General features: G+C 67.7%; 50 protein-coding genes and 1 pseudogene (1 of these 51 running past the window's edge). 29 read left to right on the top strand and 22 right to left on the bottom strand.

Translation table 11 applies throughout. The features are described 5' to 3' along the window. The 4 genes from C1932_RS07035 to C1932_RS07020 form a co-directional block, all read right to left on the bottom strand. On the bottom strand, positions 1-918 hold the 5' portion of the coding sequence (locus tag C1932_RS07035) for a cytochrome bc complex cytochrome b subunit (protein ID WP_108761672.1). 342 nt of this gene lie to the left of the window's left edge; only the first 918 of its 1,260 coding nucleotides appear in the window; its start codon is at positions 916-918; its stop codon lies beyond the left edge, outside the window. Then, positions 918-1,538, bottom strand: a complete 621-nt coding sequence (petA, locus tag C1932_RS07030) for a ubiquinol-cytochrome c reductase iron-sulfur subunit (RefSeq protein WP_108761671.1) — start codon at positions 1,536-1,538, stop codon at positions 918-920. The genes C1932_RS07035 and petA overlap by 1 nt, the downstream gene beginning before the upstream one ends. Before the next feature lie 179 nt (positions 1,539-1,717). Then, positions 1,718-2,635 carry a lytic transglycosylase domain-containing protein gene (locus tag C1932_RS07025; protein ID WP_108761670.1) on the bottom strand — a complete coding sequence of 306 codons (918 nt, stop codon included), beginning with the start codon at positions 2,633-2,635 and terminating at the stop codon, positions 1,718-1,720. A gap of 46 nt (positions 2,636-2,681) precedes the next feature. Beyond that, positions 2,682-3,650: a WYL domain-containing protein gene (locus C1932_RS07020; protein WP_108761669.1), complete on the bottom strand. Its 969-nt coding sequence runs from the start codon at positions 3,648-3,650 to the stop codon at positions 2,682-2,684. An 83-nt stretch (positions 3,651-3,733) separates the two neighbouring features. Here C1932_RS07020 and C1932_RS07015 point away from each other — a divergent pair, with 83 nt between their 5' ends. From C1932_RS07015 to C1932_RS06975, 9 genes are all read left to right on the top strand, one after another. Continuing rightward, complete coding sequence (locus C1932_RS07015; RefSeq protein ID WP_108755838.1) at positions 3,734-4,354, top strand: glutathione S-transferase family protein; 621 nt, start codon at positions 3,734-3,736, stop codon at positions 4,352-4,354. 169 nt (positions 4,355-4,523) lie between these two features. Then, positions 4,524-5,942, top strand: coding sequence for a tRNA (N6-isopentenyl adenosine(37)-C2)-methylthiotransferase MiaB (miaB, locus tag C1932_RS07010; protein WP_108749151.1), 1,419 nt, complete (start codon positions 4,524-4,526; stop codon positions 5,940-5,942). A gap of 269 nt (positions 5,943-6,211) precedes the next feature. Next, positions 6,212-7,198 (top strand): PhoH family protein, encoded by a 987-nt coding sequence (locus C1932_RS07005; RefSeq protein WP_108761668.1) that lies wholly within the window; start codon positions 6,212-6,214, stop codon positions 7,196-7,198. After that, positions 7,195-7,680: an rRNA maturation RNase YbeY gene (gene ybeY, locus C1932_RS07000; protein ID WP_108749149.1), complete on the top strand. Its 486-nt coding sequence runs from the start codon at positions 7,195-7,197 to the stop codon at positions 7,678-7,680. Before C1932_RS07005 ends, ybeY begins: the two co-directional genes overlap by 4 nt. Before the next feature lie 47 nt (positions 7,681-7,727). Further along, complete coding sequence (locus tag C1932_RS06995; RefSeq protein ID WP_108761667.1) at positions 7,728-8,339, top strand: hypothetical protein; 612 nt, start codon at positions 7,728-7,730, stop codon at positions 8,337-8,339. A gap of 71 nt (positions 8,340-8,410) precedes the next feature. After that, on the top strand, positions 8,411-8,956 hold the full coding sequence (locus tag C1932_RS06990; protein WP_108763376.1) for a hypothetical protein: 546 nt from the start codon (positions 8,411-8,413) through the stop codon (positions 8,954-8,956). A gap of 64 nt (positions 8,957-9,020) precedes the next feature. Continuing rightward, positions 9,021-9,902, top strand: a complete 882-nt coding sequence (locus tag C1932_RS06985; protein WP_108749147.1) for a transporter associated domain-containing protein — start codon at positions 9,021-9,023, stop codon at positions 9,900-9,902. Next, positions 9,899-11,137 (top strand): DUF4105 domain-containing protein, encoded by a 1,239-nt coding sequence (locus C1932_RS06980; protein ID WP_108761666.1) that lies wholly within the window; start codon positions 9,899-9,901, stop codon positions 11,135-11,137. Before C1932_RS06985 ends, C1932_RS06980 begins: the two co-directional genes overlap by 4 nt. Before the next feature lie 6 nt (positions 11,138-11,143). Further along, a complete protein-coding gene (locus C1932_RS06975) occupies positions 11,144-12,166 on the top strand; it encodes a magnesium and cobalt transport protein CorA (protein WP_108752665.1) in 1,023 nt (340 codons plus the stop codon). A gap of 179 nt (positions 12,167-12,345) precedes the next feature. Here the strand turns inward: C1932_RS06975 and C1932_RS06970 are convergent, their stop codons facing one another. The 10 genes and pseudogenes from C1932_RS06970 to C1932_RS06925 form a co-directional block, all read right to left on the bottom strand. Continuing rightward, positions 12,346-13,710 carry an NAD-dependent succinate-semialdehyde dehydrogenase gene (locus tag C1932_RS06970; RefSeq protein ID WP_108761665.1) on the bottom strand — a complete coding sequence of 455 codons (1,365 nt, stop codon included), beginning with the start codon at positions 13,708-13,710 and terminating at the stop codon, positions 12,346-12,348. Positions 13,711-13,776: 66 nt separating this feature from the next. Continuing rightward, positions 13,777-14,619: an ABC transporter permease subunit gene (locus C1932_RS06965; protein ID WP_108752663.1), complete on the bottom strand. Its 843-nt coding sequence runs from the start codon at positions 14,617-14,619 to the stop codon at positions 13,777-13,779. Further along, positions 14,616-15,548, bottom strand: a complete 933-nt coding sequence (locus C1932_RS06960; protein WP_108761664.1) for an ABC transporter permease subunit — start codon at positions 15,546-15,548, stop codon at positions 14,616-14,618. The genes C1932_RS06965 and C1932_RS06960 overlap by 4 nt, the downstream gene beginning before the upstream one ends. Then, positions 15,545-16,681, bottom strand: coding sequence for a polyamine ABC transporter ATP-binding protein (gene potA, locus C1932_RS06955; RefSeq protein ID WP_108761663.1), 1,137 nt, complete (start codon positions 16,679-16,681; stop codon positions 15,545-15,547). Before potA ends, C1932_RS06960 begins: the two co-directional genes overlap by 4 nt. Before the next feature lie 198 nt (positions 16,682-16,879). Then, positions 16,880-18,421 (bottom strand): efflux transporter outer membrane subunit, encoded by a 1,542-nt coding sequence (locus C1932_RS06950; RefSeq protein WP_108761662.1) that lies wholly within the window; start codon positions 18,419-18,421, stop codon positions 16,880-16,882. Continuing rightward, positions 18,421-19,977: a DHA2 family efflux MFS transporter permease subunit gene (locus C1932_RS06945; protein WP_108761661.1), complete on the bottom strand. Its 1,557-nt coding sequence runs from the start codon at positions 19,975-19,977 to the stop codon at positions 18,421-18,423. Before C1932_RS06945 ends, C1932_RS06950 begins: the two co-directional genes overlap by 1 nt. Next, positions 19,974-21,074: pseudogene (locus C1932_RS06940) on the bottom strand (HlyD family secretion protein); the annotation flags it as partial. The gene C1932_RS06945 and the pseudogene C1932_RS06940, both read right to left, overlap by 4 nt. 489 nt (positions 21,075-21,563) lie before the next feature. Beyond that, positions 21,564-22,676: a polyamine ABC transporter substrate-binding protein gene (locus C1932_RS06935; protein ID WP_108761659.1), complete on the bottom strand. Its 1,113-nt coding sequence runs from the start codon at positions 22,674-22,676 to the stop codon at positions 21,564-21,566. 90 nt (positions 22,677-22,766) lie between these two features. Then, on the bottom strand, positions 22,767-24,164 hold the full coding sequence (locus C1932_RS06930; protein ID WP_108749135.1) for a glutamine synthetase family protein: 1,398 nt from the start codon (positions 24,162-24,164) through the stop codon (positions 22,767-22,769). After that, positions 24,161-24,922 (bottom strand): gamma-glutamyl-gamma-aminobutyrate hydrolase family protein, encoded by a 762-nt coding sequence (locus C1932_RS06925; protein ID WP_108761658.1) that lies wholly within the window; start codon positions 24,920-24,922, stop codon positions 24,161-24,163. The genes C1932_RS06930 and C1932_RS06925 overlap by 4 nt, the downstream gene beginning before the upstream one ends. Positions 24,923-25,121: 199 nt before the next feature. Here C1932_RS06925 and C1932_RS06920 point away from each other — a divergent pair, with 199 nt between their 5' ends. Then, positions 25,122-26,360: an FAD-binding oxidoreductase gene (locus C1932_RS06920; RefSeq protein WP_234412372.1), complete on the top strand. Its 1,239-nt coding sequence runs from the start codon at positions 25,122-25,124 to the stop codon at positions 26,358-26,360. A gap of 177 nt (positions 26,361-26,537) precedes the next feature. Next, on the top strand, positions 26,538-28,118 hold the full coding sequence (locus C1932_RS06915; RefSeq protein WP_234412318.1) for an MASE1 domain-containing protein: 1,581 nt from the start codon (positions 26,538-26,540) through the stop codon (positions 28,116-28,118). Between the two features lie 50 nt (positions 28,119-28,168). Here the strand turns inward: C1932_RS06915 and C1932_RS06910 are convergent, their stop codons facing one another. Then, entirely contained in the window at positions 28,169-28,600 is a 432-nt protein-coding gene (locus C1932_RS06910) for a hypothetical protein (RefSeq protein WP_108749131.1), read from the bottom strand. Between the two features lie 285 nt (positions 28,601-28,885). On the opposite strand from C1932_RS06910, the gene C1932_RS06905 reads away from it, so the two are divergent. Both C1932_RS06905 and C1932_RS06900 read left to right on the top strand, forming a co-directional pair. After that, positions 28,886-30,229 carry a diguanylate cyclase gene (locus C1932_RS06905; protein ID WP_108763375.1) on the top strand — a complete coding sequence of 448 codons (1,344 nt, stop codon included), beginning with the start codon at positions 28,886-28,888 and terminating at the stop codon, positions 30,227-30,229. Between the two features lie 85 nt (positions 30,230-30,314). Further along, positions 30,315-30,776, top strand: a complete 462-nt coding sequence (locus C1932_RS06900; RefSeq protein WP_108749130.1) for a bacteriohemerythrin — start codon at positions 30,315-30,317, stop codon at positions 30,774-30,776. 6 nt (positions 30,777-30,782) lie between these two features. On the opposite strand, the gene C1932_RS06895 is transcribed toward C1932_RS06900, so the two are convergent. Then, a complete protein-coding gene (locus C1932_RS06895) occupies positions 30,783-32,063 on the bottom strand; it encodes an MFS transporter (protein ID WP_108761655.1) in 1,281 nt (426 codons plus the stop codon). Between the two features lie 145 nt (positions 32,064-32,208). Between C1932_RS06895 and C1932_RS06890 the strand changes: the two genes are divergently transcribed. Then, entirely contained in the window at positions 32,209-32,850 is a 642-nt protein-coding gene (locus C1932_RS06890) for a hypothetical protein (protein ID WP_234412316.1), read from the top strand. 122 nt (positions 32,851-32,972) lie between these two features. Here C1932_RS06890 and C1932_RS06885 read toward each other — a convergent pair whose 3' ends face one another. Further along, positions 32,973-34,469, bottom strand: coding sequence for an aldehyde dehydrogenase (locus C1932_RS06885; RefSeq protein ID WP_108761653.1), 1,497 nt, complete (start codon positions 34,467-34,469; stop codon positions 32,973-32,975). A 119-nt stretch (positions 34,470-34,588) separates the two neighbouring features. Between C1932_RS06885 and C1932_RS06880 the strand changes: the two genes are divergently transcribed. The 8 genes from C1932_RS06880 to C1932_RS06845 all read left to right on the top strand — a co-directional run bounded on the left by C1932_RS06880 (position 34,589) and on the right by C1932_RS06845 (position 43,832). Next, a complete protein-coding gene (locus C1932_RS06880) occupies positions 34,589-35,941 on the top strand; it encodes an aspartate aminotransferase family protein (protein ID WP_108761652.1) in 1,353 nt (450 codons plus the stop codon). Positions 35,942-36,004: 63 nt separating this feature from the next. After that, positions 36,005-36,883, top strand: a complete 879-nt coding sequence (locus tag C1932_RS06875) for a plasmid replication/partition related protein (protein WP_108761651.1) — start codon at positions 36,005-36,007, stop codon at positions 36,881-36,883. 71 nt (positions 36,884-36,954) lie between these two features. Further along, positions 36,955-38,241, top strand: a complete 1,287-nt coding sequence (locus tag C1932_RS06870) for a DUF445 family protein (protein WP_108761650.1) — start codon at positions 36,955-36,957, stop codon at positions 38,239-38,241. A 348-nt stretch (positions 38,242-38,589) separates the two neighbouring features. Further along, positions 38,590-38,982 (top strand): DUF4124 domain-containing protein, encoded by a 393-nt coding sequence (locus tag C1932_RS06865; protein WP_159094508.1) that lies wholly within the window; start codon positions 38,590-38,592, stop codon positions 38,980-38,982. A gap of 262 nt (positions 38,983-39,244) precedes the next feature. Then, positions 39,245-41,455 (top strand): TonB-dependent siderophore receptor, encoded by a 2,211-nt coding sequence (locus C1932_RS06860; RefSeq protein WP_108763374.1) that lies wholly within the window; start codon positions 39,245-39,247, stop codon positions 41,453-41,455. Between the two features lie 105 nt (positions 41,456-41,560). After that, the gene (locus tag C1932_RS06855; protein WP_108761648.1) at positions 41,561-41,881 is read left to right on the top strand and encodes a DUF3649 domain-containing protein; all 321 of its coding nucleotides are present in this window, start codon (positions 41,561-41,563) and stop codon (positions 41,879-41,881) included. Further along, positions 41,878-43,506, top strand: coding sequence for a PepSY-associated TM helix domain-containing protein (locus C1932_RS06850; protein WP_108761647.1), 1,629 nt, complete (start codon positions 41,878-41,880; stop codon positions 43,504-43,506). Before C1932_RS06855 ends, C1932_RS06850 begins: the two co-directional genes overlap by 4 nt. Then, on the top strand, positions 43,503-43,832 hold the full coding sequence (locus tag C1932_RS06845; RefSeq protein ID WP_108761646.1) for a DUF3325 domain-containing protein: 330 nt from the start codon (positions 43,503-43,505) through the stop codon (positions 43,830-43,832). The genes C1932_RS06850 and C1932_RS06845 overlap by 4 nt, the downstream gene beginning before the upstream one ends. Before the next feature lie 462 nt (positions 43,833-44,294). On the opposite strand, the gene rlmKL is transcribed toward C1932_RS06845, so the two are convergent. Together rlmKL and C1932_RS06835 are read right to left on the bottom strand one after the other, a co-directional pair. Further along, entirely contained in the window at positions 44,295-46,433 is a 2,139-nt protein-coding gene (gene rlmKL, locus C1932_RS06840) for a bifunctional 23S rRNA (guanine(2069)-N(7))-methyltransferase RlmK/23S rRNA (guanine(2445)-N(2))-methyltransferase RlmL (protein WP_108761645.1), read from the bottom strand. A 145-nt stretch (positions 46,434-46,578) separates the two neighbouring features. Next, positions 46,579-47,106 (bottom strand): hypothetical protein, encoded by a 528-nt coding sequence (locus C1932_RS06835; RefSeq protein ID WP_108763373.1) that lies wholly within the window; start codon positions 47,104-47,106, stop codon positions 46,579-46,581. Between the two features lie 72 nt (positions 47,107-47,178). Between C1932_RS06835 and C1932_RS06830 the strand changes: the two genes are divergently transcribed. Further along, the gene (locus C1932_RS06830; RefSeq protein WP_108761644.1) at positions 47,179-47,748 is read left to right on the top strand and encodes an N-acetylmuramoyl-L-alanine amidase; all 570 of its coding nucleotides are present in this window, start codon (positions 47,179-47,181) and stop codon (positions 47,746-47,748) included. A 305-nt stretch (positions 47,749-48,053) separates the two neighbouring features. On the opposite strand, the gene C1932_RS06825 is transcribed toward C1932_RS06830, so the two are convergent. The 3 genes from C1932_RS06825 to C1932_RS06815 all read right to left on the bottom strand — a co-directional run bounded on the left by C1932_RS06825 (position 48,054) and on the right by C1932_RS06815 (position 50,580). Next, the gene (locus C1932_RS06825) at positions 48,054-48,956 is read right to left on the bottom strand and encodes a sulfurtransferase (RefSeq protein WP_108761643.1); all 903 of its coding nucleotides are present in this window, start codon (positions 48,954-48,956) and stop codon (positions 48,054-48,056) included. Further along, complete coding sequence (locus C1932_RS06820; protein ID WP_108755808.1) at positions 48,953-49,756, bottom strand: CoA pyrophosphatase; 804 nt, start codon at positions 49,754-49,756, stop codon at positions 48,953-48,955. Before C1932_RS06820 ends, C1932_RS06825 begins: the two co-directional genes overlap by 4 nt. Positions 49,757-49,878: 122 nt before the next feature. Next, a complete protein-coding gene (locus C1932_RS06815; protein ID WP_108752639.1) occupies positions 49,879-50,580 on the bottom strand; it encodes an FKBP-type peptidyl-prolyl cis-trans isomerase N-terminal domain-containing protein in 702 nt (233 codons plus the stop codon). A 166-nt stretch (positions 50,581-50,746) separates the two neighbouring features. On the opposite strand from C1932_RS06815, the gene C1932_RS06810 reads away from it, so the two are divergent. From C1932_RS06810 to pstS (C1932_RS06785), 6 genes are all read left to right on the top strand, one after another. Beyond that, a complete protein-coding gene (locus C1932_RS06810) occupies positions 50,747-51,541 on the top strand; it encodes an enoyl-CoA hydratase-related protein (protein ID WP_199912011.1) in 795 nt (264 codons plus the stop codon). 4 nt (positions 51,542-51,545) lie between these two features. After that, positions 51,546-51,899 (top strand): hypothetical protein, encoded by a 354-nt coding sequence (locus C1932_RS06805; RefSeq protein ID WP_108761642.1) that lies wholly within the window; start codon positions 51,546-51,548, stop codon positions 51,897-51,899. Continuing rightward, complete coding sequence (gene nth / locus C1932_RS06800; protein WP_108749110.1) at positions 51,899-52,585, top strand: endonuclease III; 687 nt, start codon at positions 51,899-51,901, stop codon at positions 52,583-52,585. Before C1932_RS06805 ends, nth begins: the two co-directional genes overlap by 1 nt. A 419-nt stretch (positions 52,586-53,004) precedes the next feature. Continuing rightward, positions 53,005-54,216, top strand: coding sequence for an OprO/OprP family phosphate-selective porin (locus tag C1932_RS06795; protein WP_108761641.1), 1,212 nt, complete (start codon positions 53,005-53,007; stop codon positions 54,214-54,216). Positions 54,217-54,411: 195 nt separating this feature from the next. Next, a complete protein-coding gene (pstS, locus tag C1932_RS06790) occupies positions 54,412-55,431 on the top strand; it encodes a phosphate ABC transporter substrate-binding protein PstS (protein ID WP_108761640.1) in 1,020 nt (339 codons plus the stop codon). Between the two features lie 361 nt (positions 55,432-55,792). Further along, positions 55,793-56,881 carry a phosphate ABC transporter substrate-binding protein PstS gene (gene pstS / locus C1932_RS06785; RefSeq protein WP_108761639.1) on the top strand — a complete coding sequence of 363 codons (1,089 nt, stop codon included), beginning with the start codon at positions 55,793-55,795 and terminating at the stop codon, positions 56,879-56,881. Positions 56,882-56,946: the final 65 nt, after the last annotated feature.

The following is a 56,946-nucleotide window of genomic DNA, read 5'->3' as shown; positions in this document are numbered from 1 at the left end:
GTAGTACCAGACCGGCTTGATGTGTTCGGGGGTGACCAGCCGGTTGGCTTCGGTGAAGTTGTCGTGTTCCAGGAACAGACCGCCGAAGGCCGGGGCGAAGAAGATGATGAAGGCGGCGATGACCAGCAGGAAGCCGACGCCGACGCCATCCTTCAGCGTGTAGTACGGGTGGAACGGAATGCCATCGGCCGGCGCGTTCGGCGACCAGCGGTTGCCCTTGGGCCCCTTCTTGATCTCCACGCCGTCGGGGTTGTTCGAGCCCACTTCGTGCAGCGCGCCCAGGTGCAGCACCACCAGCAGCAGCAGCACCAGCGGCAGGGCGATCACGTGCAGGGCGAAGAAGCGGTTCAGCGTGGCATCGCTGGGCAGGTAATCGCCCATGATCCATTCGGTCAGGCCGTTGCCGATGACCGGGATGGCACCGAACAGCGAGATGATGACCTTGGCACCCCAGAACGACATCTGGCCCCAGGGCAGCACGTAGCCCATGAAGGCTTCGGCCATCAGCACCAGGTAGATCAGCATGCCCAGGATCCACACCAGTTCGCGCGGCTTCTGGTAACTGCCGTACAGCAGGCCGCGGAACATGTGCAGGTAGACCACGATGAAGAACAGCGAGGCCCCGGTGGAATGCATGTAGCGGATCAGCCAGCCCCATTCCACATCACGCATGATGTATTCGATGGAGGCGAACGCTTCGGCGGCGTTCGTCTTGTAGTGCATGGTCAGGAAGATGCCGGTGACGATCTGGTTGACCAGGATCAGCAGCGCCAGCGAACCGAAGTAGTACCAGATGTTGAAGTTCTTCGGCGCGTAGTATTCGCTGACATGCTTGCGGTAGACCGGCATCAGGCCGGGCGCGCGCGCATTGACCCAGTCGGCCACGCCGCTGGCGGTACGGTTGAGGATGTTGCTCATCAGGCAGCCCCCTGCGGATCGACACCGATGATGACGGTGTTGTCGTCCTGGTAGTGGTGCGGTGGCACCAGCAGGTTGATCGGCGCCGGCACGTCCTTGAACACGCGGCCGGACATGTCGAAGCGCGACTTGTGGCAGGGGCAGAAATAGCCCCCCTTCCACTGCGGATCGTAGGGTTCAGGGCGGATCTCGGCGACCATTTCCGGCGAACAGCCCAGGTGCGTGCACAGCCCGACCAGCACCGAGATTTCCGGTTTGATCGAACGCAGCTCGGGGTTCTGCTTCAGCACGTACCCGGGCTGCTGGTCCTTCTCGCCCGATTCGGGATCCTTCAGGCGGCCATCGAGCCCATGCAGCGCATCCAGGATGGCCTTGGAGCGCTTGACGATCCAGATGGGCTGGCCGCGCCACTCCACGATCAGGCGTTGGCCTTCCTGCAGCGCGCTGATGTCGGCCACCACCGGTGCGCCGGCAAGCTTGGCACGGGCACTGGGGTTCCAGGACTTGATGAAAGGAACAGCGGTGAAGCCGACGCCGACGGCACCCACCACGGCAGTGGTGGCAGTAAGAAAACGCCGACGTCCGGTGTTGACTGGATCGTATACCCCATCGTTGGCCATCCGGCACTCCGATATTGATTAGGTAGCTTTAAGGCTGCCAGCGGATCCGGTGGGGGCCAGAGCCGCATTGAATCGTGGTCGAGTGTAGCGGAACCGTCGCGCGCCACACAACGCGGTGCAACAAAATCTTGAACGTGTGCCGACGCCTCGCCGCTTCGCTCGCCAGGCATGGCCTGGCGCTACTGGTGGCTTAGTGCGGTGCGGTAGCGATCGGCCAGCTGGCCGACCCGGCGCACGTAGTACTGGGTTTCACTGTACGGGGGGACGCCGCCATGGCGGTCGACCGCACCCTCGCCGGCGTTGTAGCCGGCGGCGGCCAGGGTCAGGTCACCGTTGAAGCGCTTCAGCAGCCACGCCAGGTACTGCACGCCGCCACGGATGTTCTGGCTGGCATCGTAGGAATCGGCGACACCGAAGCGCGCCGCGGTGGGCGGCATCAGCTGCATCAGCCCCTGTGCCCCGGCGCGGCTGAGCGCGGTGGGGTTGTAGGCCGATTCGGCATGGATGATCGCGCGCACGATGGCTTCTTCCACGCCGAACTCACGCGCGGCCGAGGCGATCTCGGTCTGGAACGAGGTCGTGTTGAGCCGCACGCTGCCGAAATCGACGCGCGGATTGACCCCGCAGGCGTAGCAGCGTTCGATGAAGCTGTAGCGGATGGTCCGCACCGGCCCCAGGTTGGCCACCTGCGCTGGCCGCGCACTGGTGTAGTGGCGAACCCCGTCCTTCATGTACGAATAGACCTGGCCACTGACCGTGCGGCCCGCACGCGGTGTGGCCACAGGTGCTGTGGTGGGGGCGACTGCCGGGCTGGCCGCGCTGGCGGCCACGGCGACCGGATTGCGCTCGGCGCTGGCCACCGCCACCGGTGCGGCGGCAGGCGTAGGCGTAGGCGTGGGCGCTGGCGTGACCGGGCGTGTTGGACGATTGGGCTGGCGGGTGTAGCTGATGGTAGTGCAGCGCGCACCGGCCACCCGCTTGCTGACATAGCTGGTGACCCCGTCAGCGCCTTCGCACTTGTACAGGGTGCCGGCGCTGGCCGGCGCAGCGGTCAGCGCAGCGATGATGATCGCCGTTATCCCCAGTCTCCCCTTCATGGGCGCGAGTGTCCCAGCTTCGCCGGGCCTTGCCAAGCGCCACGGCTCAGTCCGTGACCGCCGGCACAGCCAGCAGCTGGCTCAACCCGCCCAACCGCTCGGCCAGTTCCTGCCGAAGCGTTTCCGGGGTGGTCCACAGCGCCAGCGGCAGGCGGTCCAGGCTGAGGATCTGCGCCAGCATCATGCCCCGACTCTCGGCCCCCATGCGCAGCAGGCAGTGCTGTGGCCCATCGGCCTCCAGCACCCCGCACCAGGGCGGAATGCGACTTTCCAGCTCTGCCTGGCTGCCGGCCAGGCGCAGGGTGGCCTGCAGGGCGAACGGCGCCTGGCTGACGGCCTGGCGCACCATCACGTCCGGCGGCGCCGGTGTGCGCCGATGCAGGCCGGGTTCGGCCAGCGCCTGCACCGCCCCCATCCGGTCCACCCGCAGGGTGCGCCAGTCCTGCCGCCTCAGGTCCCAGGCCAGCAGGTACCAGCGCCGGCCGTAGTTCACCAGGTGCTGGGCCTCGACCTGGCGCTGGGTGACCACGTCCTGTGCGCTGCGGTACTCGAAGGCCAGCCGCGAGGCCTGCCGGCAGTGCTGGGCCAGCCGCCCCAGCAGGCGCGCGTCGGTGGCTGGCAGCTCGTTCAACGTGGCGGTGGCGGCGTGTACTTCACCGGCCTGCTGGCGGCGCCGGGTCGGCACCAGGGGGTCGAGCTTGGACAGCAGGCCGCGCGCGGTGTCGTCGATGCCGGACACCGTGGCCGAGGCCGCACGCAGGGCAATGGCCAGGGTGGTCGCCTCTTCCTCATCCAGCAGCATGGGCAGCACCGGGGCGCCTGAGCCCAACCGGTAGCCGCCGCCGACCCCGGCCGAGGCCTGTACCGGGTAGCCCAGCTCGCGCAGGCGCTCGATGTCGCGGCGGATGCTGCGCCGGTCCACGCCCATGCGCTCGGCCAGCTCGGCGCCCGACCAGTGGCGTCGGGCCTGCAGCAGGGCGATCAGGCGCAGCAGTCGATGGGCGGTATGGCGCATGAAGGATCAAGGACAGAAGTCGTCCGCGATTGTGCCCCAGCATGGCCCCACGGTTCACCCCTCTTACTGCAAGGAGCACCACCATGTCCTCACGCCTGATCACCCTCTACCACGCCGCCCGTTCACGCTCGAGCGGCGCCGTGGCCCTGCTGGAAGCGCTGGGGGCGGACTACCGCCTGCACGTGCTGGACCTGAAGGCCGGCGCCAACCTGGCCCCGGCCTACCTGGCCATCAACCCGATGGGCAAGGTGCCGGCCATCGTCCATGACGGCGCGCTGGTGACCGAACAGGTGGCCATCTATCTGTACCTGGCCGACCTGTACCCTGAGGCCGGGCTGGCGCCGCCGATCGGCGACGCCCTGCGTGGCCCCTACCTGCGCTGGATGGCCTTCTACGGGGCCTGCTTCGAACCGGCGATGATCGACCGCGCGATGCACCGCGACCCGCCGCCGCACGCGTTCTCGCCCTACAACGACGCCGACACCGTGCTGCAGGTGATCGAGGCCCAGCTGGCGCAGGGGCCGTACCTGCTGGGTGACACCATGAGCGCCGCCGATGTGCTGTGGGGCAACGCGCTGCAGTGGACCACCGCGTTCGGCCTGGTCAAGCCGGCGCCGGCCACGGCCGCGTTCATCGCGCGCATGGCGGAACTGACCGCGTTTGATCGCTCGCGGCAGATCGACGCGGAGCTGGTGGCGGCCTGAGGCGTGCCGGTAGATCCACGCCAAGCGTGGATGAATTCCGCCGGGCATGGCCCGGCGCTACCGGCGGGCGGCGTGGAACGTGGGTCGCGGCGCATCCGGCATTCCGGCGGGCGGTGCGGGATACGGGTAGAATTGCCGCCTTTCCCGCCACCCGAATGGATTAAGCGCCATGACCGGGACGCCAGACGTCTTTCCGCCCGCCGCCCCGGGCGGTACCCCGCTCGTTGCCCTGCCCACTGGTCCGCGCAAGCCCGACCAGGTGAAAGGCAAGCTCTACATCAAGACCCACGGTTGCCAGATGAACGAGTACGACTCGGCCAAAATGGCCGACGTGCTTGCCGCCAGCGATGGCCTGGAACTGACCGACCGCCCGGAAGACGCCGACGTCATCCTGGTCAACACCTGCTCCATCCGCGAAAAGGCGCAGGAGAAGGTGTTCAGCCAGCTGGGAGTATGGAAGGGCCTGAAGAACAAGGGCCGCGAGGTCATCATCGGCGTGGGTGGCTGCGTGGCGTCGCAGGAAGGCGAAGCGATCATCAAGCGCGCACCGTTCGTCGATCTGGTGTTCGGCCCGCAGACCCTGCACCGCCTGCCCGAACTGATCCGCGCCCGCCGCGAACAGCAACGCCCGCAGGTGGACATCAGCTTCCCCGAGATCGAGAAGTTCGACCGCATGCCCGAACCGCGCGCCGAAGGTGCGTCTGCGTTCGTATCGATCATGGAAGGCTGTTCCAAGTACTGCTCGTTCTGCGTGGTGCCCTACACCCGCGGCACCGAGGTCAGCCGCCCGTTCGAGGACGTGGTGGTGGAAGTGGCCCAGCTGGCCGCGCAGGGCGTGCGCGAGATCAACCTGCTCGGCCAGAACGTCAACGCCTACCGTGGCCCGTATGGCGACGGTGAGTTCGCCGACCTGGGCCTGCTGATCCGCACCATCGCCGAGATCGATGGCGTTGGCCGCATCCGCTTCACCACCTCGCACCCGCTGGAGTTCAGCGATTCGCTGGTCGATGCGTTCCGCGACGTGCCGCAGCTGGCCAACTTCCTGCACCTGCCGGTGCAGGCCGGCAGCGACCGCGTGTTGTCGGCGATGAAGCGCGGCTACACGGCGCTGGAATTCAAGTCGAAGATCCGCAAGCTGCGCGCGGTGCGCCCGGACATCTCGATCAGCTCGGACTTCATCGTCGGCTTCCCCGGCGAGACCGATGCCGATTTCGAGAAGACCATGAAGCTGATCGAAGACATCGGCTTCGACCACAGCTTCTCCTTCATCTATTCGCGCCGCCCGGGCACGCCGGCGGCCGACCTGGAGGACACGATCAGCGATGCGGAGAAGCACGCGCGCCTGTCGCGCCTGCAGGAACGCATCAATGCGCACGCGGCCAGCATCTCCGAAAAGATGGTCGGCACGGTGCAGACCGTGCTGGTGGAAGGTCCGTCGCGCAAGAACCCGAATGAGTTGACCGGCAAGACCGAGAACATGCGCTCGGTGAACTTCCCGGCGCCGGCGCGCCTGATCGGCCAGTTCGTGGATGTGGTGATTACCGAAGCGCTGACCAATTCGCTGCGCGCGCGGGTGGTGGCGGAATAAGGGAGGTGTGCCGACCAACGGTTGGCACCCACCGGGGCTCCATCGATGGGGTCAGAGCCCCTTCGGGGATCTGACCCCGTCGTTGCCTGGCACATTTTTCACCAGCGCTTCACAAGCGTTGCGGGGTGGGCACCGCACCCACTTGTCCACAGCTTTCTGCGGCGCCGATCCACACCCGGTGTGGAGAACTGTCGCCCCGCCCGTCCGCGCGCTACCCTTGTCTTCCCTGACCCACCGCGGTGGACGGCGAACCCGCCCCACCCTCTGCAATGAAAAGCATCGAGCATCGAGATTTCACCCTGTCGCCGGAAGACACCGAGCGACTGGCCAACCTGTCCGGCCCCTTCGATGGGCACCTGCGCCAGATCGAGCTGAAGCTCGGCGTGGAGATCGCCAACCGCGGCTTCGTGTTCCGCATCAGCGGCCGCGACGAAGCCACCGCCGAAGCGCAGAAGCTGATTGAAGCGCTGTACGCCGAGACCGCCGAAACCACCTTCGACAGCCACGCGATCCATCTGCGCTTGGCCAAGGCCAACCTGGATCAGATCGCCGAGCGCGCGTACGAAGCGCAGGAGGTGGCGATCAAGGTCAAGCGTGGCACCGTGCGTGGCCGCGGCGCCAACCAGGCCCGCTACCTGCACCAGATCACCACCCACGACATCAACTTCGGCATCGGCCCGGCTGGTACCGGCAAGACCTTCCTGGCCGTGGCCAGTGCGGTGGAAGCGCTGAACGAATCGCGCGTGCAGCGGCTGATCCTGGTGCGCCCGGCGGTGGAAGCCGGCGAGAAGCTCGGCTTCCTGCCCGGTGACCTGTCACAGAAGGTCGATCCCTACCTGCGCCCGCTGTACGACGCCCTGTACGAAATGCTGGGCGTGGAAAAAGTGGTGAAGCTGCTGGAAAAGAACGTGATCGAGATCGCGCCGCTGGCCTACATGCGCGGCCGCACGCTGAACGATGCGTTCGTGATCCTGGACGAGGCGCAGAACACCACCATCGAACAGATGAAGATGTTCCTGACCCGCCTGGGCTTTGGTTCCACCGCGGTGGTGACCGGCGACCTGACCCAGACCGATCTGCCCAAGCACGTGAAGTCGGGCCTGCGCGATGCCATCGACGTGCTGCGCGATGTGGACGGCGTCAGCTTCACCTTCTTCGAAGCGCGCGACGTGGTGCGCCACCCACTGGTGGCCCGCATCGTCAGTGCCTACGACCGCCGCGACCTGCACCAGATCCAACCCGGAGCCACCCCATGACCAAAGGTCCCGTGCGACTGGATGTCGCCATCAGCTATGCGCTGCCCCGCACCGGCCTGCCGGCCGCCGTCAGTTTCCGCAAATGGGTGGCCGCGGCATTGAAGGGCCGCATCCGCGAAGCCGACCTGGCCATCCGCGTGGTCGATGCCAAGGAAGGGCAGTCGCTGAACCGCCATTACCGTGGCAAGGATTACGCCACCAATGTGCTCAGCTTCCCCGCCGAGCTGCCCGAAGGCCTGCCCAAGGGGGTGAAGTTCCCGCTGCTGGGTGATCTGGTGATCTGCGCGCCGGTGGTGGCGCGCGAGGCCGACGAACAGGGCAAGGCGCTGAACGCGCACTACGCGCACCTGACCGTGCACGGCGTGCTGCACCTGCTGGGCTGGGACCACGAAGACGACAAGGAAGCCGAGGCGATGGAACAGCTGGAGCGCGAGATCCTGGCCGAGCTGGGCATCGACGATCCCTACGCCGGCGAGCGCTGAGCCACCGATCGCGCTACCCTGCAGCGGCAACCACCCCGGAGACAAGGATGATGATGGGCGACATGGGGCCGTTCCTGGCCGGAAGTGCGATCTTTGCCCTGCTGCTGGTCGTGGCCGCCAACATGCTGCGCCGGGTCAGCGCCCGCCACCCGGATGGCCAGCACTGGCTGCTGCGTACGCTGGCCCTGGTCTGCCCGGCCAGCCTGCTGGCCGCTGTGGTGCTGGGCAATGTGGGGCCGCATCTGCTCGGCGGTCCGGGACCGGCCAGCAGTACGCCCACGCTGTGGGCCACCTCGATGGTGCTGGTCCTGATCGGCGCGTTCTCCGCGCCGGTGTGCTGGCGCGTGGTGCTGCAGCATCGCCTGGGGCGGGCCAGCAGCAGCCTGTCGTTCTTCCACGCCACGCGTACCCAGCTGTGCGCGCTGTTCGTGCTTGCCGCGGTCTACGTAACCGCGGTCAAGCGGATCGACGCCGCAGATGTGCCGGCCTGGCTGCTGCAGCCGGGTGTACTGCAGATCGCACTGAGCCAGATGATGCAATTGGTCCATCTGGCCATGGTCGCGGTCATGCTGACCCTGCCCCTGATGGCACTGCGCGCGCTGGCCCGGCGTACGCTGCGGCGTGCGCAGACGCTGCTGGGCCGCGTACCGCAGGGCTGAGCCCTACGGACAGGACGGAGTCCGGCCGCTACCATGGCCGGGCATCCTCCATCGCGGACCCTCTGCCTGTGCTGCTGCGTACTGCCCTGCCCCTGCTGCTTGCCTCCCTTGCCGCCACCGCCTCAGCGGCACCGCTGGACCTGCCCGCACTGATCGAATGCCGCCAGGGCGTGGCCGACCATGCCGCCCTGGCGCCGCTGCTGGCCGACCCGTTGAAGGCCGTGGCCAACGGCCTGCAGCCGCTGCCGCAGGCCAACCAGTTCATGACCGAGTTCCGCCTGGCCAACCCGATCACCGTGTTCGGGCAGCAGACCGACCACATCGCGGTGGCCGGGGCCAGCGTGATGGCCGTGCTGGACCAGGCCGACCCGCACCCGCTGGCCACCCGACTGGCGCTGGAAACCGGTTACGACCAGGGCGGCAAGTTCATGGCCGGCCGCGAAGTGGTCAGCCGCGATGTCACCGACCCGAAGACCGGCGAGGCGCAGATCGAATCGATCATCCTGAGCGTGTCCACGGTGGCCAGCCACCCCGGCCGGACCCTGGCCGGCTGCACCTACAGCCTGGACCTGCCGGCCGAAGACGAGGCCCCCGGCGACGCAGCCAGCGGTCACTGAAAGGCCCCCACATCCTGCTAGACTGGGGCCAACGCCCGGGTTTCCGGGTGCCCTTTTTCCAGAGATGTCTGAAGACGACAGTAGTAGCTCCCCGCAGGAGCCCAATGAAAAGAAGCGCGGCTGGCTGGAACGCCTGACGGCCGCCTTCTCCGGCGAACCCCACACCCGCGACGAGCTGGTGGCCGTGCTGCACACCGCACAGGACGAAGGGCTGATCGCCGCCGATACCCTGAAGATGATGGAAGGCGCCATTTCGGTGGCCGAGCTGACCGTGGGCGACGTGATGATCTCGCGTTCGCAGATGGTCTCGCTGCCGGTCGAGGCGCCCTTCCTGGAACTGATGAAGCAGGTGGTCGAATCCGGCCATTCGCGCTTCCCGGTGCACGGCGAGAACAAGGACGACATCCTTGGCATCCTGCTGGCCAAGGACCTGCTGCGCGGCGTGGTGGCCGACAACGGCCCGGCCAACGTGCGCGAACTGCTGCGGCCGGCGGTGCTGATTCCCGAGGCCAAGAAGCTCAACGTGCTGTTGAAGGAATTCCGCCTGTCGCGCAACCACATGGCGATGGTGGTGGACGAATACGGTGGCGTGGCAGGTCTGGTCACCATCGAAGACGTGCTGGAACAGATCGTCGGCGAGATCGACGACGAGCACGACGAAGCCGAAGACCCCTCGGCGCAGATCGCCATCCAGGCCGATGGCCAGTACGTGGTGGACGCGCTGACCCCGATCGGCGATTTCAACGAACGCTTTGGTGCCACCTTCTCCGATGAGGACTACGACACCATCGGCGGCCTGGTGACCGAGGCCGTGGGCCACCTGCCGGAAGTGGGCGACGAACTGGCGCTGGACCGCTTCATGTTCCGCGTGGCGCGGGCCGACGCGCGCCGGGTGCAGGCTTTCCATGTGACCGTGCTGCCGCCGGACGCGCAGGACGACGCTTGAAGCGCCGCGGCCTGTTGATGCTGGCATGGCTGGCGCTGTGCACGCTGGCCCTGGCACTGCCAGGGTCGGCCTTCGCGCAGGCCGCCGCGGTTCCCGAGGCGGCTGCGGACGCACCGCCGCCGCGTATCGGCGTGGTGACCATGCAGCCGGGCACGGTGTTCTTCGAACGCTTCGGCCATGACGCCATCGTGGTGCTGGACCCGGTCAGTGGTGCGGCCACGTCCTACAACTTCGGCTATTTCGATCCGTCCGAACAGGATTTCATCAGCCGCTTCGTGCGTGGCGAGATGATGTACTACCTGGTGGCGCTGCCGCTGCAGCAGGACCTGTCCTACTACGACGAAACCGGACGCGGGGCCAGCGTGCAGTGGCTGGACCTGCGCCCGGACCAGGCGCGGGCCCTGGCCGATGGACTGGCCGAGCGGGCCAGGCCGGAAAACGCGCGTTACCACTACGACTACTACACCGCCAACTGCGCCACCATGGTGCGCGACACCCTGGACAAGGCTCTGGGCGGCGGCCTGCATGCGCAGCTGTCGGGGCGCTCGCGCGGCAACACTTACCGCAGTGAATCGGTGCGCCTGGCCTCGCCGGCACCGTGGATGTGGCTGGGCTTCGACCTCGGCCTGGGTCCGTTTGCCGACCAGCCGCTGTCGCGCTGGCAGGAAGCGTTCGTGCCGATGCGCCTGGCCGATGCCCTGCGCCAGGTGCGCAACAGCGATGGCCGCCCGCTGGTGCAGAGCGAGCAGGAACTGCTGCCGCACCGCATTGCCGCCGAACCGAAGGAATCGCCGCGGCGCTGGTGGCCGTGGCTGCTGTGTGGCCTGCTGGCCGCCGCAGGCATCGTGGCCCTGCGCCAGCGCCCGCGCCTGCTGGCCGGCCTGGCCCTGCCGCTGTGGCTGTTGTGCACGATCGCCGGCGGCCTGCTGGTGTTCCTGTGGGGCTTCAGCATCCACTACGCCGCCTGGGCCAACCGCAACCTGCTGCTGCTGTCGCCGCTGGCGGTGCTGCTGCTGCCCGGCGCCATCGCCCTGCTGCGCAGGCGCGTGCCGGGTCGCGTGTTCAGCGTGGTGCTGTGGCTGCTGGCCGCGCAGTCGGTAGCCGCACTGGTACTGCACTGGCTGAGTCTGCAGGCGCAGTACAACGTGCAGTGGATCGTCCTGCTGCTGCCGGTGCATGTGGCCCTGGCCTGGGTGCTGGGGCGTAGTCCTCACTTGTCCCACACGGCGCAGTGACGCACGATGGCGGGCATGTCATTGCCCGCCCCTGCTTCCACGGCCGCTTCGGCCAACCCTGCCTGTGTCATCAACTGCGTTCACTACGATGACCAGGGCATCCGCCACGACATCAGCCTGGATGCGATCAGCGATGTGATCGCCAGTGGCAACGGCTTCGTCTGGGTGGGTCTGTACGATCCGGCCGACGCCGTGCTGCTGAAACTGCAGGAAGAATTCTGCCTGCATGACCTGGCCATCGAAGACGCACGCAACGCACACCAGCGGCCCAAGGTCGAGGCCTACGGCAATTCCCTGTTCGTGGTGGTGACCACCGCGCAGATGGTGGACGAGCGCATCCAGTACGGCGAAACCCACGCTTTCCTGGGCCCGCGCTTCCTGGTGACCGTGCGCCACGGTGCCTCGCTGTCCTACGCCCCGGTGCGCGCCCGCGTGGAGCGCGAGCCGCAGCTGCTGAAGATGGGCCCCTCGTACTGCCTGTATGCGGTGACCGACTTCGTGGTGGACAACTACCTGCCCATCACCAATCGCTTCCGCGACACGCTGGAGCTGCTGGAGAAGGACATCTTCGCCGAGAGCTACAAGCGCAGCACGGTGGTGCGGCTGTACGAGCTCAAGCGCGAACTGAACAAGATGCGCATGGCGGTGGCGCCGCTGCAGGATGTGCTGGCCCAGCTGCGCCGTTACCAGGGCGATCTGATTCCCGACGAAGTGAAGCTGTATGTGCGCGACGTGCACGACCACGCCGTGCGCATCAGCGATGTGATCGACACCCTGCGCGAAATGCTGGGCACCGCGTTGAGCGTGAACCTGTCACTGGTGACGCTGGCGCAGGGTGAAACGGTGAAGCGCCTGGGTGCATGGGCGGCACTGCTGGCCGCACCGACCCTGATCACCAGCTGGTATGGCATGAACTTCAGCCACATGCCCGAGTTGAACCAGCCGTGGGCGTACCCGTTGATGATCGTCGGCGTGGGCGCGGTGTGCGTGGGGTTGTACCGCTTGTTCAAGCGCGCGAAATGGTTGTGAGGCGTATCGACCAACGGTCGATACCCACCAAAACGGTAGGCCACGACCGTTGGTCGTGGCTCTTGTCGCTCCAGTAGAGTCGAGCTTGCTCGACTGCTGTTCGCAGAGCAGTCGAGCAAGCTCGACTCTACAAGGGCGCAACAGCAGTCGAGCAAGCTCGACTCTACAGAAGCGGGGTATCAGGCCACGTAGACGGTCTTGATGTTCATGAACTCATGGATGCCGTGGTCGGCCAGTTCGCGGCCGAAACCGGATTGCTTGCTGCCGCCGAACGGCAGTCGCGCATCGCTCTTGACGATGGCATTGACGAAGGCGGCGCCGCATTCCATGCGCTGGGCGAAGGATTCGCCGCGCACCGGATCGCGCGTCCACACGCTGCCGCCCAGGCCGAAACGGGTGTCGTTGGCCACGCGCAGGGCCTCGTCCTCGTCGGCCACGCGGATCACCGCCGCCACCGGCCCGAACAGTTCCTCGTCGTAGGCCGGCATGCCCGGGGCCACCTGGTCCAGCACGGTGGCCGGGTAACCGGCATGCGTACCGGCAATCGGTTCGCCGCCCAACAGAACGCGCGCGCCCTTGGCCACGCTGGCCTGCACCTGGGTGTGCAGCTCATCGCGCAGGTCGGCGCGCGCCATCGGCGCCAGCGTCGTGCCGCGCGCATCGGGATCGCCGTACTGCCGCTCCCCCGCCGCTTCGACGAAACGACGGGTGAACTCATCGGCCACGGCATCCACCACGATGAAGCGCTTGGCGGCAATGCAGGTCTGGCCACTGTTGTCGAAGCGCGACTTCACTGCCGCCGCCACCGCCTTGTCCAGGTCGGCATCGTCAAGCACCACGAAGGCATCGCTGCCGCCCAGCTCCATCACCGACTTCTTCAACTGGCTGCCGGCGTTGGAAGCGATCGAGCGCCCTGCCCGCTCGCTGCCGGTCAGGGTAACGGCCTTCACCCGTGCATCGCGCAGCACCTCGGCAGCCTGGTCGTTGTCGATGTGCAGCACGTCGAACACACCGTCCGGCAGGCCGCCGTCACGGCACACCGCCAGGATCAGGTCGGCACACTGCGGCACGTTGCTGGCGTGCCTGAGCAGGGCCACGTTGCCGGCCATGAACGCCGGCGCCAGGAAACGGAACACCTGCCAGATCGGGAAGTTCCACGGCATCACCGCGAACACGCAGCCGATCGGCTCGTAGCGCACGTAGCTGCGCTGTGCTTCGGTGTCGATCAGCTGCGGCTTCAGATAATCCGCGGCGTGGTCGGCGTAGAACTCGCAGGCCGCCGCGCACTTGTCCACTTCGGCCAGGGCCTCGGCCTTGAGCTTGCCCATCTCGTGGGTCATCGCCTGCTGCAGGTCGTCGCGGCGGCTGCGCAGCTGCGCGGCAATCTGGCGCAGGATGGCGCCGCGTTCCTGCAGCGAGCGCTCGGCCCAGCCGCGGAAGGCATCGGCGGCGGCCTGCAGGCGCTGCTCGATATCGGCAGCGCCCATCAGTTCATGGCGGTAGGTCACCTGGCCGGTGGCCGGATCGACGATCTCGACGGTCATGGGGGGTCTCCATCAGGGTGACCCCCATTGTGCGCCGGCGCCCGTGAGCCGGGCGTGGCTGCGGCCTCAGCCGTTGTCCTGGCGGGCCAGCTGCAGGTCGCGCTGGCGGCGCTTTTCCGCACGCGCGTTGATGTACCAGCCAATCACTGCAGCAATCGACACTGCCGATACCAGCAGGGTGGCCAGTGCATTGATCTTCGGGCTGATGCCCATGCGCACCGAGGCAAACACCTTCATCGGCAGCGTGGTCGAACCGGGCGTGGCGACGAAGCTGGCCACCACCACGTCATCCAGCGACAGGGTGAAGGCCAGCAGCCAACCGGCCACCAGCGCCGGGGCGATGATCGGCAGGGTGATACGGGTGAACACGGTCAGCCGGCTGGCACCCAGGTCCATCGCCGCTTCTTCCAGCGACAGATCCATTTCCTGCAGGCGCGAGGACACCACCACGGTGACGAAGCACAGGGTGAAGGTGACGTGCGCGATCCAGATGGTGGCCAGGCCACGGGCCGGGAAGCCGGGAATGGCGCCCATCGAGGCCAGCAGGGCCATCAGCGAGAACCCCAGGATGACATCGGGCATGACCAGCGGCGCAGTGACCAGCGCACCGAACACCGGCTTGCCACGGAAGCGCTTGAAGCGGGTCATCACCATCGCTGCCAGCGTGCCCAGCACGGTGGCGGTACAGGCGGTCCAGAACGCCACCACCAGGCTGGTCCACATCGCCTCCATCAGCGCGCGGTCGGCGAACAGATCGCCGTAGGCACGGGTGGAGAACCCGGCCCAGACCATTGCCAGCCGCGAGCTGTTGAACGAATAGAACATCAACAACAGGATCGGCAGGTACAGGAAGGCGAAGCCGAGCAGCAGCACGCCCAGCCCCAGACCCTTGGCGGTACGCGGGCTCATGCCTGCTTCCCTTCCAGCAGGCGCTGCTGGGAACGGTTGAACCACAGGATCGGCACCAGCAGCAGCGCGATCATCGCCACGGCCATGGCCGAGGCAACGGGCCAGTTGCGGTTGTTGAAGAACTCGTTCCACAGCTGGCGGCCGACCATGAGCGTCTCCGAACCGCCCAGCATTTCCGGAATCACGAATTCACCCACCGCCGGAATCATCACGAGCATGCAGCCGGCGATGATGCCCGCCTTCGACAACGGCAGGGTGATGCGCAGGAACGCCTGCCAAGGCTTGGCGCCCAGGTCGTAGGCCGCTTCCAGCAGGCGGTGGTCATGCTTGACCAGGTTAGCGTACAACGGCAGCACCATGAACGGCAGGTAGCAGTAGACGATGCCGATGTAGGCCGCGGTCGGGGTATCGATCAGTTGCAGCTTGGGCAGGCCCATGCGGGTCATCAGCGATTGCAGGCCGGTGAACTGCAGGAACTGGTCGAGCAGGCCGTTGCGGTCCAGGATCGCCTTCCAGGCGTACACGCGGATCAGGAACGAGGTCCACGACGGCAGCACCACCAGCATCATCGCCACGTTGCGCGCGGCCGGCGACAGGCGGGCGATGGCATAGGCCATCGGATAGCCGATCAGCAGGGTAAGGAAGGTGGAGATCGCCGCGATCTTGATCGAACTGAGGAAGGCCTGGGCATAGATCGAATCGCGGAACAGCGCCAGGTAGTTTTCCAGGTTCAGCTTCAGCGAGAACGCGCCGTCGACGTACTGCAGCAGCCAGGTATACGGCGGCGAGCCGACCCGGCTGTGCGAGAAACTGATCATCAGCACGATCAGGAACGGCACCGCGAAGAACAGCAGCAGCCACAGGTAGGGAATACCGATGACCGTGGCACGCGTGCCCGGCAGCCAGCGCTTCAGGCCTGCCGCGCTCATGAGGTCAGCACCACGCCGTCGTTGTCGCGCCAGTGCACCCATACCTGATCGCCCCAGGTCAGGCCATCGCTGGCCCAGCGCTGCGAGTTGGCGAAGTTGGCCAGCACCTTGGCGCCGCTGGGCAGGCGCACGTGGTAGACCGAGTGGCTGCCGAAATAGGCGATGTCCTCGATCACGCCCTGCGCCTTGTTGGTGTGCCCTTCCGGCTCGTCCTTGCCGATCATCACCTTTTCCGGGCGCAGCGCGAACGCGACCGGCTGCCCTTCGTAACAAGTGATGCCGTGGGCGATGTAGACCGGCGCCGGGAACAGCGGCGAGCGCACGGTCACGTACTCGGGAAGATCCTCGTCGATCACCCCGTCAAACAGGTTCACCGAGCCGATGAAGCCGGCCACGAAGCGGTTGGCCGGCTGTTCGTAGACCTCGTCGGGCTTGCCGACCTGCTGGATCCAGCCGGCATCCATCACTGCGATGCGGGTGGCCATGGTCATCGCCTCTTCCTGGTCGTGGGTGACCATCACGCAGGTCACGCCCGACGATTCGATGATGCTGACCAGTTCCAGCTGCATCTGCGAGCGCAGCTTCTTGTCCAGCGCGCCCATCGGTTCGTCCAGCAGCAACAGCTTGGGCCCCTTGGCCAGCGACCGCGCCAGCGCCACGCGCTGCTGCTGGCCGCCGGACAACTGGTGCGGTTTGCGCTTGCCCAGGTGGCCCATCTGCACCAGCTCCAGCATCTCGCCCACGCGCCTGACGATGGCAGCCTTGTCCAGGCCGTCCTGCCTCAGGCCGAAAGCGATGTTCTGTTCCACCGTCATGTGCGGGAACAACGCGTAGGACTGGAACATCATGTTGACCGGCCGCTGGTACGGCGGCAGCGCGTCCAGGCGCTGGCCATCCAAGGTGATGCTGCCCTTGGTGGGGGTTTCAAAGCCGCCCAGGCAGCGCAGCAGGGTCGATTTGCCACTGCCCGACCCGCCGAGCAGGGCAAAGATCTCGCCCTTGCGCACGTCCAGGTTGACGTCGTCGACGGCGATGAAGCCATCGAATTCCTTGCGCAGATCACGAATGGACAGATAGCCGGGCGCGCTGGCCGTATCAACGGCGGCGGCTTCCGGCTGGGCTTCAACGGGCATGGGGGCTCCGGGAGCGGGCGGTGGACAGCGGCGGCCATTCTACCGGCCGGGGGGCGATGGCGGTATGACGGGGTGTGGCGGGCGGCGGGTGGTCCGCTGCGCTCGCCGGGCATGGCCCGGCGCTACCGGGGTGCGCGGCGACGTCAACGCGACCGGGGGCGTCGTGTTGGTAGCGCCGGGCCATGCCCGGCGGACGGGTCAACGCGCGGCCACCGGCGGCGCTTCCTGCCAGCCCAGGCCCAGGCTCTTCTGCAGCGCCACGTAGCGCACCAGCAGCTGCAGGCGCGCCTGCGCGGCACCGTCCTGGGCCTGCAGGCGCTGGCGCTGCACGTCCAGCAGGTCGATCTGCGAGGTCGCCCCGGCCTGGCGCCGCTGGGTCATCAGGGCCAACGAGCGCTCGGCCGAGGCCTGCGCCCGTTCGCTGGCCTGCAGCTGCTCGCGCGCCGCGCCGAAACGGGCCAGCGCGGTGTTGGCGTCCTGCAGGGCCGCCAGCACGCTGCTTTCGTAGGCTGCCAGGCGCGCCTGGTTGCCGGCGCGGGCCTGCGCCACCCGTGCCTTGTTCACCCCGAAATCGAACAGCGACCAGCGCAGGAACGGGGCGACGATCGTGGCCGCCGAATCCCGCCCCAGGTCCGATGCCGAGGTCGCCCCGGCACCGATGGTGCCCAGCAGGGTCACCTGCGGGAAATAGGCGGACAGCGCCTGGCCGATCTGCGCGGACGAGGCGGCCAGCTCGCGCTCGGCCTTGCGCACGTCGGGCCGGCGCTGGATCAGCGCCCCTGCGTCGTCCACCGGCACGCTGGCGGGCAGTCGCGGCAGCGGCTGGTCGACGGCCAGACGTGCGTCCAGCGCGCCGGGCTCGCGCCCCACCATCAGCGCCAGTACATCGCGTGCTTCATCGGCCTGGGCGCGCAGCGGCGGCAGCGCGGCCTGCTGCTGTTGCAGCTGTGCCTGCGCGCGCTCGACCTGCAGGTCCGAATCGGCGCCGCGCTGGCGACGTTGACGGGTCAGCTGCAGGCTCTGCTCGGCCGCACGCAGGTTGTCTTCGGCCAGGGCAATGCGTTCGCGGCTGCTGCGGAAGCCCAGGTAGACCTGGGCCAGCTCGGCGGCCAGCTGCACCTGCGCGTCGGCCAGCGCGGCGGCATTGGCCTCGGCCTCGGCGGCGGCCTGCTCGGCCGCACGGCGGCGGCGCCCGAACAGGTCCAGTTCCCAGCTGGCATCGAAGCCCGCCACGTACAGTTCGGTGTCCAGATCGAGATCGGCAAACTGCTGGCGCAGCTGCGCGGCTTCCTGTGGGCGGCCGTTGGCCTCGGCCACGCCGGCGATGTTCTCGCCCAGCCCGCGCACGCTGTTTTCCAGCGAATCCGGCGTCTTGATGTTGGCGTAGCCGGCGGCAGCGCCGACCGATGGCAGCTGTTCGGCACGGCGCTGGCGCTGCAGCGCGCGCGAGGCCAGCAGCTTGGCCTGCGCGGCACGCAGGTCGGGGCTGTTGCGCAGCGCCTCGTCCACCAGCTGGTCCAGCAGCGGATCATTCAGCGCGCGCCACCATTGGCTGGGGGGCGTGGCCGGCTGCACGCCGGCCTGTGCGGCGCGGTGCAGCTGTGCCTGCGCGGTGGCAGCACCGGCCAGCTCGGGCTTCACGTAGTCGGGCCCCAGCATGCAGCCGGCCAGCAGCAGCGGCAGCACGGCCAGGCACAGGTGTCGCAGGTGGAAACGAACGGGCAAGGAAGTCGAAGTCATCAGTGCATGGCCAGGGGAACGCCCTTGGGCAGGGGTTTGAGCAGGAACACCAGGGGAAAGGTGAGCACCACGATCAGGCCAAAGATCCAGAACAGATCGTTGTAGGCCATCACCATCGCCTGCATCTGCACGGTCTGCGCCAGTACGGCCACGGCCTGGCCGGCATCGCCCAGCTGCTGGCCGTAGGCGTGCAGCGCATCCTGGGCCACGGTGGAATTGGCGGTGACGCTGCTGCCGATGGCATCCACGTGCAGGGTGGTACGGCGCTCCTGGAAGGTGGAAATGATCGCCAGGCCGATCGAGCCGCCGAGGTTGCGCGCGGCATTGAACAGGCCCGAGGCATCGCTGGTGTATTCGCGCGGCACCGAAGTGATGGCGGCCTGGTTCAGCGCCATCATCGCCAGCGCCAGCCCGCAGCCCTGCAGCAGCTGTCCGACCACGAAGTGCGGGCCGATGCTGTCCGGGCTCAGGCCCAGGTTGACGAAACAGGCCGCTGCAAAGCACAGCATGCCGCCGAACACCATGATGCGCACATCCACCGTTTCCAGCATCTTCGGCATCAACGGCATCAGCAGGATGGTCGGCAGGCCGGCCAGCAGCAGCACGTAGCCGGCCTGTTCGGTGTTGTAGCCGGCGATGATCGCCAGGAACTGCGGGATCATGTACATCACCCCGAACAGGATCATGCCGACCGCCATCACCATCACGAACACGGCGCCGAAGCTGCGCTGGAACAAAATGTTGAGGCGGATGACCGGCGTCTTGCTGGTGAACTGCGAGACCGCCAGCAGGGCAAAGCCGAGCAGCGAGACGATGCTGAGCACCACGATCAGGGTGGATTCGAACCAGCGCTCGCGCTGGCCATCTTCCAGCACCACGGTCAGCGCGGACAGGCCGGCAGTCATTCCCAGGATACCCAGCCAGTCGGCGCGCAGCAGGCCGCCCCAGTCCGATTTCTCGTGCGGCAGGCCGAGCAGCAGCAGCGCAACCAGTCCGGCACAGATCGGCACGTTGATGAAGAACGCGTAGTGCCAGCTGACGTTCTCGGTCAGCCAGCCGCCCAGCAGCGGGCCGATCACCGGGCCGAGGATGACGGTCATGCCGAACAGGGCAGTGCCCAGCGGCTGCTGCTTCGGCGGCAGGCGGGTGCCGACGATGGTCAGCGCGGTGGGAATCAGTGCGCCACCGGCGAAGCCCTGCCCTACGCGTCCGGCAATCATCATCGGCAATGAATCAGCCAGGCCGCACATCACCGAAAACGCGGTGAACAGCGTGGCGCAGATCAACAGGAAGGTGCGCAGACCGAGCGTGCGCACGAACCAGCCGGTCAGCGGAATCATCACGATTTCCGAGACCAGAAAGGCGGTGGAGATCCAGGTGCCTTCAGTGCCACTGGCGCCGACCTCGCCCTGGATGGTGGGCAGTGCGGCATTGACGATGGAGATATCCAGCGTGGCCATGAACGAGCCGATGGTGCCGGCGGCCACGGCCAGCCACGCTGCGGCATCGGCCTTGCCTTCCGCAGCGGGTGCGGCGGGTGCGGTTGCAGCGTTCATCGGGCGCCGCGTGCCTCGGCTTCGTCGCGGCTGCGCTCGGCATCGTCCTTCGCGCTGCGGGTGTCCACGGTCACCTCCACCGACATGCCCGGCACCAGCACCTTGCGTGCTTCGGCACCGGCATCCACGCGGATGCGCACCGGCACGCGCTGCACGACCTTGGTGAAGTTGCCCGTGGCGTTCTGCGGCGGCAGCAGCGCGAACTGCGAACCGGTGCCTGGCGAGATGCTTTCCACCGTGCCCTTCAGGGTGGTGCCCGGCAGCGCATCGACCTTGATCTCGGCCGGTTGCCCGGCACGCATCAGGCCCACTTGGGTTTCCTTGAAGTTGGCGCTGAGGTACAGCGCGGCCACCGGCACTACGGTCATGGTGCGGGTACCGGCGGCCACGAACTGGCCCACCTGCACGGTCTTGTTGCCAACGCGGCCGTCGATGCGCGCGCGCAGTTCGGTGTCTTCGAACGCCACGCGGGCCTGGGCGGCGTCGGCCTGGGCCTGCTTCAGCCCGGCCTCGGCCTGTTCGCGCTGGGCCTGGCTGGCTTCGATCTGGCTCTGCGCGCCGGCAATCTGCGCCTTGGCCGCATCGTGCTGCGCCTGTGCGCGTTCCAGGTCGTGGCGCAGGCTTTCCACGTGTTCATGGGTGTCGGCACCGCTGGCGGCCAGCGGTGTGAAGCGGGCCAGTTCGGCGCGGGCGAAGCGCAGCGAGGCGCTGGCGGCCACCAGTTGCGTGCGCGCCTGCAGCAGGCTGGACTGCTGGCCCTGCACGCCGGCGGTGGCGGCGGCGATATCGGCCTGGCGCACGGCGATCACCGCTTCGGCCTGGTCCAGGGTGGCGCGGTAGGTGCGCGGGTCGATGCGCAGCAGCGGTTGCCCGGCCTTCACCCATTGGTTGTCCTGCACCAGGACGTCGGTGACGTAGCCGTTGATGCGTGGGGCGACGGCGACGGCGTCGGCCTGCAGGTAGGCGTTGTTGGTGTCCTGCAGGTAGCGGCCTACGCGCAGGTGGTAGACCAGCCAGATGATCAGTGCGATGGCGACCACGATGCCGATGATCGCCAGGGTCCAGCGGACCTTGGGATTCTTCAGGGGCGAGGGTTTGTCCTCGCTGGCCGAGGGGGGCGGGTCGGTGGGAGCGTCTTCGCGCGGGGGCTGGTCGGTCATCGTCTCGTCGTGGCGGTGGTCAGTGCCATACGGGACGGTAGGGGAAGGAGTGCGGAGGTGAGGTGAAAGCGTTTGTCGCGATGCTCAGCTGCTGTTCGTTTGTCGCAGCGGGTGGGGCCGGGGGCTGAGGCAGGACACGCCGTGGACCCATCCATGGGGGCTCGTAGGCGCCTTGCTCGCGTGCGCTGTCCTGCGCACGCGGCAAGACCGGGGTTGGGCGTCCTGCCCAACCCGCCGGGCGCATGCGGTCCCGCCTCAGCCCCCGGCCCCACCCGCTGCCCTACCGTTCCGTGCTCGCGGACAGGAGGTCAACGGCAGGGCAGAAGCAAAAAAAAAACGGAGGCCGTTGGCCTCCGTTTTTCTTATCTGGTGGGGGCCGACCGTTGGTCGGCCCTCCTGGAAAGCATGCCGACCAACGGTCGGTACTTACTTGCCGGTCTTCACTTCGGTCCACAGGCGGGTGTAGAGCTTGTCGGTCTCCGGGGTGTTGATCGAGTAGGTGAACATCTTCGCGGCGACGTCGGCCGGGGGGTAGATGGTCGGGTCGGTGCGAATCGCTTCGTCCACCAGCGGGGTGGCGGCGGTCACCGGGTTGGCGTAGTGGATGAAGTTGGTGTTGGCTGCGGCAACCTTCGGTTCCAGCAGGTAGTTGATGAAGGCGTAGGCGGCTTCCGGGTGCTTGGCGTCCTTGGGGATGGCCAGCATGTCGAACCACTGCGGGGCGCCTTCCTTCGGGATCGAATAGGCCACGTGCACGCCGTTGCTGGCTTCTTCGGCGCGGTCGCGGGCCTGGATGATGTCACCCGACCAGCCCACCACCAGGCAGGTGCCACCGTTGGCCAGCGAGCCCACGTACTGCGAGGAGTGGAAGTTCTGCACGTACGGGCGGATCGACTTCAGCAGGTCGGCGGCCTTCTGCAGTTCGGCCGGGTCGCCGCTGTGCGGGTCCAGACCCAGGTAATGCAGGGCGATCGGGATCATGTCGGCCGGCGTGTCCAGGATGGTCACGCCGCAGTCCTTCATCTTCGCGATGTTTTCCGGCTTGAAAATGAGGTCCCAGCTGTTGGCGATGTCGGCGCTGCCGCCGAAACGCTCCTTCAGCATGTCCACGTTGTAGCCGATGCCGGTGGTGCCGATCATGTACGGCACGCCGTACTTGTTGTCCGGGTCCTGGGTGGCGATGCGCTGCATCACCGACGGGTCCAGGTTGGCCAGGTTCGGAATCTTGCTCTTGTCCAAAGGCAGGAACACGCCGGCCTGGATCTGGCGGCCGAAGAAATTCAGCGTGGGCACCACTACGTCGTAGCCGCTGTTGCCGGCCAGCAGCTTGGTTTCGACCATCTCGTCGCTGTCGAACACATCGTAAGTGACCTTGGTCCCGCTCTCCTTCTCGAAGTTGGGGATGGTGTCTTCGGCGATGTAGTCGCTGTAGTTGTAGACGTTCAGGACCTTGCTGTCCTGCGCGCCACCGTTGCCACCGCCGCCACAGGCGGCGAGCAAGGCGGAGGCCAGGCCGAGCGTGAGGATACGCAGCTTCATCGGGTGCTCCAGAATGCGGGTGGGGGGCCGGCCGGGCCGGCGACGGGTGCCAGCCTACCCCCCGGCGGCTCATTCATCAATTGCAGGTCTTCACACGTTCAACAGCAGGAACTCGCGCTCCCAGGAGCTGATCACCCGGAAAAAGGTCTCGTATTCCTTGCGCTTCACCGAGATGTAGGCACGGCAGAAGCGCTCGCCCAGCAGGGCCTGCAGCTCGCTGCACTGTTCCAGCCCGTCCAGCGCTTCGCCCAGCGAGCGCGGCAGGTTGTAGCCCAGCTCCTTGGCGCTGCCGCTCACCGGCGCGTCCGGCGCCAGCCGCTCGCGGATACCCAGCAGGCCGCAGGCCAGGGTCGCGGCCATCGCCAGGTAGGGGTTGGCATCGGAGCCGGCGAAGCGGCTTTCCACCCGCATGTTCTCCGGCGTATCCAGCGGCACGCGCAGGCCGCAGGTGCGGTTGTCATAGCCCCAGTGCACGTTGCTGGGCGAGACTTCGCCAAACACCAGGCGACGATAGGAATTGACGTTGGGGGCAAAGAAGGCCATCGCCTGCGGCACGTATTTCTGCAGACCGCCCAGGTAGTGGCCGAACACCGGGCTGAACTCACCTTCGGCGTGGGTTTCGCCGGCGAACACATTGCTGCCGTCGCTCACCCGCACCAGGCTCTGGTGGATGTGCATGGCACTGCCCGGTTCGTTCTCCATCGGCTTGGCCAGGAAGGTGGCGTACACGCCGTGGCGCATGGCCGCCTCGCGCATGGTGCGCTTGAACAGGAACACCTGGTCGGCCAGGTCCATCGCATCGGCATGGGTGAAGTTGACCTCCAGCTGCGCCGCGCCGGATTCGTGGATCAAGGTATCCACGTCCAGCTTCATCGCATCGGCGTAGTCGTACATCAGGTCGAGGATGGGATCGAATTCGTTCACCGCATCGATCGAGTACGACTGCCGCGCCGTTTCCGGGCGCCCGGAGCGGCCGGCCGGCGGCAGCAGCGGGAAGTCCGGGTCGGTGTTCTTCTGCACCAGGAAGAATTCCAGTTCCGGTGCCACCACCGGGCGCAGGCCCAGTTCGGCATAGGCGGCCAGCACGCGCCGCAGTACGTTGCGCGGGGCCAGCTCGTGCGGCTCACCGCTCTTGGTGTAGCAGTCGTGGATGACCTGCGCGGTCGCATCGGCCGCCCACGGCACCATGCGCACCGTGTCCGGGTCCGGGCGCAGCATCATGTCCGAGTCCGACGGCGAGGTCAGGTCGTAGTAGTCATCGGGAAATTCGCCGGTGACGGTGGTGGCGAAGATGCCCTCGGGCAGGCGCGTGCCGTAATCGTGCGAGAACTTGTCGGCCGGAATGATCTTGCCGCGCGCGTTGCCGGTGATGTCCGGCACCAGGCATTCCACTTCGGTGATGCGCCGTTCCTTCAGCCAGCGCAGCAGGCTGCTTTCCTGCGGCTCGGGGGGCGTGGCCGTCTTGCGCGGGCGCGGTCGGGAACTCATCGGGCATCCAGTCGTTTCTGTTGGTACTGACGGCAAGCTTGGCCGAAAGCACGGAAAATAGCGTGATAGAACGGCGTCTGCGTGACACGCCACTCCGGGTGCCACTGTACGCCCAGCACGAAGCGGTGGTGTCCACTGCGTGCGGCTTCAACCAGACCATCGCTGGCGGTGGCCTCGACCTGCAGCGCCGGTGCCAGCCGCGCAATGCCCTGCCCGTGCACCGAATTGACCTGCGCTGTGTCCCCGCCGTGCCACTGTGAAAGCCAGCCGCCGGCGACCAGTTGCACGCTGTGCGCCGGCCCGTACTGCACCTCGACCGCGGCCTGCGGATCTTCGCGATGGTCGGCCAGGCCCGGCACGGCATGTACCTGCGGGTGCAGGCTGCCGCCCAGGCTGACATTCAGTTCCTGGAAGCCACGGCAGACCGCCAGCACCGGCAGGTCCAGCGCAAGGGCGGCCTGCAGCAGCGCGAACGCGTTGGCATCGCGCGCCGGGTCATGCGGGTTTCCCGGCCAGGTGCGCCCGCCTTCGTAATGCTGCGGCTCGATGTTGCTGACCGCGCCGGTCAGCAGCAGCCCATCCAGATCCTGCAGCCAGTCTGCGGCAGGCAATGGCGGTTGCAGGCTGGGCAGCAGCCACGGCGTTACTTCGGCGGCGTCCACCAGCGCGCGGACGTACTTTTCGCCGGCCACCGCGAAACGATGGTGGCCCATGACGGTGCTGTCGGTGGGCAGGCCCACCGCGGGCAGGCGATGCATGCAGGACTCCTTGGCGTGCCTGCACGGTACCTGCGCCGTGGCCAGGGCGGCAAGCCGCCGCCATCACGTCCACGGGCACGCTGCTGGGCGAAACTACCCCTGTGAACAGCGCCTCCCCTGCCCCGTCCGAACCGCCCACCGTACGCCTGCGAGGGCCTCTGTGAGCGCGGCCTTCCCGCCCAGCTGGTATGCGGCCAGCCTGCCCGAGCCGTCGCCACTGCCGCCCCTGCAGGGCCAGGTGCGGGCCGACGTGGCGGTGCTGGGCGCCGGCTACACCGGCCTGACCGCCGCGCTGGAACTGGCCGCGCGCGGTTACCGGGTGGTGGTGCTGGAAGCGCAGCGGATCGGCTGGGGAGCGTCGGGCCGCAACGGCGGCCAGGCGCTGGTGGGCTACGGCTGCGAAGTGGACACGCTGGAGCGCGAGGTCGGCCGCGCCGACGCCCGCCTGCTGTTCGACTGGTCACGCGAGGCCGTGCAGGCGATGCGCCGGCGCATCGATCGCCATGCCATTGATTGCCACTGGGTGGAAGGCCACGCCAGCGTGGCCATCCGCGCCCGCCACGAGCGCGAGCTGCGGGGGCATTGCGAACACCTGCAGCGCCACTACGACTACCCCATGCAATGGTGGGACCGCCCCACCCTTGCCGCCCAGCTGGACAGCCCGCGCTACCGCGCGGCCATGTTCGACCCACGCAGTGCCCACCTGCACCCGCTGGCCTACGCGCGCGGCCTGGCCGACGCGGCGCGTGCGGCCAGGGTGGTCATCCACGAACGCTCACCGGTGGTGCGGCTGCAGCGCGGTCCGGCGCCGGCCCTGCACACGGCCGCCGGCAGCGTGCACGCCCGCCATCTGGTGGTCGCCGGCAACGCGCTGCTGCAGGGCCTGCTGCCGGAGCTGGAGCGCCGCATCATGCCGGTCGGCACCTACGTGGGCGCCAGCGCACCGCTGGGCGCCGAACGCGCGCGCGCATTGATCGCCAACAACATGGCGGTGGCAGACACCGCCTGGGCGCTGGACTACTTCCGCCTCAGCCACGACCACCGCCTGCTGTTCGGCGGCCGCGCCAGCTATTCGGCGCTGCCGCCGCCGGGCCTGCGCCGGGTGATGCAGCGGCGCATGCACCAGGTCTTCCCACAGCTGGCCGATGTAGGCCTGGAACAGGTCTGGGGCGGCTTCGTGGACATCACCCGCAACCGCGCCCCGCACTGGGGCCGGCTGGACCCCACCCTGTACTTCGCGCAGGGCTTTTCCGGCCACGGCGTGGCCGCGGCCGGGCTGGCCGGTGAAGTGATCGCCGCGGCGATCGCCGGCCAGAGCGAACGCCTGGACGTGTACCAGCGCCTGCACCACGCCCCTTTCCCGGGCGGGCGCCTGCTGCGGACCCCGCTGCTGGTGGCGGCCATGTCCTGGTACAAGCTGCGCGATGCCCTGTGGTAACCGCCTGATGTGAAAGTGTGAACCCGGTCAGCACCTGCGCCCCGCGACAGTATCGGCCGCCGCGGCACGCGGGTTGCAGGCAATTGCAAGCATCCGCGTCAGCCGATACTGTCGCGGACTGGGGCCAGGTGCGATGCCTGGGTGGCGCTTACGCGCAGCAGCAAGGGAGGCTTGCGATTGAACTGGTGGACGAATGGAATTCGCCTGGATGTGCGTATCCGGCCGGCGGGGCTTGCTCTGGCGGCGCTGTATGCGCTTGCCTGCTGGGCCACCCGGCAGATTTCGCTGGACCAGTTCTACCTGCCGGCCGGCATCCGCGTGGCCGCGCTGCTGCTGTGCCCGCCCCGGCTGTGGGGCTATCTGATCCTGGGCGAATACGCCTACTTCGCGCAGATGCGCTACCCCATGGTCGACCGCTATGGCCTGCCGTGGGTGGTGCTGGCATCGGCCTGCCTGATACCGGCGGTCGCCCTGGTGGTGGGCCTGCACCGTCGTCGCCTGGCCACGGCCGGTGAAGGCTGGGTACTGTCCATCGCCGCGTGGGCCGCGCTGGCCACCGCGGTACTGAAGCTGGGCCTGGCCCATCTGCTGTGGCCCACCCCGCCGTCCGATCCGGTGCTGGGCACCGCCGTGCGCTACGTGCTGGGCGACTACATCGCCATCATCACCGTGGTACCGCTGGCACTGCTGTGGTCGCAGCGCAGTGCGGGCCATGACTGGTCCAGCTGGCGGCAGTGGCCGACGCTGGCGTCGCTGGCGGCCCTGCTGCTGCTGGGCGGCGCGGCAATCTGGGCCGGCGCCAGTTCCGATCCGGCCAAGACCAGCCTGCAGCTGCTGATGGCCCTGCCTGCGGTGGCTCTGACCTGCATGCACGGCTGGCGTGGCGCGGCGGTGGCCGTGCCGCTGCTGAACATGCTGATCAGCGTGGGCACGCCCAGCAGTGGCCTGCCCGGCTCGTTCGACGAGCGCACCTTCATGACCGTGCAGATCGTGGCAGTAGCCGGTACCGCGCTGCTGGCGCTGGGCTCGCGCATCAGCCAGCACTACCACCAGTACGCGCACCACGACCAAGCCGGTCGGCAGGCCGCCGACTTTTCCCGCAACGCGCACATCGCCAACGAAATGGACCTGCGCCAGCGTGCGTTGGCGCTGCGCCGGATTGCCGATGACATTGAAGCATCGCTGGGCGAGACCGCCGAACTGCTGAAGCTGCATGGCCACCACGAGCCCGCACGACAGCTGCTGGGCACCGCGACGAGCCATTCACGACAGTTCCGCGAGCTGACCAGCATGGTCTACCCCGCCGAGCTGGAGCAGCTGGGGCTGTACCTGGCGCTGCAGGCCAGCGGCATCCACCAGGCCTGGGACGCTACAGATCGGCTGGGCCGTCACCAGCTGCAGGGCGACCCGTGCCAGTTGAACCTGGGCCTGCAGTTGGCCGCCTACCGGACCCTGGCCGAGGCCGTGTCGCTGCTGCTGAACGGCGAGCGTGGGCAGATCCAGGTGCGCGCACGCTGCGGCCGACGCGGCGTGCAGCGCGGAATCGTAGTAACGGTGGGTCTGCTGGACCGCCACCGCACGCTGTCGGAGGAAACCATGGCACTGGCGCGGCGCCGGTTGAGCGCGCGGGCCATCGCCTACGGCGGCCGCGTGGACTGCCGTGGCAACCGCATCCGCATGCTGCTGCTGGATTCACCGGCGCAGGTGGAACAGGACGCCCCGCTGCGGGCACGGCTGGCGCCGCACGGCCTTGGCTGAGCGCTGCAACGACCGGCCCCGCATGCAGCAGGGCCGGTCATCCACGCTGCTTACTGGCCTTCGCCCGGCAGTTCCACCGACCAGATCGCATCGGCGCCCTTGCCGTAGACCACCAGCGAGAACTCGGCGCGGCGGTACACGACCTGGCGCGACGCGTTGGCCGGAATCACCAGGCGCTGCGAGGGCAGCGAGGTCTTCGCCGGCGACTTGCCGGCCGGCAGGGTCCAGAACACGTTGTCCAGCGTGCCGACGATCAGCTTCACCTGACCGGTCAGGTCATTCACCTGGAAATAGGTGATGCCATCGCGCTGGAACCCATAGACCTGCCAGGCCGGATCCTGGCTCAGGTTCAGTGCGGCGGGCAGCGCTTCGCCCAGACCACTCTTGGCCAGCTGGATACCATTGCCGTCGCTGGGGCAGCAGGCGGCTGCAGCAATCATCGGCGTGGACAGCAGCGCAGCCGCTGCAATTGCGATACGCATACGGGAAAAACGCACGGGCAACCCCCTTGTGGATTGAATGTTGATGGGCGGCCAGGCACTGCCGCGTTCGCCTGGCACAACCGGTGTGCATCGGCGCGGGCACCGGTGGTGCCCAGAAACTCCGAGGGCCCCCGGCCAGGACGGTCGGGTAGCGGCACCGAGCATACCGGTCCGGGCCCAGCGCAGCCATGTGCCGCCCCGACCTGCCCCTGACCGTCCAAGGCTAAAGTTTCGCCTGCAACGGCCGCTACCCCGGCCAAGCCCTCCCACGTGAGCCACCGCACCATGCCCGTCCTGCCGCAGGTCGTTGTCGATGGCGACCTGGCCGATCCCCTGCCGCAGCGGATCCTGCTGGTGGAAAATTCACGTGCGTTCACCGGCATGCTGCGCGAGGCGATCGAACAGCGCCTGGAGTTGCCTGTGGTGGTGGCATCTACCCTGGCCGAAGCCGGCCGCCTGCTGAGCGAGGAAGGCGGCTGGTTCCTGGTGCTGACCGGACTGGTGCTGGCCGATGGTGACCGCGATGCGGTGGTCGAGTTCTTCCTGAAGCGCGATCTGCCCACCGTGGTGGTCAGCGGCGTGTATGACGAAGATCTGCGCAAGCGCGTATTGCAGCAGCAGATCATCGACTATGTGCTGAAGAACACCCCGGGCAGCATCGATTACCTGGTCTGGCTGGTACAGCGGCTGGAACGCAACCGGCGCATCGCCGCGCTGGTAGTGGACGATTCGCCGTCCGCACGAGGCTATGCGGCCGCGCTGCTGCGCATGTACGGCCATGAAGTGTACGAAGCGGCCGACGGCAGCGAAGGCTTGGCCGCCATCGAGGCCCATCCGGCCATCCGCCTGGCGGTGGTGGACCAGGAAATGCCGGGCATGCAGGGCGTGGAATTCACCCGCCGCCTGCGCACGCTGCGCTCGCGCGACAAGGTGGCGGTGATCGGCATTTCCGGCAACACCGACGCGTCGTTGATTCCGCGCTTTCTGAAGAACGGCGCCAACGATTTTCTGCGCAAGCCATTCTCGCGCGAAGAATTCTTCTGCCGCGTCTCGCAGAACGTGGACCAGCTGGAACTGATCGGTACCCTGCAGGATCTGGCCACCCGTGATTTCCTCACCGGCCTGCCCAACCGCCGCTGTTTCCTGGAACAGAGCCAGCGCCAGCTGACGCAACTGCAGCTGCATGGCCAGAGCGTGGCGGTGGCGATGATCGACATCGACCACTTCAAGCACATCAACGATACCTACGGCCACGAAGCCGGCGACGATGCCCTGCGCACCGTCGCCCGCGCGGTGGGCGACCATGCGCGCAGCCAGGACCTGATCGCGCGCTTTGGTGGCGAAGAGTTCTGCCTGCTGGTGCCGGACATGGAACAGGACGAAGCGCTGCAGTACTTCGAGGAACTGCGCCAGCGCATCGCCGCGCTGGAGGTGGATATCGGTACCGCCACCCTGCGCATGACCGTCAGCATTGGCCTGTGCTGCCTGCAGCCGCAGCGCGATTCGCTGCACCGGCTGATTTCCGAAGCCGACCGCCAGCTGTACCTGGCCAAGGCCGGCGGCCGCAACCGGGTCAGCAGCACTACCGTTGCACCGCCGCAGCGCGCGCGTGAGCCTGCTTTATCCTGACACGCATGCTTTGATCCAGATCAACGCCGCCTGCTGGGCGCGCGCCTACAGTCGCTCCCGACATCAGCATGAAGGGGGCGCAAGGATGGCACTACTGCTCTGGCAGGACGATCTGAACACGGGCATCGATGTGATCGACCAGCAGCATCGGCGCATCGTGGAAATGCTCAACCACCTGCACGTGGCACAGTCCAGCCTGCAGCGCGTGGCGGTGGCCGAGGTGATCGACGAGGTGGTGGACTACACCATGTCCCACTTCGCGTTCGAAGAGGAGTTGATGGAGGAAGCGGGCTATCCGTTCTGCGCGGCGCACAAGCGCGTGCATGAAATCTTCATCAAGCGCGTGGCCGAGTACCGGTTGCGTTTCCAGGCCGGCGAGGATGTCAGCGACGAGCTGCGCACCATGCTGTCGCGCTGGTTGTTCAACCACATCCGTGGCGACGACCAGGCCTATGCCGAGCAGGTGAAGGCGCACTTGAACCAGTTCACCCGCGAGCACCAGAGCGGCGGCTGGCTGGGCCGCACGCTCAAGCGCATCTTCGGCTGAAGGCCATCAACGGCCGCGCCGGTGCAGCGCCACCAGCGCGCACAGCGTGGCCACCGCAGTCAGGCACAGGTAGTAGCCCACCGCGACCAGGCCGAAACGTTCGGCCAGCCAGGTGGCCAGGTACGGCGCCGGCGCCGCGCCCAGGATGCCGGCCAGGTTGAACGACAGCGAGGCGCCGGTGTAGCGCACCTCCACCGGGTAGATCTCGGCCAGGAAGGTGCCGCAGGGACCGTAGGTCAGGCCCATCAGGAACAGCCCCAGGCACAGGAAGGTGAGCACCAGCCACGGGCTGTGCGCCTGGAACAGCGGCGCGAACAGCACACCGAACCCCAGGATCAGCACGCTGGCGATGATCATGGTGCGGCGCGTACCCCAGCGGTCGCCATAGCGCGCCGACAACGGAATGCCGGCTGCAAAGAACAGCATGGCCACCATCTGCATCAGCAGGAACTGCTCGCGGCTGTAGCCCAGCACCGCGGTGCCGTGGCCCAGGCTGAACACCGTCATCAGGTAGAACAGCACGAAGGTGGCAAAGGCGCCCAGCGTGCCAAGCAGCATGGGTATGGCATGGTGGCGCAGCACGGTCCACATCGGCAGGCGCACCGGCGCCTTGCGATCCAGTGCCTTCTGGAAATCCGGCGTTTCGTGGATGTTCAACCGTACCCACAGCCCCAGCGTGACCAGCAGCGCGCTGGCCACGAACGGAATGCGCCAGCCCCACTGCAGGAAATCCTGCTGGCTGAGCCAGCGCCCCAGCAGCAGGAAAATGCCTGCCGACAACAGGAACCCCAGCGGCGCACCCAGCTGCGGAAACATGCCGTACCAGGCGCGCTTGCCCGGGGGTGCGTTCTCGGTAGCCAACAGCACCGCCCCGCCCCATTCGCCACCCAGCCCCAGGCCCTGGCCGAAACGGCACAGGGCCAGCAGTGCCGGCGCCCACAGCCCGATCTGCGCATGGGGCGGCAGCAGGCCGATAGCGACAGTTGACAGCCCCATGGTCAGCAGCGCCGCCACCAGCGTGGCCTTGCGACCGATGCGGTCGCCGAAGTGGCCGAACACTGCCGAGCCCACCGGCCGCGCGATGAAGGCCACCGCGAAGGTCGCCAGCGACTGCAGCAGGGCCGCCTGGTCGCTGCTTTCCGGGAAGAACAGGTGCGGGAACACCAGCACCGCCGCGGTGGCATAGATGTAGAAATCGAAGAATTCGATGGTGGTGCCGATCAGGCTGGCCAGCAGCACACGGCGGGGCGAATTCACGGGGGCTGCAGCAGTGGAGAGCGTGGACATCGGCGAGGCGTGGAAGGTGGATCGACCGATTCTGCCACGCGCGGGCGGCCTGACGGGACGATGGTTTCAGCCGACACCAAGACAACGGAATATTTCTGGCCGGGCGTTACGCTGCGCCACCGGTTACTGCATGGATGCGCTGCCGATGGCCCCTGTTGTTGTGTTGCGCTGGTCCGATTCGCCGCAACTGCCGCGCAGCGTGGCCTGCCTGCTGGTGGTGCTGCTGCATGTGCTGCTGGGTGCCTGGCTGTGGCGCAGCGGCCGCATCGACCCGCCGCATGCCGATGAAGCACGCATCAGCCTGCGCTGGCTGCCAGCGGCGCCGGCATTGCCGCCGCCCGTGTCGCTGCGCGCTGAACCTGCTGCCGCATCCACGGCGCCGCCTGGCCTGCAGCAGCGTTCGCCCTCCGCAGCGCCGCACCCTGTCGCCATGGAACGCGACGAGGCGCCAACGACGGCACCGCTGTCGCTGGGCCTGCCAGCCGGCAGCATCGAGGGAGGTGATGGCATCACTGCGGCGGGCGTAGCGCCCAGGCTGCTGGGTCGCCGCGAGGTACATGCGGCATTCGCCCCGCGCCGGAACTACTTCCACATGCGGCCACAGATGTCGCCCGAGCAGATCGTGCAGGGCGTGGCGCAACTGCTGGGGCTGTGGCCGCCGGGCTACATGATCGATCCGTGCGAACTGGGGAAGCAGGACATGGCCTATTTCCAGGGCGCGGTGAAGGACGTGGACCGGCAGGCACTGCGTGACGCGGTGGCCGTGGTCAGTGCGCGTTGCCGGTAGCGTCGAGCCTGCTCGACTGCCCTGCCGTTGTAGAGTCGAGCTTGCTCGACTGCCGTTCGCGAAGAGCAGTCGAGCATGGCTCGACTCTACAGAACGCGAAGAGCAGTCGAGCAAGCTCGACTCTACAACTGGATCCAGGTGGCCTTGATCTCGCTGTACTTGTCGAAGGCATGCAGCGATTTGTCGCGGCCATTTCCCGATTGCTTGTAGCCGCCAAACGGCGCGGTCATGTCTCCGCCATCCCAGCCATTCACCCACACGCTGCCCGCGCGCAACTGGCGGGCCACGCGGTGGGCGCGGCCCAGATCGCGCGTCCACAACCCTGCGGCCAGCCCATAGCGACTGTCATTGGCCAGGCGCACGGCCTCGGCTTCGCCGTCGAAACCCAACACTGCCAGCACCGGCCCGAACACTTCTTCGCGGGCCAGCGCCTGTTCCGGTCGCACCTGGTCGAACACGGTGGGCTGCACGTAGCATCCGCCCGCCTCGACCTGCGCGCGTTGCCCACCCAACAGCAGGCGCGCACCGTCGGCCTCGGCGCGGGCGATATCGGCCAGCACTTTTTCCACGTGCGCCGCATCCACCAGCGCGCCCATCGGCGCGTCAGATTCGAGCGGGTGCCGCGGCTGCATGTGCCGCGCGTACGCCAGCACCTGGTGCACGAAATCATCACGGATAGAGCGCTCCACCAACAGGCGCGAGCCCGCCGTGCAGACCTCCCCCTGATTGAAGAAGATGCCCTGCGCCACGCCCTTGGCCGCGGCATCCAGATCCGGTGCATCGGCAAAGACCAGGTGCGGGCTCTTGCCACCGCACTCCAGCCAGACCCGCTTCAGATTGGAACGACCGGCGTACTGCAGCAGCCGGGCGCCGGTGGCGGTGGAACCGGTGAAGGCCAGCACGTCCACGTCCATGTGCAGGGCCAGCGGTTCGCCCACGCGTTCGCCATGGCCCGGCAGCACGTTCAGCACACCGTCCGGCAGCCCGGCTTCGGCGGCCAGCGCGGCCAGCCGCAGCGCGCTCAACGGTGAGCGCTCGGACGGCTTCAGCACCACCGAATTGCCCATCGCCAGTGCCGGCGCGATCTTCCAGCAGGCCATCAGCAGTGGGAAATTCCACGGCACGATGGCGCCCACCACGCCGGCAGGCTCGCGACTGACCAGGCCCAGTTCGTGCGGCCCGGTGGGCGCTATCCCGCCGTACAGCTTGTCCACCGCCTCGGCCGTCCAGCCCAGGCAGCGCACCACGCCGGGCAGGTCGATGCGCCGCGCATCGCGCACCGGCTTGCCCATGTCCAACGTTTCCAGCAGCGCCAGTTCGTCGGCATGGTGTTCCACCAGCGCGGCAAGCGCCTGCAGCACGCGCTTGCGATGGGGCGGGCTGGCCTGCGACCAGTGGCCCGCATCGAACGCGCGGCGCGCGGCCAGTACCGCGCGATCCACGTCGTGTGCATCGCAGTCGGCCACCGGGCCCAGCACGCGCCCATCGATGGGGCTGATGCAGTCGAAGCACACGCCGCTGGCTGCGTCCACGTAGCGGCCATCGATGAAGGCCTGCGATGGCAGGGCCAGTTGGCCGGCCAGTGCCTGCCAATGGCTGCGGTCGGGGAAGTCGGCCATGTCCGGTTCCGGGTGGAGAACTGCCCCGGTTATACCGCCACGCCCGCATTCCGCCCGTGAGCGGGCATCGCGCCCACCGGCTGCGCTACAGTCAGCGCAACGGACCCGACGGAGGCGGCATGAAGAATCCCGCGATCGACCCGCACGCGCTGGCGACCCAGCGCCCCGAATCGCTCGATGCGTACTGGATGCCGTTCACCGCCAACCGCCAATACAAGGGTGCGCCACGCATGCTGGTGCGCGCCGCCGGCATGCACTACGAAGATGTGGACGGGCGCAGCATCCTCGATGGCACCGCCGGCCTGTGGTGCTGCAATGCCGGCCACGCCCGTCCAGGCATCATCAAGGCCATCGCCGACCAGGCCGCCACGCTGGACTACGCCCCCGGCTTCCAGATGGGGTCGCCGCCGGCCTTCGCCCTGGCCCAGCGCCTGGCCGCACTGGCCCCGGCCAGCCTGAACCATGTGTTCCTGACCAGTTCCGGCTCGGAAGCGGTGGATTCCGCGATGAAGATCGTGCTGGCCCACCATCGCCTGCGCGGCGAAGGCCAGCGCACCCGCTTCATCAGCCGCGAAAAGGGCTACCACGGGGTGGGTTTCGGCGGCATGGCGCTGGGCGGACTGCCCAACAACCGCAAGCAGTTCGGCCTGCAACTGGGCGGCGTGGACTACCTGCGGCACACCCTGGACCTGGAGCGCAACGCCTTCAGCAAGGGCCTGCCGCGGCAGGGCGCCGAACTGGCCGATGACCTGGAACGGCTGGTCGCACTGCACGACCCGTCCACCATCGCCGCGGTGTTCGTCGAGCCGGTGGCCGGTTCGGCCGGGGTGATCCTGCCCGCCCCCGGCTACCTGCAGCGGCTGCGCGAGATCTGCGACCAGCACGGCATCCTGCTGGTGTTCGACGAAGTGATCACCGGCTTTGGGCGGGTCGGCATGCCGTTCGCGGCACAGCGCTTCGGGGTCACCCCGGACCTGCTGACCTTCGCCAAGGGCGCCAGCAACGGCGCCGTGCCGCTGGGCGGGGTCCTGGTCAGCGACGCGGTGCATGCCAGCTTCATGCAGGGCCCGGCGCAGGCCATCGATCTGTTCCATGGCTATACGTATTCGGGCCACCCGCTGGCCTGCGCCGCGGCCCTGGCCACACTGGACATCTACGCCGAAGAGCGGCTGTTCGAGCGCGCTATCGAGCTGGGCGAGTACTGGCAGGAACGCCTGCATGCGCTGCAGGGCCTGCCAAACGTGATCGACATCCGCAACTTCGGGCTGGTTGGTGCGGTGGAACTGGCGCCGCGCCGCGATGCTCCCGGCAGCCGCGGCTACGAGGTTTTCCGGCGCTGCTTCCACGATGGCCGGCTGCTGGTGCGCTGCACCGGCGACATCATCGCGCTGTCACCGCCGCTGATCGTGGACAAGCCACAGATCGACCAGATCACCGCCATCCTGGGCGAGATGATCCGGGCCACCGCCTGAGCCGGGGCCGGACCGGGCGAGCGGGTACAATGGTCGGTTCCGCTCCTGCCTGTTGCCGTGCCCATGGATATCGTCGTCAAAGAAGAATTGAAGGCCTACATCGACCCGCTGACCGCCGACGAGCATGACGCGCTGGAGCGCAGCATCCTGGCCGAAGGCTGCCGCGATGCGCTGGTGCTGTGGGGCGATGTGCTGGTGGACGGCCACAACCGCTTCGGCATCTGCCAGAAACACGGCCTGCCGTTCAACACCGTGCAGAACACCCGCTTCCAGAGCATGGAAGACGTACACCTGTGGATGATCGAGCAGCACCTGGGCCGCCGCAGCGTGTCCGACTTCCAGCGCGGTGTGCTGGCCCTGCGCAAGCGTGACATCCTGTCCGCACGCAAGCAGGTGGAACAGGCGCAGCTGCAGCGCGAAAGCGATGGCACCGCCGACCCGGCCGACGACGCGGGCGAAGACAGCCCGCCGTGGGAACCGGCACCGAAGGTCAGCCGCGCCGAACTGGCCCGCGAAGCCAAGCTGAGCACCAGCCAGGTGGGCATGATCGAGCGCATCCACGCCCAGGCCGCGGCTGAAGTGGTAGAGGCAGTGAAGGCCGGGGTGATTTCGATCAGCGCGGCCGCCGCCGTGGCCGACCTGCCGGAAGAAGAGCAGCGCGCGGCTGCGGCCGGTGGCAAGGACGAACTGAAGCAGGCCGCCAAGCGCGTGCGCGAATCCAAACGCAAGCCGCGCGCGCCGAAGCCCGAACCGGCCGAGATGGATTTCGAAGAGCCCAGCGACGACGAGGTGGCCAGCCGCGATGCCGAGGTGCTGTCGGCGCTGGAGCAGTTGGGCGAAGACGCGCCGGCACTGCGCCGCCGGGTGGTGGCGCTGACCCGCGAGAACGACACCCTGCGCGCGCAGCTGGCCACGCTGCGAAAGCAGCTGGAAGCCCTGTGATCGGCTGGCGCCGGGCCCTGCCCGGCGCCACCGTTGCGTTGGCGTCATCCGGTGCCGGTTAGACTGCGGCCATGACGTCTGCCATCGATCCGCGTCGCGCCCAGCTGCGGCGCCTGAAAGCCCTGGCCCTGGGCCTGCTGCTGCTGATGCTGGCCGGTTTCGCGGTCAGCCACTGGCAGGGTGAACGGGGCATCTGGGCCTGGGTGTCGGCCTTCTGCGAAGCCGCCGCGGTGGGCGCACTGGCCGACTGGTTCGCGGTAGTCGCGTTGTTCCGGCGGCCGATGGGGCTGCCCATTCCGCATACCGCCATCATTCCGCGCAGCAAGGAACGCATCGGCGACAGCCTGGCGCTGTTCGTGCGCGACCAGTTCCTGGAACCGGGCGTGCTGCTGGCCCGCCTGCAGGTGTTCGACCCGGCCAGCCGCTTGGGCAGTTGGCTGGCCGAACCCGAACGCGCGCGCATGCTGGCGGACATGGCACGTGGCTGGGCCCTGCAGGCGCTGGATTTCTTCGACGAAGGCGCGGTGCGCCGGCAGCTGCATGGCTTCGTGGTGCAGCAGCTGCGGCAGTGGAACGCGGCGGCCACTGCCGGCGAACTGCTGGCCCTGCTGACTGCCGATGGCCGCCACCAGCGCGTGCTGGACGAAGGCCTGCAGCGGTTGGGCCGCTGGCTGGAACAGCCGGAAGTAAAAGAACGCGCCTCGCAGCTGATCGTGCGCTACATCCAACGCGAGTGGCCCACGCTGTCCAGCACGGTGAACTGGGTGAAGCCGATCGACGAGATCGGCGACAGCCTGGCCGAGCGCTTGGCGCGGGCGGTGCTCGAGGAACTGCAGCAGGTACTGGCCGAGCCGCAGCATCCGCTGCGCCAGGATTACGAAACCTGGCTGCAGAACTACGTACAGCGCCTGCGCGATGATCCGGCGCTGGCCGAGCGCATCGAACAGCTGAAGCAGGAAATGATCGACCACCCTGCCCTGCAGGAGTACGTGCAGGGCCTGTGGTCGCGCATCCACGCCACGCTGCGCGCCGACCTGCAGCGCGACGATTCAGCGCTGGTGGGGCATCTGCAGCGCAGCTTGGCGTCGCTGGGGCAGACCCTGCAGGCCGACCCGGCCCTGCGCGAGGCGCTGAACCAGCATCTGCTGGAAGGTGCGCAGCGCCTGACCGGGCGCCTGCGCGAAGGGGTGACCAGCCACATCGCGCAGACGGTGAAGGGCTGGGACGAGCGCCACCTGGTGGAACAGCTGGAACTGAGCGTGGGCCGCGACCTGCAGTTCATCCGTTTCAACGGCACCCTGGTGGGCGGGCTGATCGGGTTGTTGCTGCATGCCGCGACGGTGGTATTCCGGTTCTGAGGGAGGGCGACAGGGCTGCGCCCTGTACCCGCTCAACGCAACGGCAACATCAACGTCAAAGGCAGGCTCTCCCGGGGATGCGGGGCGGTGTGGGTGGGCAGGACACGCCGTAAACCCGTCCTTGGGGGCTCGTAGGCGCCATCCATGGCGCCTGCGGTCCTGCCCACCCACACCGCCCCGCCTCTGACCGTTTCCTGGGGCCTGACGGGGTCGGATCCCGTTGCGCAGCAACGGGCTCTGACCCCATTTCTGGCGAAAGGCGCAGGCGTATTGCGCGACGGGGGTCACACTCCGTATGCTCCCGCGCCATGTGGGCCAGGGTGGCCCACGGGGGGATCCATGCAAAGGATGTTGGTTCTGCTGCCGCTGCTGCTGGCGGCCAGTGAGGCGTGCGCGCAGCGCGTGTACAAGTGCAACGACGGTGGCCGCACGATCTACCAGAGCACGCCCTGCCCGGCCGGGCAGGATACCGGGGTGACCCGACCGATCGTGCGTGACCCGAAACTGAGCTGGCAGGAGGCCGAGCGCGTGGACCGCGAGCTGCGCGTTGCGCGGCGCGAACTGCAGGCCAATGCCGGCCGTGGTGCCGCTCCGGTGACCGGCACGGTGATCGAGGCGGCCAGCAATGCCGAAGCCTGCGACAAGGCCCGCACGCGCCGCGAGCTGGCCGAGTGGTTCGGCTCGCGCACGCCCGCGCGCCAGCTCAACGACGACGTCACCCGCAGCTGCGCTTCACGGTGAAGCGCGGCCACGCCGCGGCGCGCGCGTACACACTTGATTAACGAAATGCGAATGCCTATCATTTACTGATCGGTTGTACGCTCAGCCACCCGGCGCCCCCACCGCGCTTCCGCCCGTGTACATCCCCGGCTCCTCGTGCGCCGACGGCCCTGGCCGTCAGCGCGTGGCGATGGGAGATGCCTCGGGTCGCGCGATTCCGCGCGGGCGCCCGCACGCATGGATTCCATCGCTGATGTTTTTCTCCTGCATGGAATCGCACCGTATGTCCCGACCGAACGTTCCCGTTGTTTCCCCATTGGCGCTGGCGCTGGCCATGCTGTTCTGCGCGCCGCTGGCCCACGCCGATGTGCCGGCCGACGCCGATGCGCGCACGCTGGACACGGTGAAGGTGACCGCCGATGGCGAGATCCAGAACAGCTACACGGTGAAGAACACCCGCAGTGCGACCAAGCTGGACCTGTCGCTGCGCGAGACGCCGCAGTCGGTCACGGTCATCACCCGCCAGCGCCTGGACGACATGGGGCTGTTCTCGCTGTCCGATGTGATGGGCCAGGTGACCGGCGTCACCGTGTCGGTCACCGACAGCGAGCGCATCAACTATGTCTCGCGCGGTTACACCATCGAGAACTTCCAGATCGATGGCATGCTCAACACCTTCGGTGGCTCGATCAAGACCAACACCGACAACGTGATCTACGAGCGCATCGAAGTGATCCGCGGCGCCACCGGCCTGACCACCGGTGCCGGCGATCCGTCGGGCACCATCAGCATGGTGCGCAAGCGCCCGACCGATACCGTGCAGATGGGCGCCAACCTGATCCTGGGCCGCTGGGGCAACCAGCGCATGGAAGTCGACCTGGGCGGCCCGGTCGCCTGGGACGGCCGCATCCGTGCACGCGTGGTCGCCGCCAAGCAGCAGAGCGATTCGTTCCGCGATGTCTACAAGCTCGACAAGGACGTGTTCTACGGCATCGTGCAGGCCGACCTGACCGACAGCACCCTGTTTGAACTGGGCTACGAATACCAGTCGCCGCGCACCACCGGTGTGACCTGGGGCGTGGTGCCGTACTGGGGCGCCGATGGCAACCCGGCCAACCTGCCGCGCTCGACCAACCTGTCGGCGTCGTGGAGCAGCTGGCCGATGGTGGAAAAGACCACCTTCGCCCGCCTGGAACAGCAGCTGGGCAATGGCTGGTCGCTGAAGGGCAACGTGACCCATGCCGTGCGCGATACCGACGGCAGCGTCTGGTACGGCGCGGCCGGCAATCCGCGCCCGGACGGCACCGGCGTGACCGCCTATGTCTCGCACTTCAACGAACACAGCACCATGGACGTGTTCGACGTGAATGTCGGCGGTCCGTTCCAGCTGTTCGGGCGCGAGCATGAACTGGTGTTCGGCCTGGGCCAGGCGGTGCGCAAGGGCGAATCGGAGGCGACCTCGTTCGATACCAGCGCACCGGGCTACATGCAGGTTGCCGACTGGCGCCACTGGACCGGTGACGTGCCGGTGCTGCCGGTCACCCGCTACGGCCGCCTGGCCTCGGAAAACGAGCTTCGCCAGCGCGCCGCGTACGTGGCCGCGCGCCTGCGCCTGGCCGACCCGCTGCTGGCCGTGGTCGGCGCCCGCTACGGCAGCTGGGAAACGCGCCAGTGGTCCTACGGCTACGATGCCAATGGCAACCGCAACCGCACCACCCGCACCGGCTACAAGCCCGATGACACCCTGACCCCGTACGCCGGCCTGGTCTACGACTTCAACGACATCTTCAGCGGCTACGTCAGCTACACCGACATCTTCAAGCCGCAGAACTACCGCGACCGCAACGGCAACTATCTGGAGCCGGTGGTCGGGGACATGTACGAAGCCGGCGTGAAGGCCGAGTTCTTCGGCGGCCTGCTCAATGCCTCGGCCGCGGTGTTTGAAGGCAAGCAGGACAACGTGGCCGAGATTGATGATTCGGTGCCGCTGAACTCGCTGCCCGACGGTGGCCAGGCCTACCGCTCCACCGGCCAGGGCAACAAGGTGGAAGGCTGGGAAATCGAAACCCAGGGCAGCATCGGCGAGCAGTGGAACGTGTCGGCGGGCTTCGCCCATACCAAGATCCGCAACGCCGCCGGCGTGCTGCAGCGGACCACCACCCCGCAGGACACCTTCCGCCTCAACGCCAGCTGGCGCCCCGGCGGTGCCGACAGCCACTTCTGGCTGGGCGGCGGCGTGACCTGGCAGAGCAGCATCTGGAACAACAGCACCAAGCCGGTCGCCAGCGGTGGCACGCAGAGCGCACGCATCACCCAAGACGCGTTCTATCTGCTGAACCTGGGCGGTGGCTACCGCTTCAACGAGAACTTCAGTGCGCAGGTGAACGTCAACAACCTGCTGGACAAGAAGTATTACAACAACGTCGGTTTCTACAACGGCGTGTACTGGGGCGAACCGCGCAACGTCACCATGACCCTGCGCTGGAAGCTCTGATGACCTGATGGATGGTGCCGGTTCTGCGACCGGCACCCGGCCAGGGATGGCCCCCCGGCGCACTTCGGTGCGCCGGCCTTCTTTCAACCAACCTGCAGGATTGCCGTGGATCGCTCGCCCGCTATTGCCAGCTCCCGCCTCAACACCTTCTTCGCCAGCCCACGCTGGGGTGTGCTGTCCCGTTCGCTGGCCGCCATCTTCGGCGGCTACGCGCTGGCGTCGGTCACCAGTGTGTTCTGCGTGGTCGCCCTGCCCGGCGCGCGCGGGCAGACCGTGCTGACCGGCATGATGCTGGGCATCCTGATGGCCGCCTGCGCCGCGCTGTGGGCATTTGCCACGCGCAGCGCGCTGCGCGCCTGGGTGGGCATTCTGCTGCCCACCCTGCTGATGGCCGCGGTCGCGCGCCTGCTGGGGGCTTGGGCATGAAGAACGGATTCCGCCAATCGATGGCCTGGCTGCACACCTGGACCGGCCTGCTGGTGGGCTGGCTGCTGCTGCTGATCTTCATGGCCGGCACCGCCAGCTACTACCGCGAAGAAATCAGCCGCTGGATGCGCCCGGAACTGCCCAGCGCGCGGGTCAGCACCGACGTGGCCGCGCAGCGCGCCGTCGACTACCTGCAGGCCAACGCCGGCAATGCCGAGATGTGGTACGTGACACTGCCGCAGCCGCGCAACCCGGCCATGAGCACCTTCTGGCGCGTGCCTGCCGACCAGGCCGACCCGGCCAAGGGCCGTCGCGGCGCGTTCGGCGATGCCACCCTGGACCCCAACACCGGCAACGAACTGAAGGCGCGCGAAACCCGCGGCGGTGATTTCTTCTACCGCCTGCATTTTGACCTGCACTACATTCCGGTGTACTGGGCGCGCTACCTGGTCGGCTTCTGCGCCATGTTCATGCTGGTGGCGATCATCACCGGGGTGATCACCCACAAGAAAATCTTCAAGGACTTCTTCACCTTCCGCAAGGACAAGGGCCTGCGCTCGTGGCTGGATTTCCACAACGTGAGCGCGGTGATGGCGCTGCCGTACCACGCCATGATCACCTACACCGGCATCGTCACCCTGATGATCATGTACCTGCCGTGGGGGGTGAAGGTGGCCTACCCGCAGGATGAGGACAAATTCTTCGCCGAAGCCTTTGGTGGCATGGCCGAGATGAGCGAGCCGGCCCGGGGCAAGGCCGCGCCGGTGGACATCGCGCGCCTGCTCGACAGCGCCCGCGCGCACTGGCACGGCGTGGAAGTAGCCGGCTTCACCATTTCCAACCCCGGTGCGGACAATGCGGTGATCGACATCCGCCAGCGTGATGGCAAGCGCCTGTCCATCGACACCCCGTCGCTGCGCTACGACATGGTCAACGGCACGCTGCTGCAGGAAAGCCCGCCTTCCGGCGGTGCCACCGCCACCCGCGGCGTGCTGTACGGCCTGCACCTGGCGCGCTTTGCCGATTGGGGCCTGCGTGCCCTGTTCTTCCTGTCCGGCCTGACCGGCTGCCTGATGGTGGCCAGCGGCGTGGTGCTGTGGGCGGTGAAGGAACGGCCCAAGCATGCCAAGAGTGGCCGCATCGGCTTCGGCCTGCGCCTGGTCGATGCGCTGAACATCGGCGCGGTGGCCGGCCTGCCGATCGCCTTCGCTGCGTACTTCTGGGGCAACCGCTTGCTGCCGCTGGAACTGGCCGAACGCTCCAGCGCCGAAGCCAACGTGTTCTTCTACGCCTGGGGCGCGGCGCTGCTGGCGGCCTTCATCTGGCCCAAGCGGATGATGTGGGCCTGGCAGCTGTACCTGGGTGCGGCCCTGTTCGCGCTGGTGCCGGTGGTCAATGCACTGACCACCCACGCGCACCTGGGCGTGACCCTGCGCAGCGGTGACTGGGTGCTGGCCGGGTTCGATCTGTCGATGCTTGCCTTCGGCGCGATGCTGGCCCTGTGCGGCTGGCGCATGCAGCGCTGGACGCCGCCGTTGAGCGCGGCCGAGAAGAAGAAGCGCGCGGCGGCGGCAGCGGCAACCAAGGCGCCGGTTGCGGCGGCCGAAGTGGAGGCTGGCGCATGATGCTGCTGGCCCTGACGCTGTCCTTCTCTGCGTTCACCGCGCTGTCGCTGGCGATGGAAAAGCACCAGCAGGACCTGCATGGGAAGGCCGCGGCGGCACCGGCACGGCGCACGCAATGGCGCGTGCTGGGCTGGGCGCTGCTGGGGGTGGCCTTCGCCCTGTGCGTGGTCGACCACGGCTGGGCCATCGGCCCGGTGCTGTGGCTGGGTGCGCTGACCCTGGCCGGCGTACCGCTGGCCTTCGGCCTGTACCCGTACCGCCCGCAGTGGATCGCACCGCTGGCCATCGCCCTGCCACTGCTGGGCCTGCTGGTGGCGCTGCTGTAGCGCGCCCGGGGTCGGATCCCCTGCGCGCAGCGCAGGGGCTCTGACCCCAGAGACGGCGTCATCCACGCATGGCGTGGATCTACCGGGTCGGATCCCGTGCGCGCAGCGCGGGGGCTGTGACCCCAGAGGCAGCGTCATCCACGCATGGCGTGGATCTACCAGGGGTCGGATCCCCTGCGCGCAGCGCAGGGGCTCTGACCCCAGAGACAGCGTCATCCACGCATGGCGTGGATCTACCAGGGGTCGGATCCCCTGCGCGCAGCGCAGGGGCTCTGACCCCAGAGACGGCGTCATCCACGCATGGCGTGGATCTACCGGGTCGGATCCCGTGCGCGCAGCGCGGGGGCTGTGCCCGGAGAGCCCCTGCGCGCAGCGCAGGGGCTCTGACCCCAGAGACAGCGTCATCCACGCATGGCGTGGATCTACCAGGGTCCCGCTCGCCGGGCGTGGCCCGGCGAATCTTCATCCCACCCGCTTCAGTTCCCACGCACGGTGGATGCGTGCGTTGCGCTCGAAGTCCGGGCCAATCGTGCGCGCGGTGATCTCGCGGCACTGGGCGAATTCGGCGATGGCGTTCTCTTCCAGCTTGAAGCGGCGGAAGTTGTTGGAGAAATACAGTACGCCGCCCGGTGCCAGCCGCGCCACGGCCGCGCGCAGCAGCTTCAACTGCTCGCGCTGCACGTCGAAGTCATCGGCGCGGGCCGAGTTGGAGAACGTCGGCGGGTCACAGAAGATCACGTCGTACTGGCCGCGATCGCCTTCCAGCCAGGCCATGGCATCGGCCTGCACCAGCAGGTGCTGGTTGCCGCCCTGCCCGTTCAGCGCCAGGTTGTCGTAGCACCACTGCAGGTAGGTCGCCGACAGGTCGACGCTGGTGGTGCTGGCCGCACCGGCCACCGCCGCCTGCACGCTGGCCACGCCGGTGTAGCAGAACAGGTTGAGGAAGCGCTTGCCACGCACCTGCTCGGCCATCAAGCGGCGCAGCGGGCGGTGGTCCAGGAACAGGCCGGTATCGAGGTAATCGAACAGGTTGACCTGCAGCAGCGCGTTGTTCTCGCGCACGACGATGAACTCGTCGCGCTGCTCGAAACGACCGTACTTGCTGCCGCCCTTGCCGCGCTCGCGCGACTTCATCGACACCTGTTCCGGCGGCACGCCGAACACCTCGCGCGCGGCGGCCAGCAGTTCGTTGCGGCGGCGGCGCACGTCGTTTTCCGGAATGGCCGCCGGTGCCGCGTATTCCTGCACATGCAGGAAGGTACGGCGCTGGCCACCATCTTCTTCGTAGACGTCAATGGCGGCCGCGTATTCGGGCAGGTCGGCATCGTAGGCGCGGAAGCAGGTGATGTCCTCGCGCGCGCGCCAGCTCTTGAACTTCTTCAGGTTCTTGCGCAGGCGGTTGGCCACCATCTGCGCGCCTTCGCTCAGCTCGCGCGGCTGCGCCGGGTCACGGCCCGGTACGGCAATCGGGTCGCAGACGATCAGCGCGCATTCCAGCGCACCGTTGAACATCTGGTACTTCTTGGACGCACGCAGGCCGGTGGCGAAGGCCAGTTCATCGTTGCCACACAGCAGGCTGGCGCGCCACTGCGGCACCGCCTTCTGCAGGGCGTTGCCCAGCGCGCGGTACAGGGCCGGGTCGGCGGCCAGGCGCTCGTCGTACGGCGGGTTGCAGACCACCGCGCCGATCTCCTGTTCCGGCGCGGCCAGGTCGGCCACGTCGGCACGGGTGAAGCGGATGGCATGGGCCACGCCGGCCACTTCGGCGTTCTCGCGCGCGGCCTGGATCGCTACCGGGTCGATGTCACTGCCGTGGATGACCGGCTTCAAGGCAGCCAGACCGGCCGCTTCGCGGTCGCGTGCTTCGGTCTGGATCGCCTTCCAGGCGGCCTTGTCGAAGCCCAGCCAACGGCTGGGCGGCAGGCTGCCGTGGCGCATCAGGCCGGGGGCGACGTCGGCGGCCATCAGCGCGCCTTCGATCAGCAGGGTGCCGCTGCCGCACATCGGGTCCAGCAGGCCACCGCCGGCGGCGTGCAGGCGCGGCCACTGCGCGCGCAGCAGCAGCGCGGCAGCCAGGTTTTCCTTCAGCGGCGCCTCGTGGGCGGCACCACGCCAGCCACGGCGGTGCAGCGGGCCACCGCCCAGATCGATCGACAGCGAAGCACGACCCTTGCGCAGCGACAGGTTCACGCGCACATCGGGCAGATCGGTGTTCACCGACGGCCGTTCCAGGCCTTCATCGCGCATGCGGTCGACGATGGCGTCCTTGATCCGCTGCGCGGCAAAGCGCGCATGGGTGATCTTGTCGCCGGACACGTGCGCGTCCACCGCCAGGGTCATCTCCGGCTTGATGTGCTCGTGCCACGGCAGGGCGCGCACACCGTCATACAGGGCCTGCTCGTCCGGGCAGTCGAACTCGTCGATCGGCCACAGCACGCGGCTGGCCAGGCGCGACCACATCACGATGCGCAGGGCCTGCGCCAGCTCGCCTTCGGCGTTGACGCCGGCGATGGTGGCGGTGGCCTTGCCAAGGCCCAGGGCCGACAGTTCGTCGGCAAGCAGGTATTCCAGGCCCTTGGCGCAGGAGACGAAGAATTTCACGGGATCGATTCGCAGGTGGACGGGCGCGGCGCGAGCGCCAGGCCTTTCGGAAGGGAGGGCCGCGGAAACGGCCAGCAGGCCCGCGCCGGGGGCGGCGGGGCTGCCATTGTAGTCAATGCGGGCGGGCGCGCCGTGCGCCCGGGCTTCACAGCTGCCGCAGCAGGCGCTCGAAGGCCTGTGCGGAGGCCTCCACATGGTGTTCCAGGCGGTGGCCATCGTCCACCAGCAGCAGCTGCGCCGAGCGCGCCTGCGCCCAGGCGATCACCCCGGCGGCGGGCACCACGTCATCGTGCCAGGCCTGGACCACGCTGGTCGGCACGGCGGCGGCGTCCAGCGCCGGCATCGGGCCCATGGTGGTGGGCGGCACCATCAGGAACAGGCCGGCCACCGGCACCTGCAGCGAGGCGATGGCGGAGATGTAGGCGCCCAGGCTGGAGCCGGCCAGCACCACCGGCCCCTGCGCGGCGGCCGCGGCGGCCCGTTCCACCAGACGCTGCAGGCGGGTACGCACGTCGCCCACGCGGCTGACTTCGCTCATCGCGTCCAGGTCGGTGTAGTCGGGGCGCTCGTGGGTCCAACCCAGGCGCTGGGCGACTTCGGCCAGCGCGGTGACCTTGGTCGCCTCCGGGCCGCTCTCGAAGCCGTGGGACAGGATGCAGTGGCCGCGGCTCATGCGCGCACGTCCGCGAAGCGGTTCGAGGTCGATCGGGAAGGCAGGTTCATCGTGCAATGCTAGCATCGCCGCATGCCCAACCCGCTCCTGCCCGGCCTGCAGCTGCAGCCGCTGCCCTACCACGACCGCCTGCCCCTGCGTGACCCGGCCAGCCTGCGCATGGTGGTCATCCACTGCACCGAACTGCCGGACCTGGCCATGGCCCGCGAGTATGGCGAGCGTGTGCTGTATGACAGTGGCGCCGGCAACAGCGGCCATTTCTACATCGATCGCGACGGCAGCGTGGTGCAGTACGTGGCGCCCGAACGCATCGCCCACCACGTGCGCGGCATGAACGCGGACACGGTGGGCATCGAACTGGTCAATACCGGCCGCTACCCGGACTGGTTCGACAGCCGTCACCAGGCGATGGACGAGCCGTATACCGAGGCGCAGCTGCAGGCGCTGGAGGCCCTGCTGCAGGCGCTGGTGGCGCGCTATCCGTCGCTGCGGCAGATTGCCGGGCATGACCAGCTGGATCTGGAACAGGTACCGGCCAGCGATGATCCAACGCTGACGGTGGGGCGCAAGCGCGATCCCGGCCCGTTGTTCCCTTGGGCACGGGTGCTGGCGAAGGTGCCGCTGCAGGGGCTGGGGGAGTAGCTGGCAGGGCTGCGCCCTATCCCCTGTAGAGTCGAGCCATGCTCGACTGAAGCAACGTCAAAAGCCTGCTTTCCATGGAATGGCGAGGTGGGTCCACTCCGCCTTCGACAGTTTCGCGCGTGCTGTCGGAACGGCACGGGGTCAGAGCCCGTTGCTACGCAACGGGCTCTGACCCCTGATTGGGGGTCGAATCGATTGAAGAATGCGGCTGTAGAGTCGAGCGTTGCTCGACTGCGCTGCACACGGATTCCAACCAATGGGGTCAGAGCCGTTTCTTGTCGGGAAACGGATCCGACCCCGTGCCGTTACGCGCCGGTGGCGACCGGGCGGCTGCTGTCGCTTACCCAGCCGCTCCAGGAATCGGCGTAAAGGCGCGCGCCGCTCAGGCCGGCGCTTTCCATCGCCAGCAGCAGGTGGCAGGCGGTCACCCCCGAGCCGCACATCAGCACCACCCGCTGCGGGTCCTGGTTGCCAATCACGCTCTGCAGTTCGGCGCGCAGTTCCTGCGCATCGCGCAGGCGACCGTCGGCCACGTTCAGGGCAAAGGGGCGGTTGACCGCACCGGGCACATGCCCGGCCACCGGATCCAGGGGCTCCACTTCACCGCGGAAGCGCTCGCCGGCACGGGCGTCCACCAGCCAGCCGGGGGCGTGCTTCAGGCGCGCGGCGATCTCATCAGCGCTGGCCACCTGGGTGCTGTCGAAGCGTCCCGGATAGGGCGGCTGGGAGGCGACCTCGCTGCGGCCGGTCACCACCGGCTGGCCGGCGGCAAGCCAGGCCGCCATGCCGCCGTCGAGCACGGCCACGCGGCTGTGCCCGATCAAGCGAAGCAGCCACCACAGGCGCGCGGCGGCCATGCTGCCATCGCTGCCGTCGTAGACCACCACCTGGGTTTCGGGGGTGATGCCCCACTGCCCCAGCGTTGCGGCAAAGGCATCGCTGTCGGGCAGGGGGTGGCGGCCGTGACCGCTGCGGCCCAGGTCGGACAGATCGTGGTTCAGATCGGCGTACACCGCACCGGGAATATGGCCGGCGGCGTATTGCCCTGCCCCGGCCTGCGGGTCGGCCAACGATGCGCGCGCATCGACCACGCGCACGGCGGTGCTGGCAGTGGCGCGGGCATCGACCACCCGGATGGATTCGCCCAGTGCAGCGGCCAGGCGGGGCACATCGACCAGGGTGGTCCACGTCGTGTCGTTCGGCGTCATGTCACTTGCTCCAGGCGGCGGCGCAGGTTGTAAAGGATGGCGGCCGTGGCGCCCCAGATCCGCTGCCCGGGCCAGCCGTATTCCAGCACGTGGCGCACGCGCCCACGATGGTTGATTTCGACTTGGTGCAGGTTGTCCGGCGCCATCAGGTAATCCAGCGGTACTTCGAACACTTCGGCCACTTCGCTGGGCTGTGCCACCGGCACAAAATCCGGATCGATCACCGCCACCACCGGGGTGACCCGGTAACCGGTGATGGTGACGAACGGGTCCAGGTAGCCCAGCGCCTGCACCTGGGTGGGCGCCAGCGCGATCTCTTCCTGGCTTTCGCGCAGCGCAGCGGCCAATGCGTCGCGGTCATCCGGTTCGGTGCGCCCACCGGGAAAACCGACCTGGCCGCCATGCTGGCGCAGGGTTTCGGTGCGGCGGGTCAGGATCACCTGCGCGCCATTGGCACGCGGCACGATGCCGGCCAGCACGGCCGCCTCCACCGCCGGGCCCGGCGGCAGCAGGTCGATCAGTTCGCTGCGGTTCCAGCCATCGCCCTGCGGCGGCTCGGCCAGCGGGTGCAGCGCACGCAGCAGGCGTTCGTGGTCGGCCAGCGAACCCCGCAGGGAGTGCTGCAGTTGTTCGCGCAGCGGCAGCAGTCGATGCAGCACGTGGTCGCGTTCGGTGTCGCTCATCGACGACCACCGCGCGATTTCATCGAGGGTGCGCCCGCAACCGGTACAGTGCCGGGCCAGGTCCAGCTTGCACACGCCGATGCAGGGGCTTGCGACAACACGCGACGTTTCTTCCATAGTTTGCACCCCTGCAACAGTAGCGCGAATGGCCATGTTTGGGGCGGCGTCGGCCACCGTGTGGCGCACAAATGAAAACGCGCCGGTGGAAGCCACCGGCGCGTTCGGTTCACTACTTCGATTTACTTGACGCTGACCAGCTTCACTTCGAACTGCACCGCCACGTTCGGCGGGAAGCCGGTACGCGGGTCGGCGCCGTACGCCTGGTCCGGCGGCAGGGTGATTTCCCACTTCGAGCCTGCCGGCATCTGCAGCAGGGTCTCGCGCATGGCCTTCATTTCGACTTCGCTGACCTTGATCGACGGAATCTGCTGAGCCGGACGCGCTTCGGTCGGACGCTGGCCGAACGGGTACGGACCGGCCACTTCCAGCTGCACGGTGCTGGCCTGGGTCGGCTTGGCGCCCTTGCCGGCTTCGATCACGCGGTACTGCACACCGCTCGGCAGCGACTGCACGCCCGCCTTGGCCTTGTTGGCCGCAACGAACTGGTCGCTCTTGGTCTTGTTTTCGGCAGCAGCCTTTTCGTACTCGGCCTTGGCAGCCTGGGCACGGCCCTGCTCGCGCTTCTGGAACGCTTCAACGGCCGGCTTCAGCTGGTCGGCGGTGATCGCCGGCTGCTTCTTGGCGTAGGCGTCCTGCAGACCCTTCACCACCGAGTTGATGTCCAGCTGCTCACCGCGGGCGGTCAGCTCTGCCAGGTTGTTGCCGTAGTCGTAACCGAAGTAGTAGCTCAGCTTGCCCTTTTCGGACGAAACGTCCTGGGCGAAGGCATTGCCCGTCAGGGCCAGGGCCGCGACGGCGACCGCGATAGAACGCAACTTCATCAAACAGTTCTCCAGGGGTGGTAACTCAGGGACGTTCTGCGCCGCCCTGAGGCGACGGGTTAGGATAGCGGCCATAAGGTGGAACCGCCACTGACCACGCAGGCTATGACCTGTCTGCGTTTCAAGAGTTCAATCTCACTTTTTTTTAACGTTTCAGGAGTCTTCCGTGGCCCCAGCCCCCGCCGAGCACCCCATTATCGTGGCCGATGACGGCGCCATCCGCACCCTCACCGTGCAGCGCCCGGAGAAGCTCAACGCACTGAACGCGGCCACCCTGCAGGCCCTGGCGCAGGCGTTCAGCGCCGCGGCGGTCGAGCCTTCGGTGCGGGTGGTGGTGCTCACCGGGGCCGGCCCCAAGGCCTTCGTGGCCGGGGCGGATATCGCGGAAATGAACACCCTCAGTGCGGTTCAGGGACGTGACTTCTCGCTGTTGGGCCAGCAGCTTATGCGGCAGATCGAGCGCATGCCCAAGCCGGTGATCGCCCGGGTGAACGGGTTCGCACTGGGCGGCGGGCTGGAACTGGCCATGGCCTGCCACCTGCGCATCGCGGCCGATACCGCCAAGGTCGGCCAGCCGGAGATCAACCTGGGGCTGATTCCCGGTTTCGGCGGCAGCCAGCGCCTGCTGCGCCTGTGCGGCCGCGCCGCCACCCTGGAACTGTGCCTGCTGGGCGCCCCGATCGATGCCGCCCGTGCGCTGGCGCTGGGTATCGTCAACGAAGTGGTGCCCGCCGATGCGCTGGACGCGCGCGTGCAGGCCGTGGCGCGGCAACTGGCGCAGTCGGCGCCGCTGGCCCTGCGTGGCCTGCTGGACGCGGTACACGTGGGGGGCGAATGCAGCCTGGAATCCGGTCTGGAATACGAGAGCGCGCAATTCGGCCTGCTGTTCGCCACCGAGGACATGCGCGAAGGCACCAGCGCGTTCCTGCAGCGCCGCCCGCCGGCCTTCCAGAACCGCTGACGCCATGGCATCCCGACCCAACCCCGTGCAGTTGTTTGCCCGGGTCCAGGCAGACGATCTCGACGGCGCGCTGCAGGCAGGCCTGATGGACTACGTGGCCAGCGCAGACGATGCGCGCCTGTTGCCCGACCACCCCGAACTTGCGCAGCGCCTGCTGCACGCCCAGCAGCAGCTGCAGCGCGCCTGGGCCGCACGCGAGCGCTATCGCGACCGTGCCGTGCGCCTGGCCCGCCGCGAAGCCGAGCGCGATGCCCGGCGCATGCCGGCACCGGCGCCGGACGTGAAACCCGCCCTGCCCTCCGCCGCGGCCGCCATCCTGGCCCGGGCCAAGGCCCGCGCGGCAGGCAAGGAACAGTAATGGCCACCGCGAAGAAGACCCCGCGCGCACCGGCGCGCCGCGGCAGCGTGATGCCGCGCGCCGACGTGGTGGAGATGTTCACCCGTCTGCGCGAACTCAATCCGCACCCGAAGACCGAACTGGAATACAGCACGCCCTTCGAGCTGCTGGTGGCGGTGGCGCTGTCCGCGCAGGCCACCGACGTGGGCGTGAACAAAGCCACCCGCCGCCTGTTTCCGGTGGCCAATACACCGGCAACGATCCTGGCACTGGGCGAGGAAGGTCTGAAGAAGTACATCGCCACGATTGGTCTGTTCAACGCCAAGGCGAAGAACGTGATCGCCACCTGCGCGATCCTGCTGGAAAAGCATGGCGGCGAAGTGCCGCGCGATCGCGACGCACTGGAAGCCCTGCCCGGCGTGGGCCGCAAGACCGCCAACGTGGTGCTCAACACCGCGTTCGGCGAACCGGTGATGGCGGTGGACACGCACATCTTCCGCGTGGCCAACCGCACCGGGCTGGCCCCGGGCAAGAACGTGCGCGAAGTCGAGGACCGGCTGGTGAAGGCCATTCCGGCCGAGTTCCTGCTGGATGCGCACCACTGGCTGATCCTGCACGGGCGCTATGTGTGCAAGGCACGCAAACCGGACTGCCCGGGCTGCGTGATTGCCGATCTGTGCCGGTTCAAGGAAAAAACCGCCGCGTAGGCGGGTGGCACCAGGGTCGGTTCCCTTTCGCAGAAAGGGCTCTGATCCGCCACCGGAAAGCATCCACGCGTGGCGTGGATCTACTGCAATCGGGGCGCGCCCAGGGTCGGATCCCTTTCGCAGAAAGGGCTCTGACCCGCCACCGAAAAGCATCCACGCGTGGCGTGGATCTACTGCAATCGGGGCGCGCCCAGGGTCGGATCCCTTTCGCAGAAAGGGCTCTGACCCGCCACCGAAAAGCATCCACGCATGGCGTGGATCTATGCAATCGGGGCGCAACCGCAGCGTCACACGCAAGCGTTTACATCGGCAGGCCCTGCCGTGGCGGGGCGTGTACTTGTGCGTGAACTGTCACATTTACGCAATCTTCACCTTCTAGCCTGCGCGCATCTTCCCACCTGCCTGCAAGGCTCCTTCCCATGAAACTGCATCACCAACTCCTGACGGTGGCCGTGGCTGCTGCGCTGTATGTGCCGGCTGCCCACGCTGAAGTCGCCATCGATGTGATCGGCGGTTCGGAAATCACCTTCGAAGGCCTGGTCCAGGCCGACGGCAACTGGTTCGACAATGACGTCGTGGACCTCAACGGCGGTGACGCCGGTAACGGCAAGGACAGCGAATTCGAACTGCGCCGCGCCGAGCTGGTGCTGAAGGGCAAGGGCCCGGGCAACGTGGAATGGGTGGTTGGCTACGACGCCAAGGCCGACAAGTTCCTGGACACCAACGTGAAGTACAAGCTGGCCGGCAACAGCAGCCACTTCCTGCAGCTGGGCCAGTTCAAGCAGCCCAACAGCCTGGAAGAACTGTCCAGCACCAAGAACAACGACTTCATTTCCAAGGCCGCGGTGACCAATACCTACGCCGTCGCCCGCCGCTTGGGTGGCGCGTACAGCTACGGCCAGGACAACTGGTCGGTCACCGCCAGCGCCTTCGGCCGCGAGCTGACCCGCAACCTGGCCCACGGCAGCGGCTACGGCGCACGCGGTACCTGGGCGCCGATCAACGACAAGGGCCAGGTGCTGCACTTCGGTCTGAGCTATGTGGACTACGACGCCGACGCCGACACCCTGCGCGTGCGTGCGCGTCCCAACGCCGACCTGGCCACTGCGCGCCTGGTCGACAGCGGCAACATGACCGACACCGACCGCGTCAGCACCGTCGGCGCCGAAGCCATGTACTTCCAGGGCCCGTTCAAGGCCCAGGCCGAGTACTACAGCAGCAAGGCCAAGCGCTATGACCACGACAACTACACCAGCGACGGCTACTACGTCAGCGGCGTGTGGAACCTCACCGGCGAAACCTGGAGCTACAAGGGTGGCACCCCGGGCACCGGCCTGCCGGACAACCCGGCCAGCGGCCAGTGGCAGCTGGGCGTGCGCTACGACCACATGGATCTGAACGACGGCAACCTGAGTGCCAACCCGGTGGCCGGCCGTCCGCCGATCGTCGATGGCGTGCTGGGCGGCAAGATGGACATCTGGACCGTCGGCGCCAACTGGTACTGGCGTTCGAACTTCAAGCTGATGCTGAATTACGTGATGGTGGACAGCAAGAAGTACAGCTCCAGCGCCCGCGGCTTCGTCAATGACGATCCGAACATCCTGGAAGCCCGCGCCCAGTTCTTCTGGTAAGCGGCGAGCGCTGCGGCGCCCGCGCTGCGCGTACCCAAGGCACGGCTTCGGCCGTGCCTTTTTTTGTTGCGGCCACCGCCACCCACGCTGTCATGGATGCGTCATGTGACAGACGCCGGGGTGTCACGCAACCGTTATGGAATGTGCACCGAAACGTCGGGCAGCCGCCCTTCGACCACCCCAGGAGTCTCTCCCGTGATCCACGCCTTCAAGTCGCGCGCCGCTGTCGCCATCCTGGCCGCATCGTCCGTGTTTGCCGCCAATGCCGCCGATGTGACCGGCGCGGGCGCATCGTTCATCTACCCGGTCATGTCCAAGTGGTCGGCCGACTACAGCGGCGCCACCGGCAAGAAGGTGAACTACCAGTCGATCGGTTCGGGCGGCGGCATTGCCCAGATCAAGGCGGCCACCGTGGACTTCGGTTCGTCCGATGCCCCGCTGAAGCCGGAAGAACTGGCGGCCGCTGGCCTGGCCCAGTTCCCGTCGGTGATCGGCGGCGTGGTGCCGGTGACCAACGTGGCCGGTGTTGCCCCGGGCGCGCTGAAGCTGGACGGCCCGACCCTGGCCAACATCTTCCTGGGCAAGATCAAGACCTGGAACGACCCGGCCATCGCCGCCCTGAACAGCGGCCTGACCCTGCCCAACGCCAAGATCACCATCGTCCACCGCTCGGACGGCTCGGGCACCACCTTCAACTTCGTCAACTACCTGTCCAAGGTCAGCCCGGAGTGGAAGAGCAAGGTCGGTGAAGGCACCTCGGTGCAGTGGCCGGCCGGCATCGGCGGCAAGGGCAACGAAGGCGTGGCCGCCTACGTGAAGCAGATCAAGGGCGGCATCGGCTACGTCGAACTGTCCTACGCACTGCAGAACAAGATGTCCTACGCGGCGATGAAGAACGCCGCCGGCAAGATCGTGCAGCCGTCCGACGCCTCGTTCTCGGCCGCTGCCGCCAGCGCCGACTGGGCCAGCGCCAAGGACTTCTACCTGGTCATGACCAACGCCCCGGGCGCCGAAGCGTGGCCGATCACCGCCACCAACTTCATCCTGGTGCGCAAGCAGCCGAAGAACGTGGCCGGCGCCAAGGCCACCCAGGAATTCTTCCGCTGGATCTACAAGAACGGTGATGCACAGGCCAAGCAGCTGGACTACGTGCCGCTGCCGGACACCCTGGTCAAGCAGATCGAAACCTACTGGACCCAGAACCTGAAGTACTGAGTGGCGTAGCAAGGCGTTCCCCCGCAGGAACGGGGGCCGGCGGGTCCTCTCTCCCCCGCCGGCCCCAACGGGCGCTGGACCTTCGGGTCCGGCGCCTTTCTGTTTGTGGGCCCGGTGTGGGTAGAGTCGAGCTTGCTCGACTGAAGGCTCACGGCAGTCGAGCAAGCTCGACTCTACCAAGGCCCGGCCGCGCAATATGCGGGCCGCTGGCCCTCCCGCGGCGGTCGCGCAACCCGTGAAACCCCCGTCAGAACGTGATGTCCGACACCTCTGTCATGGACGTCATACGGCTGTAACAAAAACATCATTTCATAGCCGCATCCGCCGACGGTGTCGGCTCTACCCCCGCTATGGAGTGACCATGAAACTGCACTCGGCCGGCCTCGCCGCCCTTTCCCTGGCCATCGCCCTGGGCCTGTCGGCCTGCGGTGGCGACAAGCAGGCCGCGCAGCAGCCGGCCGCCGACAGCGCCGCCGCCCCGGCCGCTGCCGGCGACAAGGTGACCGCTGAAGTGTCCGGCGCCGGCGCCTCGTTCATCTTCCCGCTGGTGTCCAAGTGGTCGGCTGACTACAACACCGCCACCGGCGCCAAGATCAACTACCAGTCCATCGGTTCGGGCGGCGGCATCGCCCAGATCAAGGCCGGTACCGTCGACTTCGGTTCGTCGGACAAGCCGCTGGCCAGCGACGAACTGGCCCAGGCCGGCCTGGCCCAGTTCCCCTCGGCCATCGGCGGCGTGGTGCCGGTGGTGAACATCGAAGGCCTGGAAGCCGGCAAACTGCGCCTGACCGGCGCCCTGCTGGCCGACATCTTCCTGGGCAAGGTGAAGACCTGGAACGACCCGGCCATCGTTGCCGCCAACCCGGGCGTGACCCTGCCGGACGGCAAGATCACCCTGGTCCACCGTTCGGATGGTTCGGGCACCACCTTCAACTTCTCCAACTACCTGTCCAAGGTCAGCCCGGAATGGAAGACCAAGGTCGGCGAAGGCACCTCGGTGCAGTGGCCGGACGGCGTGGGTGGCAAGGGCAACGAAGGCGTGGCCTCGTACGTGAAGCAGATCAAGGGTTCGATCGGCTACGTCGAACTGGCCTACGCGCTGCAGAACGCCATGCCCTACACCGCCCTGCAGAACGCAGCCGGCACCTGGGTGCAGCCGAACGCTGAAACCTTCGCCGCGGCTGCCGCCAGCGCCGACTGGGCCAGCGCGAAGGACTTCAACCTGGTCATCACCAATGCGCCGGGTGAGCAGGCGTGGCCGATCACCGCCACCAACTTCATGCTGATGCAGAAGCAGCCCAAGGATGCCAAGCGCAACCAGGACGCCCTGGCGTTCTTCAAGTGGGCCTTCGAAAACGGCCAGGCCCAGGCCAACGAGCTGCACTACGTGCCGCTGCCGGCCGAGCTGGTCAAGCAGATCGAGGCCTACTGGGGCACCGAGCTGAAGTGATGGACCCGACGGTGCCCGCCGCGTGCGGGCACCGTCTCTACCACGCCGTGCCGCCCCGCCCTTTC

This window comes from Stenotrophomonas sp. YAU14D1_LEIMI4_1, assembly GCF_003086815.1.
Taxonomy (GTDB): domain Bacteria; phylum Pseudomonadota; class Gammaproteobacteria; order Xanthomonadales; family Xanthomonadaceae; genus Stenotrophomonas.
The sequence above is the reverse complement of the archived record's forward strand: the minus strand, read 5'-3'. Positions and strand labels throughout refer to the sequence as shown.

What these genes read in the sequence shown, in the direction of transcription:
- petA (WP_108761671.1), bottom strand. Translation starts at nt 1,538, where the DNA reads ATGGCCAACGATGGGGTATACGATCCAGTCAACACCGGACGTCGGCGT.
- C1932_RS07025 (WP_108761670.1), bottom strand. Translation starts at nt 2,635, where the DNA reads ATGAAGGGGAGACTGGGGATAACGGCGATCATCATCGCTGCGCTGACC.
- C1932_RS07020 (WP_108761669.1), bottom strand. Translation starts at nt 3,650, where the DNA reads ATGCGCCATACCGCCCATCGACTGCTGCGCCTGATCGCCCTGCTGCAG.
- C1932_RS07015 (WP_108755838.1), top strand. Translation starts at nt 3,734, where the DNA reads ATGTCCTCACGCCTGATCACCCTCTACCACGCCGCCCGTTCACGCTCG.
- miaB (WP_108749151.1), top strand. Translation starts at nt 4,524, where the DNA reads ATGACCGGGACGCCAGACGTCTTTCCGCCCGCCGCCCCGGGCGGTACC.
- C1932_RS07005 (WP_108761668.1), top strand. Translation starts at nt 6,212, where the DNA reads ATGAAAAGCATCGAGCATCGAGATTTCACCCTGTCGCCGGAAGACACC.
- ybeY (WP_108749149.1), top strand. Translation starts at nt 7,195, where the DNA reads ATGACCAAAGGTCCCGTGCGACTGGATGTCGCCATCAGCTATGCGCTG.
- C1932_RS06995 (WP_108761667.1), top strand. Translation starts at nt 7,728, where the DNA reads ATGATGATGGGCGACATGGGGCCGTTCCTGGCCGGAAGTGCGATCTTT.
- C1932_RS06985 (WP_108749147.1), top strand. Translation starts at nt 9,021, where the DNA reads ATGTCTGAAGACGACAGTAGTAGCTCCCCGCAGGAGCCCAATGAAAAG.
- C1932_RS06975 (WP_108752665.1), top strand. Translation starts at nt 11,144, where the DNA reads ATGGCGGGCATGTCATTGCCCGCCCCTGCTTCCACGGCCGCTTCGGCC.
- C1932_RS06970 (WP_108761665.1), bottom strand. Translation starts at nt 13,710, where the DNA reads ATGACCGTCGAGATCGTCGATCCGGCCACCGGCCAGGTGACCTACCGC.
- C1932_RS06965 (WP_108752663.1), bottom strand. Translation starts at nt 14,619, where the DNA reads ATGAGCCCGCGTACCGCCAAGGGTCTGGGGCTGGGCGTGCTGCTGCTC.
- C1932_RS06960 (WP_108761664.1), bottom strand. Translation starts at nt 15,548, where the DNA reads ATGAGCGCGGCAGGCCTGAAGCGCTGGCTGCCGGGCACGCGTGCCACG.
- potA (WP_108761663.1), bottom strand. Translation starts at nt 16,681, where the DNA reads ATGCCCGTTGAAGCCCAGCCGGAAGCCGCCGCCGTTGATACGGCCAGC.
- C1932_RS06950 (WP_108761662.1), bottom strand. Translation starts at nt 18,421, where the DNA reads ATGACTTCGACTTCCTTGCCCGTTCGTTTCCACCTGCGACACCTGTGC.
- C1932_RS06945 (WP_108761661.1), bottom strand. Translation starts at nt 19,977, where the DNA reads ATGAACGCTGCAACCGCACCCGCCGCACCCGCTGCGGAAGGCAAGGCC.
- C1932_RS06935 (WP_108761659.1), bottom strand. Translation starts at nt 22,676, where the DNA reads ATGAAGCTGCGTATCCTCACGCTCGGCCTGGCCTCCGCCTTGCTCGCC.
- C1932_RS06930 (WP_108749135.1), bottom strand. Translation starts at nt 24,164, where the DNA reads ATGAGTTCCCGACCGCGCCCGCGCAAGACGGCCACGCCCCCCGAGCCG.
- C1932_RS06925 (WP_108761658.1), bottom strand. Translation starts at nt 24,922, where the DNA reads ATGCATCGCCTGCCCGCGGTGGGCCTGCCCACCGACAGCACCGTCATG.
- C1932_RS06910 (WP_108749131.1), bottom strand. Translation starts at nt 28,600, where the DNA reads ATGCGTATCGCAATTGCAGCGGCTGCGCTGCTGTCCACGCCGATGATT.
- C1932_RS06905 (WP_108763375.1), top strand. Translation starts at nt 28,886, where the DNA reads ATGCCCGTCCTGCCGCAGGTCGTTGTCGATGGCGACCTGGCCGATCCC.
- C1932_RS06900 (WP_108749130.1), top strand. Translation starts at nt 30,315, where the DNA reads ATGGCACTACTGCTCTGGCAGGACGATCTGAACACGGGCATCGATGTG.
- C1932_RS06895 (WP_108761655.1), bottom strand. Translation starts at nt 32,063, where the DNA reads ATGTCCACGCTCTCCACTGCTGCAGCCCCCGTGAATTCGCCCCGCCGT.
- C1932_RS06890 (WP_234412316.1), top strand. Translation starts at nt 32,209, where the DNA reads ATGGCCCCTGTTGTTGTGTTGCGCTGGTCCGATTCGCCGCAACTGCCG.
- C1932_RS06885 (WP_108761653.1), bottom strand. Translation starts at nt 34,469, where the DNA reads ATGGCCGACTTCCCCGACCGCAGCCATTGGCAGGCACTGGCCGGCCAA.
- C1932_RS06880 (WP_108761652.1), top strand. Translation starts at nt 34,589, where the DNA reads ATGAAGAATCCCGCGATCGACCCGCACGCGCTGGCGACCCAGCGCCCC.
- C1932_RS06875 (WP_108761651.1), top strand. Translation starts at nt 36,005, where the DNA reads ATGGATATCGTCGTCAAAGAAGAATTGAAGGCCTACATCGACCCGCTG.
- C1932_RS06870 (WP_108761650.1), top strand. Translation starts at nt 36,955, where the DNA reads ATGACGTCTGCCATCGATCCGCGTCGCGCCCAGCTGCGGCGCCTGAAA.
- C1932_RS06865 (WP_159094508.1), top strand. Translation starts at nt 38,590, where the DNA reads ATGTTGGTTCTGCTGCCGCTGCTGCTGGCGGCCAGTGAGGCGTGCGCG.
- C1932_RS06860 (WP_108763374.1), top strand. Translation starts at nt 39,245, where the DNA reads ATGTCCCGACCGAACGTTCCCGTTGTTTCCCCATTGGCGCTGGCGCTG.
- C1932_RS06850 (WP_108761647.1), top strand. Translation starts at nt 41,878, where the DNA reads ATGAAGAACGGATTCCGCCAATCGATGGCCTGGCTGCACACCTGGACC.
- C1932_RS06845 (WP_108761646.1), top strand. Translation starts at nt 43,503, where the DNA reads ATGATGCTGCTGGCCCTGACGCTGTCCTTCTCTGCGTTCACCGCGCTG.
- C1932_RS06835 (WP_108763373.1), bottom strand. Translation starts at nt 47,106, where the DNA reads ATGAGCCGCGGCCACTGCATCCTGTCCCACGGCTTCGAGAGCGGCCCG.
- C1932_RS06830 (WP_108761644.1), top strand. Translation starts at nt 47,179, where the DNA reads ATGCCCAACCCGCTCCTGCCCGGCCTGCAGCTGCAGCCGCTGCCCTAC.
- C1932_RS06825 (WP_108761643.1), bottom strand. Translation starts at nt 48,956, where the DNA reads ATGACGCCGAACGACACGACGTGGACCACCCTGGTCGATGTGCCCCGC.
- C1932_RS06820 (WP_108755808.1), bottom strand. Translation starts at nt 49,756, where the DNA reads ATGGAAGAAACGTCGCGTGTTGTCGCAAGCCCCTGCATCGGCGTGTGC.
- C1932_RS06815 (WP_108752639.1), bottom strand. Translation starts at nt 50,580, where the DNA reads ATGAAGTTGCGTTCTATCGCGGTCGCCGTCGCGGCCCTGGCCCTGACG.
- C1932_RS06805 (WP_108761642.1), top strand. Translation starts at nt 51,546, where the DNA reads ATGGCATCCCGACCCAACCCCGTGCAGTTGTTTGCCCGGGTCCAGGCA.
- nth (WP_108749110.1), top strand. Translation starts at nt 51,899, where the DNA reads ATGGCCACCGCGAAGAAGACCCCGCGCGCACCGGCGCGCCGCGGCAGC.
- C1932_RS06795 (WP_108761641.1), top strand. Translation starts at nt 53,005, where the DNA reads ATGAAACTGCATCACCAACTCCTGACGGTGGCCGTGGCTGCTGCGCTG.
- pstS (WP_108761639.1), top strand. Translation starts at nt 55,793, where the DNA reads ATGAAACTGCACTCGGCCGGCCTCGCCGCCCTTTCCCTGGCCATCGCC.